Origin of the sequence: Pseudomonas sp. UBA5666 (assembly GCF_002420785.1) — a bacterium.
Lineage (GTDB): Bacteria > Pseudomonadota > Gammaproteobacteria > Pseudomonadales > Pseudomonadaceae > Aquipseudomonas > Aquipseudomonas fulva.
Window position 1 is genome coordinate 1 of the sequence record NZ_DIIQ01000004.1, and the last position, 57120, is coordinate 57120.

The 57120-nt window shown below is 60.2% G+C and carries 49 protein-coding genes and 4 pseudogenes (1 of these 53 only partly in view); 31 read left to right on the plus strand and 22 right to left on the minus strand.

Going from position 1 to position 57120, the window contains the following annotated elements; all coding sequences use genetic code 11:
- Positions 1-922 precede the first annotated feature (922 nt).
- Positions 923-1192: pseudogene (locus tag B2Y33_RS03200) on the plus strand (DUF3077 domain-containing protein).
- Positions 1193-1245: 53 nt separating this feature from the next.
- Here B2Y33_RS03200 and B2Y33_RS03205 read toward each other — a convergent pair.
- The 4 genes and pseudogenes from B2Y33_RS03205 to B2Y33_RS03220 form a co-directional block, all read right to left on the minus strand.
- Positions 1246-1467 (minus strand): annotated as a pseudogene (locus B2Y33_RS03205) (mechanosensitive ion channel family protein); the annotation flags it as partial.
- 40 nt (positions 1468-1507) lie between these two features.
- On the minus strand, positions 1508-3031 hold the full coding sequence (gene tnpC, locus B2Y33_RS03210; RefSeq protein WP_206406128.1) for an IS66 family transposase: 1524 nt from the start codon (positions 3029-3031) through the stop codon (positions 1508-1510).
- 27 nt (positions 3032-3058) lie between these two features.
- Positions 3059-3418, minus strand: a complete 360-nt coding sequence (tnpB, locus tag B2Y33_RS03215; protein WP_241195016.1) for an IS66 family insertion sequence element accessory protein TnpB — start codon at positions 3416-3418, stop codon at positions 3059-3061.
- Positions 3419-3752: 334 nt separating this feature from the next.
- Positions 3753-5282 (minus strand): SIR2 family protein, encoded by a 1530-nt coding sequence (locus B2Y33_RS03220; protein ID WP_206406129.1) that lies wholly within the window; start codon positions 5280-5282, stop codon positions 3753-3755.
- Positions 5283-5717: 435 nt separating this feature from the next.
- Here B2Y33_RS03220 and B2Y33_RS03225 point away from each other — a divergent pair.
- Positions 5718-7633: pseudogene (locus B2Y33_RS03225) on the plus strand (ATP-dependent nuclease).
- A complete protein-coding gene (locus B2Y33_RS03230) occupies positions 7630-9300 on the plus strand; it encodes a UvrD-helicase domain-containing protein (RefSeq protein ID WP_206406130.1) in 1671 nt (556 codons plus the stop codon). Before B2Y33_RS03225 ends, B2Y33_RS03230 begins: the two are co-directional and overlap by 4 nt.
- 231 nt (positions 9301-9531) lie before the next feature.
- Here B2Y33_RS03230 and B2Y33_RS03235 read toward each other — a convergent pair.
- Together B2Y33_RS03235 and B2Y33_RS03240 are read right to left on the minus strand one after the other, a co-directional pair.
- Positions 9532-11080 (minus strand): annotated as a pseudogene (locus B2Y33_RS03235) (IS3 family transposase).
- 84 nt (positions 11081-11164) lie between these two features.
- A complete protein-coding gene (locus B2Y33_RS03240; protein WP_206406131.1) occupies positions 11165-12472 on the minus strand; it encodes a mechanosensitive ion channel family protein in 1308 nt (435 codons plus the stop codon).
- 140 nt (positions 12473-12612) lie between these two features.
- Between B2Y33_RS03240 and B2Y33_RS03245 the strand changes: the two genes are divergently transcribed.
- Positions 12613-13935, plus strand: a complete 1323-nt coding sequence (locus tag B2Y33_RS03245; RefSeq protein WP_033695144.1) for a DEAD/DEAH box helicase — start codon at positions 12613-12615, stop codon at positions 13933-13935.
- A 57-nt stretch (positions 13936-13992) separates the two neighbouring features.
- Here B2Y33_RS03245 and B2Y33_RS03250 read toward each other — a convergent pair whose 3' ends face one another.
- A complete protein-coding gene (locus B2Y33_RS03250; RefSeq protein WP_027915883.1) occupies positions 13993-14265 on the minus strand; it encodes a hypothetical protein in 273 nt (90 codons plus the stop codon).
- Positions 14266-14465: 200 nt separating this feature from the next.
- Between B2Y33_RS03250 and B2Y33_RS03255 the strand changes: the two genes are divergently transcribed.
- The 5 genes from B2Y33_RS03255 (at position 14466) to B2Y33_RS03275 (ending at position 18824) form a co-directional block, all read left to right on the plus strand.
- Positions 14466-14873, plus strand: a complete 408-nt coding sequence (locus tag B2Y33_RS03255) for a hypothetical protein (protein WP_027915884.1) — start codon at positions 14466-14468, stop codon at positions 14871-14873.
- Positions 14874-14968: 95 nt separating this feature from the next.
- The gene (locus B2Y33_RS03260; RefSeq protein ID WP_027915885.1) at positions 14969-15895 is read left to right on the plus strand and encodes a DMT family transporter; all 927 of its coding nucleotides are present in this window, start codon (positions 14969-14971) and stop codon (positions 15893-15895) included.
- A gap of 186 nt (positions 15896-16081) precedes the next feature.
- The gene (locus B2Y33_RS03265; RefSeq protein WP_023533827.1) at positions 16082-16210 is read left to right on the plus strand and encodes a PA1414 family protein; all 129 of its coding nucleotides are present in this window, start codon (positions 16082-16084) and stop codon (positions 16208-16210) included.
- Between the two features lie 346 nt (positions 16211-16556).
- A complete protein-coding gene (locus tag B2Y33_RS03270) occupies positions 16557-18122 on the plus strand; it encodes a methyl-accepting chemotaxis protein (protein ID WP_104926436.1) in 1566 nt (521 codons plus the stop codon).
- Between the two features lie 90 nt (positions 18123-18212).
- On the plus strand, positions 18213-18824 hold the full coding sequence (locus B2Y33_RS03275; protein WP_027915887.1) for a tRNA-uridine aminocarboxypropyltransferase: 612 nt from the start codon (positions 18213-18215) through the stop codon (positions 18822-18824).
- Positions 18825-18841: 17 nt separating this feature from the next.
- Here the strand turns inward: B2Y33_RS03275 and B2Y33_RS03280 are convergent, their stop codons facing one another.
- From B2Y33_RS03280 to B2Y33_RS03290, 3 genes are all read right to left on the minus strand, one after another.
- Positions 18842-20200 (minus strand): TolC family outer membrane protein, encoded by a 1359-nt coding sequence (locus B2Y33_RS03280; RefSeq protein WP_023533803.1) that lies wholly within the window; start codon positions 20198-20200, stop codon positions 18842-18844.
- 306 nt (positions 20201-20506) lie between these two features.
- Positions 20507-20872, minus strand: coding sequence for a YbaN family protein (locus B2Y33_RS03285; RefSeq protein WP_206405620.1), 366 nt, complete (start codon positions 20870-20872; stop codon positions 20507-20509).
- A 6-nt stretch (positions 20873-20878) separates the two neighbouring features.
- The gene (locus B2Y33_RS03290; RefSeq protein WP_059183734.1) at positions 20879-21466 is read right to left on the minus strand and encodes a UPF0149 family protein; all 588 of its coding nucleotides are present in this window, start codon (positions 21464-21466) and stop codon (positions 20879-20881) included.
- A 241-nt stretch (positions 21467-21707) separates the two neighbouring features.
- Between B2Y33_RS03290 and recQ the strand changes: the two genes are divergently transcribed.
- The 3 genes from recQ to B2Y33_RS03305 all read left to right on the plus strand — a co-directional run bounded on the left by recQ (position 21708) and on the right by B2Y33_RS03305 (position 24747).
- Positions 21708-23855, plus strand: a complete 2148-nt coding sequence (recQ, locus tag B2Y33_RS03295) for a DNA helicase RecQ (RefSeq protein ID WP_132578676.1) — start codon at positions 21708-21710, stop codon at positions 23853-23855.
- Positions 23856-24003: 148 nt separating this feature from the next.
- Positions 24004-24441 (plus strand): MarR family transcriptional regulator, encoded by a 438-nt coding sequence (locus B2Y33_RS03300; protein ID WP_023533772.1) that lies wholly within the window; start codon positions 24004-24006, stop codon positions 24439-24441.
- Between the two features lie 24 nt (positions 24442-24465).
- Entirely contained in the window at positions 24466-24747 is a 282-nt protein-coding gene (locus tag B2Y33_RS03305; RefSeq protein WP_206405619.1) for a SelT/SelW/SelH family protein, read from the plus strand.
- 45 nt (positions 24748-24792) lie between these two features.
- Here B2Y33_RS03305 and B2Y33_RS03310 read toward each other — a convergent pair whose 3' ends face one another.
- Complete coding sequence (locus tag B2Y33_RS03310; RefSeq protein ID WP_028688034.1) at positions 24793-25104, minus strand: DUF962 domain-containing protein; 312 nt, start codon at positions 25102-25104, stop codon at positions 24793-24795.
- A gap of 153 nt (positions 25105-25257) precedes the next feature.
- Between B2Y33_RS03310 and B2Y33_RS03315 the strand changes: the two genes are divergently transcribed.
- Positions 25258-26319, plus strand: coding sequence for an AraC family transcriptional regulator (locus B2Y33_RS03315; protein WP_128610292.1), 1062 nt, complete (start codon positions 25258-25260; stop codon positions 26317-26319).
- Here B2Y33_RS03315 and B2Y33_RS03320 read toward each other — a convergent pair.
- Positions 26276-27730 (minus strand): TrkH family potassium uptake protein, encoded by a 1455-nt coding sequence (locus tag B2Y33_RS03320; protein WP_027915895.1) that lies wholly within the window; start codon positions 27728-27730, stop codon positions 26276-26278. The two genes, B2Y33_RS03315 and B2Y33_RS03320, sit on opposite strands and share 44 nt — an antisense overlap.
- Positions 27731-27897: 167 nt before the next feature.
- On the opposite strand from B2Y33_RS03320, the gene B2Y33_RS03325 reads away from it, so the two are divergent.
- A complete protein-coding gene (locus B2Y33_RS03325) occupies positions 27898-28458 on the plus strand; it encodes a nitroreductase family protein (protein WP_206405618.1) in 561 nt (186 codons plus the stop codon).
- 61 nt (positions 28459-28519) lie between these two features.
- Here the strand turns inward: B2Y33_RS03325 and B2Y33_RS03330 are convergent, their stop codons facing one another.
- The 5 genes from B2Y33_RS03330 to B2Y33_RS03350 all read right to left on the minus strand — a co-directional run bounded on the left by B2Y33_RS03330 (position 28520) and on the right by B2Y33_RS03350 (position 32170).
- Complete coding sequence (locus B2Y33_RS03330; protein ID WP_206405617.1) at positions 28520-29854, minus strand: sensor histidine kinase; 1335 nt, start codon at positions 29852-29854, stop codon at positions 28520-28522.
- A 75-nt stretch (positions 29855-29929) separates the two neighbouring features.
- Positions 29930-30346, minus strand: coding sequence for a Spy/CpxP family protein refolding chaperone (locus tag B2Y33_RS03335; RefSeq protein WP_027915898.1), 417 nt, complete (start codon positions 30344-30346; stop codon positions 29930-29932).
- Positions 30347-30480: 134 nt separating this feature from the next.
- Positions 30481-31158: a response regulator transcription factor gene (locus B2Y33_RS03340; protein ID WP_027915899.1), complete on the minus strand. Its 678-nt coding sequence runs from the start codon at positions 31156-31158 to the stop codon at positions 30481-30483.
- A gap of 117 nt (positions 31159-31275) precedes the next feature.
- Complete coding sequence (locus B2Y33_RS03345) at positions 31276-31575, minus strand: YciI family protein (protein WP_027915900.1); 300 nt, start codon at positions 31573-31575, stop codon at positions 31276-31278.
- A gap of 1 nt (position 31576) precedes the next feature.
- Positions 31577-32170 carry a septation protein A gene (locus B2Y33_RS03350; RefSeq protein ID WP_206405616.1) on the minus strand — a complete coding sequence of 198 codons (594 nt, stop codon included), beginning with the start codon at positions 32168-32170 and terminating at the stop codon, positions 31577-31579.
- A 67-nt stretch (positions 32171-32237) separates the two neighbouring features.
- On the opposite strand from B2Y33_RS03350, the gene B2Y33_RS03355 reads away from it, so the two are divergent.
- The 6 genes from B2Y33_RS03355 (at position 32238) to B2Y33_RS03380 (ending at position 38832) form a co-directional block, all read left to right on the plus strand.
- Positions 32238-33098: a PHP domain-containing protein gene (locus B2Y33_RS03355; RefSeq protein ID WP_206405615.1), complete on the plus strand. Its 861-nt coding sequence runs from the start codon at positions 32238-32240 to the stop codon at positions 33096-33098.
- Positions 33099-33111: 13 nt separating this feature from the next.
- The gene (locus tag B2Y33_RS03360; protein ID WP_023533818.1) at positions 33112-33741 is read left to right on the plus strand and encodes an L-threonylcarbamoyladenylate synthase; all 630 of its coding nucleotides are present in this window, start codon (positions 33112-33114) and stop codon (positions 33739-33741) included.
- A gap of 116 nt (positions 33742-33857) precedes the next feature.
- Positions 33858-34583, plus strand: coding sequence for a segregation and condensation protein A (locus B2Y33_RS03365; RefSeq protein WP_161780421.1), 726 nt, complete (start codon positions 33858-33860; stop codon positions 34581-34583).
- Positions 34570-35346: an SMC-Scp complex subunit ScpB gene (gene scpB / locus B2Y33_RS03370; RefSeq protein WP_027915905.1), complete on the plus strand. Its 777-nt coding sequence runs from the start codon at positions 34570-34572 to the stop codon at positions 35344-35346. Before B2Y33_RS03365 ends, scpB begins: the two co-directional genes overlap by 14 nt.
- A 193-nt stretch (positions 35347-35539) precedes the next feature.
- Positions 35540-36607, plus strand: a complete 1068-nt coding sequence (gene rluB / locus B2Y33_RS03375) for a 23S rRNA pseudouridine(2605) synthase RluB (RefSeq protein WP_028688030.1) — start codon at positions 35540-35542, stop codon at positions 36605-36607.
- Between the two features lie 806 nt (positions 36608-37413).
- Complete coding sequence (locus tag B2Y33_RS03380) at positions 37414-38832, plus strand: amino acid permease (RefSeq protein ID WP_196110097.1); 1419 nt, start codon at positions 37414-37416, stop codon at positions 38830-38832.
- Positions 38833-38894: 62 nt separating this feature from the next.
- On the opposite strand, the gene B2Y33_RS03385 is transcribed toward B2Y33_RS03380, so the two are convergent.
- The gene (locus B2Y33_RS03385; protein ID WP_027915908.1) at positions 38895-39779 is read right to left on the minus strand and encodes a LysR substrate-binding domain-containing protein; all 885 of its coding nucleotides are present in this window, start codon (positions 39777-39779) and stop codon (positions 38895-38897) included.
- Positions 39780-39929: 150 nt separating this feature from the next.
- On the opposite strand from B2Y33_RS03385, the gene ydiJ reads away from it, so the two are divergent.
- On the plus strand, positions 39930-42950 hold the full coding sequence (gene ydiJ / locus B2Y33_RS03390; RefSeq protein ID WP_059183737.1) for a D-2-hydroxyglutarate dehydrogenase YdiJ: 3021 nt from the start codon (positions 39930-39932) through the stop codon (positions 42948-42950).
- An 87-nt stretch (positions 42951-43037) separates the two neighbouring features.
- Here ydiJ and B2Y33_RS03395 read toward each other — a convergent pair whose 3' ends face one another.
- From B2Y33_RS03395 to phhA, 3 genes are all read right to left on the minus strand, one after another.
- Positions 43038-43166 (minus strand): hypothetical protein, encoded by a 129-nt coding sequence (locus B2Y33_RS03395; RefSeq protein WP_255212317.1) that lies wholly within the window; start codon positions 43164-43166, stop codon positions 43038-43040.
- A gap of 239 nt (positions 43167-43405) precedes the next feature.
- Complete coding sequence (locus B2Y33_RS03400) at positions 43406-43762, minus strand: 4a-hydroxytetrahydrobiopterin dehydratase (protein ID WP_023533765.1); 357 nt, start codon at positions 43760-43762, stop codon at positions 43406-43408.
- Positions 43763-43802: 40 nt separating this feature from the next.
- A complete protein-coding gene (gene phhA / locus B2Y33_RS03405) occupies positions 43803-44591 on the minus strand; it encodes a phenylalanine 4-monooxygenase (RefSeq protein ID WP_027915910.1) in 789 nt (262 codons plus the stop codon).
- A 250-nt stretch (positions 44592-44841) separates the two neighbouring features.
- Between phhA and B2Y33_RS03410 the strand changes: the two genes are divergently transcribed.
- Positions 44842-46404 carry a sigma-54-dependent phenylalanine hydroxylase transcriptional regulator PhhR gene (locus B2Y33_RS03410; protein ID WP_027915911.1) on the plus strand — a complete coding sequence of 521 codons (1563 nt, stop codon included), beginning with the start codon at positions 44842-44844 and terminating at the stop codon, positions 46402-46404.
- A gap of 105 nt (positions 46405-46509) precedes the next feature.
- On the opposite strand, the gene B2Y33_RS03415 is transcribed toward B2Y33_RS03410, so the two are convergent.
- Positions 46510-46764, minus strand: a complete 255-nt coding sequence (locus B2Y33_RS03415; RefSeq protein WP_027915912.1) for a DUF2790 domain-containing protein — start codon at positions 46762-46764, stop codon at positions 46510-46512.
- 385 nt (positions 46765-47149) lie between these two features.
- Here B2Y33_RS03415 and acs point away from each other — a divergent pair, with 385 nt between their 5' ends.
- From acs to astA, 9 genes are all read left to right on the plus strand, one after another.
- Positions 47150-49111 carry an acetate--CoA ligase gene (gene acs, locus B2Y33_RS03420; RefSeq protein WP_023533744.1) on the plus strand — a complete coding sequence of 654 codons (1962 nt, stop codon included), beginning with the start codon at positions 47150-47152 and terminating at the stop codon, positions 49109-49111.
- A gap of 557 nt (positions 49112-49668) precedes the next feature.
- Positions 49669-50454: an ABC transporter substrate-binding protein gene (locus B2Y33_RS03425; RefSeq protein WP_027915913.1), complete on the plus strand. Its 786-nt coding sequence runs from the start codon at positions 49669-49671 to the stop codon at positions 50452-50454.
- Between the two features lie 88 nt (positions 50455-50542).
- Complete coding sequence (locus B2Y33_RS03430; RefSeq protein WP_023533806.1) at positions 50543-51232, plus strand: ABC transporter permease; 690 nt, start codon at positions 50543-50545, stop codon at positions 51230-51232.
- Positions 51229-51927, plus strand: a complete 699-nt coding sequence (locus tag B2Y33_RS03435; RefSeq protein ID WP_023533799.1) for an ABC transporter permease — start codon at positions 51229-51231, stop codon at positions 51925-51927. The genes B2Y33_RS03430 and B2Y33_RS03435 overlap by 4 nt, the downstream gene beginning before the upstream one ends.
- A gap of 22 nt (positions 51928-51949) precedes the next feature.
- On the plus strand, positions 51950-52714 hold the full coding sequence (locus tag B2Y33_RS03440; RefSeq protein WP_027915914.1) for an ABC transporter ATP-binding protein: 765 nt from the start codon (positions 51950-51952) through the stop codon (positions 52712-52714).
- Positions 52715-52812: 98 nt separating this feature from the next.
- Positions 52813-53793 (plus strand): transcriptional regulator ArgR, encoded by a 981-nt coding sequence (argR, locus tag B2Y33_RS03445; RefSeq protein ID WP_023533814.1) that lies wholly within the window; start codon positions 52813-52815, stop codon positions 53791-53793.
- A 238-nt stretch (positions 53794-54031) separates the two neighbouring features.
- A complete protein-coding gene (locus tag B2Y33_RS03450) occupies positions 54032-55252 on the plus strand; it encodes an aspartate aminotransferase family protein (protein ID WP_027915915.1) in 1221 nt (406 codons plus the stop codon).
- 129 nt (positions 55253-55381) lie between these two features.
- The gene (gene aruF, locus B2Y33_RS03455; RefSeq protein ID WP_027915916.1) at positions 55382-56401 is read left to right on the plus strand and encodes an arginine/ornithine succinyltransferase subunit alpha; all 1020 of its coding nucleotides are present in this window, start codon (positions 55382-55384) and stop codon (positions 56399-56401) included.
- A 69-nt stretch (positions 56402-56470) separates the two neighbouring features.
- Positions 56471-57120: the 5' portion of an arginine N-succinyltransferase gene (gene astA, locus B2Y33_RS03460; RefSeq protein WP_023533743.1), read on the plus strand. Its footprint extends 379 nt past the window's final position; 650 of the gene's 1029 nt are visible here — the first part of the coding sequence; it begins with the start codon at positions 56471-56473; its stop codon lies off the right edge, out of view.

Sequence of the window (57120 nt, forward strand, 5' to 3'; positions counted from 1 at the left end):
TACGAAACTAGGGGCGATTCAATCATCAAGGCTTCAAGGCTCGTGGACCTACAGAAACTACTATCCTCACTTGATGACCTGATCACAGAGAGATGATGGGTAGCTTTCGGTACAGGCCGAGGGATGATTGAAGCGTTCTTTCGCCGAAAGAGGGTGACTCACCAAAGGCGGCGGGACGGACAAAGTGATTTCACCGCTCGCGGTTTCGTATGAGGCTCGCGTCGACAGCGTAACGATCATAGCCCGTCGTCTGGCTGGCGAAATGGTCTGCCGCGCTTGTTTCTTGCAATGTCCGTCAGCGCTTACTCCGTCCAGTGCATAGCGGCAGAAATCAGACTATACATCTTCCCTGTAGGGCATTTCCCAAAGATACTCTCACCCATTGCAGTGTTCCAGGTTGGCCCCTAATCTCAGCCAGTCGTTGCGACTCAACGACCGGCTTTGACAGGCCGACTCAAATTGCAATCCATAGCTTGGCCTTCAATGGCGGCTGTACATGGGGCGCCTTCGGGTGCGCCGGGTTTCTCAATTTGACCGGTCTGTCAACCTGTGTACAGCTGCCACCCTTTGTTTGACAGCAGATGGCGGTAGTACCCAATCTCAAATTGAGGGTCATACCATGCTGAAAATTGTGCCGGATCCCCCTTCCTTCTCTCCACTTAAGGTACTGCTTTTCGATTTCAGGACGCTGTTCGTACTGTTCGAGGCTGGCAGTTAGCAGCACACGGGCATGCAGCCTAGATTTCCCATCTCACAACGCCGGTGGCTGCGCTCACCAAGACACTCGCAGTACTGTTGAGGTAGTGCAGGAATTGGTTCAACTCGCAGACGCGAAGGTAATCCACGAATCGTTCGCTGGGTTCTGGGCTGACGGAGCCGTGTGCGAGAAGGGTCAACTATCTTACTTAAGGGTGATCAGTCGATGGCCAATGAAGAAACCCCGTTAACCGTAGGCAAAACCACGTTTTATCAGGGTCAAAATCAAACCCATCCTTTGTTTCGTATCGAACCTGGTATTCCCTGCGATTACGCGCGCGAGCAAGCTTCAGAGCTGATGGGGTACGCACGGGATTTGTCTCTTGACGGTCTTCTGGAAGACAAGCCACAGTTACTATGAGCTTCACAGTACCTGTGTGCGATGGCCAAGGCCTTGCTCGATGACGCAGAGCTTGGAATGATGAGGGCCCCTTAGAGCTTCCGTATGACTGAACAGAGCAAGAGGGCTGCGCAGCAGCCCCCTCCCTCTCAAACTTCGCTCATTTCCTCAATCCGTCGCGACATCGGCTCCTGCATGGGCGCTACATGTCCGGCCAGGCCCACGCGCATGTCATTGCCACTGGGCTGCTGATACAAGCTCAATCCAAACTCCGGCAGCACCGCCAGCAGGTAATCGAAGATATCCCCCTGGATGCGCTCGTACTCGGCCCACACCGTGGTGGTGGTGAAGCAGTAGATTTCCAGCGTAACCGATCCATGAACCCCACCCACCGCAAGGTGGAAGCCAAGGTTACCGTGGCATCTCTGGCGAACAGTTCCATGGCAGCAGCGCTTCGTAGTCTGCTACTGACGACGCATGCGGCAGTCGCTCAAGTACGTGGCGCAGCCACGTATAGGGCTCTTGGCCGTTGATCTTGGCGGTTTCGACCAAGCTGTAGATCTGCGCGCTGGCCGTGGCTCCCTTGGGCGTGTCACTGAACAGCCAAGCCTTGCGCCCGATCACAAATGGCTTTATGGCCCGCTTTGCCAGGTTGTTGTCGATCGGCAGGTGGCCCGCCTCGACGTAGCGTTCCAGGCGGTTCCAGTTGTTTGCCAGGTAATGCACCGCCTTGCCCAGTACGCTTTGCGGTGTCACTTGCGAGTGCGTCTTGTCGAGCCAACTTTTCAACTGCTCAAGGATCGGCAGGCTTCGTTCCTGACGACCGATAAAACGATGTTCATCGCTGGCATCCTTGAGGTCGCGTTCGATGCCATACAGTTTGTTGATCATCGTCAGCGCAACATCGGCGCGACCGGTCTTGCCCTTGGGCTGCACCTTCTGCGCTTCGACGAATTTACGCCGGGCATGCGCCATGCACGCCAGTCGTTCAACACCCGGCTGTAGCGCCAACGCGTTGTAGCCGGCGTAATCATCGGTCATCACGTATCCGCGATAGCCCTCCAGCAGGCGCAGCGGCACCTCCTGCGCGCGGCTGGTGGTGTAATCGAACAGCACGACTTGTCGATCAGGCGGGCCACTGGCCTGCACCCACATCCAGGATTGACTGGTCGGATCACGATCCGGCTCTTTGAGCACCTGCACTCTGGTTTCGTCGCAATGGATCACCGGGCTTTCCAGCAAGCGGTCACGCATCAGGTTCAGCAATGGCTGAACGTGTTCGCTGCACTGGATGACCCAGCGGGCTAGGGTTTGCCGGGGGATCTCGATACCATGTCGGCTCAGCACCGTCTCGAAGCGGTGCAGCGGTAGGCCATCGACGTACTTAGTGGCCAGCAACATGGCCAGCACGCTGGGACTGGCCATGCTCTTTTCGATCAACTGCGCCGGCTTGCTAGCGGTGACCGGCGCAGTTTCGCAACCACGGCAGCCATAGACTTTGCGTACGTGTTTGAGCACACGGATCTGCATCGGCACGATGTCGAGCTGTTCGCTGGTTTGCTCGCCAATTACGTGTTTGCGGCAACCACAGGCGCAAGTCAGTTCGTGCTCGGGCAAGTCATGAATGACTTCAATACGTGGTAGGTCAGCCGACAGGGGTTTGCGTTTGCCACGCGGCTTGGTCGGCGCAACAACATCTTCGTCGACATCATCAGCGGCAGGTACCCACTGGCTTTCAGGTTCGTTAAACAAAGCCAGTTGGGGTGTGTTGGACTCGACGGTTTGCTCGGACTTGCGATTGAACAGCCGGTCGCGCAGCAGCTTGACCTGTTCTTTAAGATCGACGATCTGGCCTTTATCGACCGTGCGCTCGGCCAACAACTGCGCAAGCAGTTGTTTGAGCGCGGCAGGGTCGTCAGGAAGGTCATCGGGCACTTAAATCATGGCCCGGATTATACCGGCTCAGGCGACGAAACGGGGTGTCATTACCTGATGCGGACGGTTGCGCCAGAGATCGAAACCGTCGAGTAGCCAATTCAGTTCCTGGACGGTCAGAACGATAGCTTCGTCGGTGGCGTCGGGGGAGGTTTTAAAACGCTCGGCTTCGAGGCGCTTGAGCCAAAGGCAGAAGCCGTTGCGCTCCCAGTACAACACCTTGATGCGGTTACGGGCTTTATTGAGGAAGACGAAAAGTACCGGGTCGAACACGGCGACTTTGATATCCAGTTCGATCAGGGCAGTGAGCCCGTCGATGGACTTTCGAAAGTCCACGGACTTGGGGTAGAGGTAGACTTTTTCGACTTTGCTGTCGGGACGCATCATGGTGGGCTGGCTCCAGAAAGAAATCGGGGGGGCAGCATGGTGAATCAGGTGGACGCTTGGAATGTGGGGATGATGGATCCCTTACGCATCACCGTTGACTTGGGTGATCCTCCGGGTACGGCTGTCGTGAACCAAGCCCAGTTGAAACTGGGCTTGGCCCTGCGGGCTTCCATCCTCACCTCTACGGCCATTGTGGCCTGCGCGCTCCGCTTTCCCAGTGAAGCTTGGAGCGGGTATGTGCGGGTTGTGAAGTTAGTTTGATTAAGAGTTTGTATTCTGCCAGTGCTGGGGATTGTGTAACCCTTGAGCAAATATTCTTGATGGTGCCCCTTTGTCAGTGACTGCGAGCACGGCTTATGGTTTTCAGTATTTCAGGGATCTCATCATAGTTGTCATACCAAATGATATTAACGCCTAGTTCAAGCATGAGCGCCTCGTTTAGGGCGTGATGTGTGTCTAGAAATTTCTGGGCTCCATTTAAATTTTGTAGGACGGCACTCTGTTTGTCGTCTAAAAAGTCATGGCAGAACTCATCTTGGCCTAATCTCTTCATAAAGGCGTAGTGTTTATTTTGTTCCACGCTCCGTGCGGAAATATCGAGGAGTCTTCTAAGGTTTGGGTCTGTCATAGAGAGACCTATCATTAGGCAGTTGTTTTCGCGTAGGCAGTTGAGCTGAACTAGATTTGACCAGTGATATGCGTTTGTATAAATGTGATGATAACCTTCCTCTGAAAAGACCAGAGTTGATTTTTCCAATGAATGATAGTTCGCTCGATCCTCTGGAAGGAAGCCGTGTACGTGATGAACAGGTAGCTCCTCAGGGTCGTAAGCTTCGCTTTCAGTATAAATGCTTCGGTGAGGAATGCTTGCTGCGCTTAGTTGTCTTTCAAGTAAGTCATCAAAATTATAGTTGATTACAGATTTTATTTTTGCTCCAGTTCGCCTTGGCATGCACATGGAAGCAATTTCACGGATTAGTGGTGAGCATATATCAAATTTTTTATTTCTTAGTTCGTACAGACTTTTGGTGATAGCGTTTACGAAGTTGTTGTTGGCGGAGGGGTTGCTGCTCAGACCTTTTCTAAGATATCGTGCGCCCATTAGAGCAGAAGACTCAGATACTTTGTTAAAACGATCTACCATTTCTCTGATGTCGGAGCTATTGATGGCTTTGTCGGTGTCAAACTCTTGGCTCAAGTAGGATATAAAAAGCGAATTGAGTAAGTTTCCCCATCCAGGCATGCCAGCACTGCTGGATACACCTGCCCCTAAAAATAATGAAAACTGTCCTCTTTCAAAGCTTTCTTTTAAGCTTTGGATGATCGACTCTCTTTTTTCCTTCCAATCCTGTGTCGCTGGCTTTACAGTGGCCTCGAGGTTTAATGAGAAAATGTTTTCAATTATCTCGTTGGCCTTGGACTGATGTTTACTTACTAGCTTGTTGAGATCTTCTGCCCCCCAAATTCTTACTGTGGTTAACTTATTTTTAATTGCAAATAGTTTGGCGCTGGCTTTGATGTTTTCGGGTAGCGGCTCGGAGGTGATAATTACTAATGTGTTAGGGTGAGGGTTGTCAGGGTTGGAATTAATTTGAAGGGCGGTTTTCGTTACGAAGTTTGAAAGTCCTTTGGCTAAAAGAGGTCTGGCATCGTATTTTATTTCGAAATAAACGCACCCTTTGTAATTGTCAAAGCCCTCGGGGGCGACTGCTGAATACCAGTCAGTGGTTGAGCGCGCAGGTAGTAAGGGTTTGTTTTGTTGTGATAAGTGATGCTTTAGGAGGTTTAGAACGAAAGTCTCAAATGACTGTCCTCTTCGCAAATCATCTTCGTCAATGTTTTTGAGAATGTTTTCTAAGCGCATTTCCGCTCCCTGGTTGATTGGTCTAAGTGGTTCTAAGTTAAAAACTACGGTAAGGTGCAATAAAATATGTGTCTATCTTATATCTGCGCAGTCAGTTGGTGTGTGCACGCTTGCCGTTAAGTAAATCGCTCTGAATAACTCGACCTTCTAACGGTGATCACTCGAAATTCCCCGAGGTGTAGTGGACACTGGGACGAAATATAAACCTGTTCACTGCGTTGTCTCGAATCCCTTGCTGTAGTAGGGCTGTGTGTCGACATGGCTTACAGATGGCTCCGCTAGGCATGAGATTTTCCAACACGAGGAGGACTGGTTTTGAGGAATCTGAGGATTCTAAACTATTGTGGTGGCCCTATACCATCACAGCATGATTTCAGCTTATTCTCTGGTCACCCTTGCTGGTGAAAGCCAGCACATCATGGATGGAGAAAGGTAATGAAGCTGCACAGTGTTCGACTGAGAAATTTTCAATCATTCGGGGAGCCAACCTCGATTTCATTCGAGGATTCCACCTTTCTGATCGGCCCGAACGGAGCTGGCAAGACCGCCGTCCTACAGGCTTTATGCCGAATGTTTTGCTTCGACCCATCTCTTCGTCGAATCCGACGCTCGGATTTCTTCGTTCCTTTCGATGAGGTGGAGGCCCCAGAAGAGCGCTCCTTTGGCTTGAAGCCGACTTTCTGTTCCCTGAACTGCTGGAAGAGGAAGACAACGTAACCGTAGCCCCTCACTTCGCTCACATGCGCATGGACTCACCAGATGGCATCCCTCGTGTCAGATACCGCCTGGAAGCCACGATGGGGATTGCCGGCGATATCGAGGAGTCGCTTTCGTACGTGTTGGATGCCAGCGCTGAGGGTGTTGCACTTAGCACTACACCGGTGACCCGACATCATCGCAATGCCATCCAGATGCATTACCTACCTGCAAGGCGCGACCCGGCAGACCACATTACCTACGGGGCCAACGCGTTGCTTGGCCGTTTGCTCCGTGCCGTGGATTGGGAGTTGGATCGGGGAGTGGTTCAAGACCTCACTGATAAGATCAGCGAGTCGCTATCCTCCAACGTATCCATCAAGGCCTTCAGCGAAATTCTGAGTACCACTTGGAAGGGGCTGCATCGCGGCACCTTCTTCTCTGATCCCAAGCTGACTTTTATCACGTCGGAAATCGAGTCTCTGCTTCGTCACATGTCGGTTTCTTTCACTCCTGGCCACGACGATAATCTGGTGGATTTCTCGCGCCTGTCCGATGGTCAGAAATCGATGCTGTATCTCTCACTGGTTCTGTCATCTCATGCGATAGGCCGCGCAGTGCTGAAAGGGGAGTCGACGGCATTCGACGTACAGCGGCTAAAGCCACCATCGTTCACACTGATCGCAATCGAAGAGCCTGAGAACAGCCTCTCTCCCCACTATCTGGGGAGAATCGTCAATGCTTTGAATAACTCGATTGGCGGATCAGACTCTCAGGCGCTGATTGCTACCCACGCGCCCTCCATGTTGCGTCGTGTAGAGCCCGAGCACATTCGGTACCTCAGGCTCAATGAAAATCGTGTCACCAAGGTATCCACGATCCAGCTGCCCGAGAATGACGGCGATGCCCGTAAGTTCGTCAGGGAAGCCGTCCAAGCGTTTCCAGAGATCTATTTCTCTCGTTTGGTGGTGTTGGGGGAGGGTGATAGCGAGGAAATAGTTCTCCCACGAATCCTCAAAGCCAAGGGAGCGCCTGTTGACGAGTCTGCAGTCACCATTGCTCCGCTCGGAGGTCGCCATGTTAACCATTTTTGGCGGCTGCTTGAGGGGCTGGGTACCCCGTATCTGACTTTGTTAGATTTGGACGTTTCCAGATATCAAGGTGGATGGGGTCGGGTTCACTACGTCAACAATCAGTTGAAACTTCATCACCCGGCGCAACAGCTGCCTACCGATTGGGATATACCTAAGTGGAACGCGGTAGACGTACCAATCAGGAAGAAAAACCGTTTCAGAGATCTTCACCTTGTGCCAGAGCTTGAGCAGCGTAGGGTGTTCTTCTCTTCTCCAATGGATCTCGATTTCTCAATGATCAAGGCTTATCCAGTAGCCTATGGAGTAGAGCGTGCGGCACCGGATGAAGATACCCTCAAAGCCGTTTTGGGTAAGAAAAGGCATGAGCCAGAACAGTATACCGACGAAGAACAGGAGCTTTTCGCTACCTATCATTCTAAGTTCAAGCTGGGTAGCAAACCTGCTGCACATATCGCGGCACTTGCCGAACTCACAGACGAAGAGCTCCTAGACAGCCTCCCTGCCTCGTTCAACCGGCTTGCTGATGCGGTGATTGCTGCACTGGAGGGGTTGCCGGAATGACCTCCTTAGAAGCGTGGTCGCCCGCTGACGGGTTAACACTAGAGAAGAATGCATTACTTGCGGTCAAAGAGCTGGAGCAATCACTGGCTTTGACGGCAGGGCCAGGAGCCGGTAAGACGGAGGTGTTAGCCCAGCGTGCCGACTTCCTGCTCAGAACTGGCGAGTCTCGGTACCCCAAACGAATTCTGGCCATCTCATTCAAGGTCGATGCAAGCAAAAATCTTAAGCAGCGTGTACAAAAGAGGTGTGGTTTTGAGCTCGCATCACGCTTCGATAGCTACACCTTCCACGGCTTCGCAAAGCGGATTGTCGACCGGTTTAGGCCCGTACTGCAGGGAGCAGACTACCTTGAGCCAGGATACAAGATCGGTACTCAGTTCGTTCGTGGGAAGCAGATCAAGTTCGATCAATTGATACCGCTTGCTATCAAGATACTGTCCTCTTGTGCGGCGGCTCGCAACGCTCTCTGCCAAACCTACAGCGATGTCTTCCTAGACGAGTTCCAGGATTGCACCACTGAGCAATACCAGCTCCTGCACCTCATTTTTCTGGGAAAGCCCATACGGTTGACGGCTGTTGGCGATGTCAAGCAAAAAATCATGGGATGGGCGGGAGCAATGGACGGAATCTTTGCCCAATTTGTCGATGACTTTGAAGCAAAACCCCTCCATTTATTTAGGAATTTCAGATCGAAGCCCAGATTGCTGCGTATGCAAAACGAGGTAATTCGAGCCCTCGATCCTGATGCCGTCATGGCCGGGGAGCTTATTGCCGGCGACGAGGGAGAGATCATTGCCTACCACTTTGACGACTCTGAGCGAGAGGCGGGCTACATAGTAAATGCTATTCGGCATTGGGTCACGGTTGACCAGATCCCGCTGCATGAGATCGCTATTTTGTTCTCCCGGCAAATCAGCGACTACGGCACATTTATCATGGACGGCCTAGACGCAGCTGGCATTCCATATAGAAACGAGCACCAATCTCAGGATCTGGTCAATGAGCCGGCGGCGCGCCTGATCATCGATTACCTCGCTTGTCTCTACAGGCCGAGAGAGCCGAAAGGATGGATGCGGTTGATGGAGCAGTTCTCCGTGGTCGACTCAGAGGACAATGAATCAACGGTGCAGGCAGTTTTTGAATCGATCTACGGCGCTCACCGTAAGCGAGTCAAGCTGTCAGTTCGGTCTGCTGAGCCTTATGAGTCCTGGTGGGATATGGCTCAAGAATTCCTTGAGGAAGTAGGGCTGCCCTTGTTGACGTCTCTGTCGCCAGACTACGAAGCAAAAGCAAGGCTTGGAGAAGTGGTGGATCAAACCCATCAACAGCTCAACGTGCTATATGAGCAGGGTTCGGATCTGTTGAGTGCACTAGATCGGTTCTCCAATGATCAGGCAATCAGGCTGCTTACGGTTCACAAAAGCAAGGGATTGGAGTTCCACTCGGTCGTCATGCCTGCGATTGAAACGCAGACGTTTTGGGGAAAACCCTACGAGGAACGATGTTCTTTCTTTGTTGGGATTTCTCGAGCGAAAGACCGGTTGCTGCTTACGAACTGCGAGAGACGTTTTACGCCGCCTACACACCCTGCAAGGTGGAATGAGTCACGTAGCCAGCATGCCGAATTCATGGGTTACGTCGTCCCGTTCCTGTCTGATGAGGCGTGAACGCAGATCGAAACCATCGGGGGGTGGTACGAAAGGTCTCCTCCAGAATACTCACGGCCAGTAAATAAAAACGCCGCGTTAGTCGCGGCGCTTTTAGGCTACTGTATGGTCTTCACCATGCTCCTAGATACCCATCCCTGGATCTCAATGTCCTCGTGCTTGTAAATGACCTCCAGCCAAGTCTTGTCGGTCGCGGCGTTTTTCAAGGTAGTTGTCGCGTCCGCCGTCGTGCTACGCGACCTTCGTCACCACAGTCAGCGTTCTTTCAGGGTTCAAATACACCGTTCCTATTGGGCTCCAATTGCGGGTGATGCCCGACCATCGTTCGGGTCGTTTGTCTCTGGCTTGGCGATAAATCGCATCACGCCGAGCCAGGATTTCCCGGTCTTTTCCTTCGTGGCGTTGAGCCGGTGTCACGAAGCGGATTCGGCTATGGCGATGTTCCGTGTTGTACCAGGTCATAAAGTCTCTCACCCAGATACGCGCATCCTCCAGGCTGGCAAATCCACTCTGTGGCCATTGAGGGCAGTATTTCAGCGTTCTGAACAGTGATTCAGAGTAAGGATTGTCGTTGCTGGCGCGTGGTCGGCCACGAGAAGGCGTGATGCCCAGGTCGTACATCTTGGTCAGCAGCGTCACAGACTTCATTGGTGCTCCGTTGTCCGAGTGGAGTACCAGCGGCTGCCACCAACACTTCTCTTGAGTCACGCTCCGTTGCAGTAACGCAGCTGCGTTTTCGCCATTTTCTGCCTCGTAAACTTCCCAGCCCACGGCCTTGCGGCTGTAGATATCTACCATCAGAGGTAGTAAAACTTCCCGCGAACCGGTGACGGTAGGTAGGTGATGTCCCACGACCACACCTGATTAGCGGCTGTCGCCGCATAGGTGGTGGGTGCCTCATGACGATGCGGTCTCTTGGCTCGCGAGCGATGATGCTGTTGGCCTGCGGCATGCAGTACACGGTAAAAGGTCGCTTCTGAGGCCATATATCGGCCCTCGTCAGCCAGCTGCGGCACGATCTGACTTGGCGGCAGATGTGCGTATGCCTTGCTGTTGCACAGCGCTACGATAGCTTGGCGCTCAAACTCACTGAGCGCGTTGCTGGGCACAGGCCTCACGGTTGTGGTACGGCCATCAGCACGCATCTCATCAGGTAAGCTCCAGCGATGTAGCGTTCGTAGCGAAATGCCGACCTTCAGACAAGCGGGTGCCCTGCGGGCACCCGCCGCAACAGCCTCATTAAGCCAACCAACGATTAACTGCCGTTCTGGCAACGAGGTCAGTTGCCCTCGTCGTCGCTGCCCCAGTAGGCATTGAGCTTTTTTCGCAGCACCAGCAAGGCCGCGGCTTCAGCCAACGCCGCATCCTTGCGACGCAATTCCCGCTCCAGCTCACAGATACGATTTCTGTCGTCTCGAGACTGACCCGCACTCACATTTTTAGCGGTCGACTGCTTTGTGCTGCTGGCGATAAATGCATTACGCCAATCGGTTATCTGCTCAGGGAAAATGCCTTTGCGCCGGCAATATTCGCCGATCTCCAGCTCCGAAAGCGCTGCAGTTTCCATGATGGCCGCCATCTTGGCTTCGGCTGACCAACTCTCAGCGGGTTGCTTGGTATCGGACAATTGCGTTCCTCTGGCCGCAGCCTGCTTGCGCCAATAATGGAGAGACATATCGCTGCATCCCTCGCGTCGGGCGACCTCCGCCGCCGATAGGTTCAGTGGTGGAAGCATCATTTTCAGCAGTGCGGCTTTACGTTCTTCGGAATAGAAAGGCATGACCATACTCTTGCCGCCCCCGGAATGCTTTTCAAAAAGCGGGGGACACGACAACTACCCTGACACCGGGGGGCCCCCTCCCTCTCAAACTTCGCTCATTTCCTCAATCCGTCGCGACATCGGCTCCTGCATGGGCGCTACATGTCCGGCCAGGCCCACCCGCATATCATTGCCACTGGGCTGCTGATACAAGCTCAATCCAAACTCCGGCAGCACCGCCAACAGGTAATCGAAGATGTCCCCTTGGATGCGCTCGTACTCGGCCCACACCGTGGTGGTGGTGAAGCAGTAGATTTCCAGCGGCACGCCTTCTGCCGTGGTCTGCATCTGGCGGACCATGCAGGTCATGTTCGCGTGCACGTCGGGATGGTTTCTCAGGTAGGCCAGAGCGAAGGCGCGGAAGGTGCCGATGTTGGTCAGCTTGCGGCGGTTGGCCGAGAGTTCCGCCACCGGCCCCAAGGCTTCGTTCCAGCTTTGCAGCTCCTGACGCTTGCCGGCCAGGTAGTCACCCAGCAGGCGCACCTGGCCCAGGCGCTGTTCCTCTTCTCGGGTCAGAAAACGGACCCCGGCGGCATCGATGAACAGGCTGCGCTTGATGCGCCGGCCGCCTGACTGCTGCATGCCACGGTAGTTGCGGAACGATTCGCTCATCAGGCGCCAGGTGGGGATGGAAACGATGGTCTTGTCGAAGTTCTGTACCTTGACCGTGTGCAGGGTAATGTCCACCACATCGCCATCGGCGCCGACCTGCGGCATTTCGATCCAGTCGCCGACGTGCAACATGTCGTTGCTGGTCAGCTGCACGCTGGCCACGAACGACAAGAGCGTGTCCTTGTACACCAACAGCAGCACGGCCGACATCGCGCCCAGGCCAGACAGCAGCAGCAACGGCGAACGGTCGATCAGGGTAGCGACGATGACGATGGCCGCGAAGATCCACAGCATCATCTTGGCCAGTTGCACATAGCCCTTGATGGAGCGAGTGCGGGCGTGCTCGGTGCGGGCATAGATGTCGAGCAGGGCATCGAGCAGGCACGACAGGGCCATGGTCATGAACAGCAGCGTGAAGGCCAACGCCAGGTTGCCCAGAAAGTGCTGGGCGGTGTCGGACAGCTCCGGCACCAGCTTGAGCCCGAACTGCAGCACCAGCGACGGTGTGGTCTGCGCTAGGCGGTGGAAGACCTTGTTGTGACGCAAGTCGTCGAGCCATTTCAGGGCTGGCTGGCGTGCCAGCAGGCGGGCGCCGTGCAGCACCAGAAAGCGCGCCAGGCGCCCTAGAATCAGCGATATCACCAGCAATACGGCTAGGCCGATGGCGGCGTGCAGCATGGGGTGTTGGTCGAGTGTGCCCCACAGGTCGAGGGAGTCGCGCCAGAAGCGTTGGATGTCCATGGGCTTGCTTACAGTCTTGTTGCCAAACGAAGCGTTATTAGAACGCGGATGGGCAGGCCCATGCCAAAAGAAATTCGGCTAAATCGCTAGAAAACGTTACCCTATGCAGCTGATTTCCGTACTTGCCTGAGGTTACCTCCGTGTTCTCCCAATTCGCCTTGCACGAACGCCTGCTCAAAGCCGTGGCCGAGCTTAAATTCGTCGAGCCTACCCCGGTGCAGGCCGCCGCCATTCCCCTGGCGCTGCAAGGGCGGGACCTGCGTGTCACCGCGCAGACCGGCAGTGGCAAGACGGCAGCGTTCGTTCTGCCGCTGCTCAATCGTCTGGTCGATCTGCGCGAGCGTCGTGTGGAGATTCGCGCGCTGATCCTGCTGCCTACCCGTGAGCTGGCACAGCAGACCCTCAAGCAGGTGCAGCTGTTCTCGCAGTTCACCTACATCAAGTCGGGCCTGGTGACAGGGGGCGAAGACTTCAAGGAACAGGCCGCCATGCTGCGCAAGGTGCCGGACGTGCTGATCGGCACACCGGGCCGTTTGCTTGAGCAGCTCAACGCCGGCAACCTTGACCTGTCCCACGTCCAGGTGCTGATCCTGGACGAGGCCGACCGCATGCTCGACATGGGCTTCGCCGAGGACATGGAGCGCCTGTGCAAGGAATGCGAAAACCGCGAGCAGACCCTGCTGTTCTCGGCCACTACCGGCGGCGCAGCCTTGCGCGACATGATCGGCAAGGTCCTGAAGGACCCTGAGCACCTGATGCTCAACAGCGTGTCACAATTGGCCGAGGGCACTCGCCAACAGATCATCACCGCCGACCATGACCAGCACAAAGAGCAGATCGTGCAATGGCTGCTGGCCAACGAAACCTTCGACAAGGCGATCATCTTCTCCAATACCCGCGCCATGGCCGACCGTATCTACGGTCACCTGGTCGCCAAGGACGTCAAGGCGTTCGTGCTGCATGGCGAGAAGGACCAGAAAGACCGCAAGCTGGCCATCGAGCGCTTCAAGCAGGGCAGCTCCAAGGTGTTGGTCGCCACCGACGTGGCCGCGCGGGGCCTGGACATCGATGGGCTGGACCTGGTCATCAACTTCGACATGCCACGCAGCGGCGATGAATACGTGCACCGGGTGGGCCGTACCGGGCGCGCCGGCGGCGAAGGCTTGGCGATCTCGCTGATCACCCATAACGACTGGAACCTGATGTCCAGCATCGAGCGCTACCTCAAGCAGCAGTTCGAGCGCCGGGTCATCAAGGAAGTCAAGGGCACCTATAGCGGGCCCAAGAAGGTCAAGGCGTCTGGCAAGGCTGCCAGTACCAAAAAGAAGAAGACGGACAAGAAAGGTGGTGACAAGAAGGCCACTGCCAAGCGCAAGCCTACGGCCAAGCCCAAGGCCAACGCACCGTTGACCAGCTCCGATGGGCTCGCACCGTTGAAGAAGCGCAAGCCCTCAGCCGAGTAATACCAGGGGCCTGGGCCAGGGCAGCGCTCAGCGCTGCTCTGGCCTAACGTCCCTGTATCACCCTGCCTTTTTCTCGGCCGCTTTCAATTCCTTGATACGCGTGTCGATCAACTGACACTTGTCCGGCAAGTCCTTGCTGGCGGTTCCCAGCTGCATGCCTTGCAGTTCCTCGTTGATTTCCTTGGCCTTCGCCGGGTTCTGTTCGGTCAGTTGAGCCACCAGCCCAGCCAGTTCCTCGCGCTTTTGCGTCGCTTCTTCCGGCGTGCATGCCCAGGCGGGCAACGCGCTGCACAAGGTAACCAGGCAAGTGATACGCAGCAGTGGTTTCATCCTTTAGCCCTCCGGCGTTGTTGATGGACGGTTGAGGTGCAGCAAACCGATTGGTTCACAGCCTTGGATGAATGGGCAGAAGCTGGCGTGGTTTCTTGCAGCTAATGCACGCGACCTTCAGGCCATTTGCGTGGAACGTGCGAAGATTCGGAAGGTCCCAAGCCTGTGTACATCCTCGACGCACACCAGGAGGTAATCGCATGCGTACTGTCTATAACTGGGACCTGATCGAACGCTTGTTGCATGAAGTACAAAACGGTAGCGGGCAGAACTTCACGCCTCGCCCTTATGCCGAAGCGCATGCCGCTGATCTGGCGGCCAAGGGGGAGCCGGTCGGTGACCTGGATCGCCTCAAAACCCAGGCCTGCGACTATGAGAAGCTGCTTCTGGAGCGAGGCTATATTCAAAGCCGCCCGGAAGAGGAGGGTGGTAACGGCGAGAACTTCGTACTGACCGAGCGAGGGTCGCGCCTGATGAGCCTGATCGACAGCAGCATTCCAGGCTTTGAACACCCGCGGCAAGTGCTGGACGATCAGGAAGATGCGTTGGATGAACGCACCTTCGAGCACGTCTCGTCCAAGGCGCAGATTGCCGGTGGTGCCATTTAAGGCTGGCCAGTGAGGCATGCGTGAATCGATAATCTCCTGTCCCTCTCTTCAGGTGAATCACTGCGCATGCCTTTGTACCGTCTCGAGGTCCGCCGATGAGCGTGGCCCGCAAGAACCCCGATGCCTTCGCGTTCCAGGTCATGGTGGTGCTCTGCCTGATCTGGGGCAGCCAGCAGGTGCTGATAAAAACGGCCGCCGTGGACATTGCCCCGGTGATGCAGGCAACCCTGCGCAATTGCATCGCTGCGGTGCTGGTCGGGTTGATGGTGCTTTGGCGCGGCGACTGGAAGCAGATGGGGGTGACCTGGCGCGCGGGTGTACTGGCGGGTGGGTTGTTCGGGCTTGAGTTTCTGTTCATTGCCGAAGGGCTCAAGCTGACCACGGCCGCGCACATGTCAGTATTCCTGTACACAGCGCCAATCTTCACCGCCCTTGGCCTGCATTTCATGCTGCCCAGCGAACGGCTGAGGTTGTTGCAGTGGCTGGGTATACTGCTGGCGTTCGTGGGCATTGCAATGGCCTTTGCGGGTGGGACGTCATGGGCCAACATGGACGGGCGCACCTTGCTGGGAGATGCCTTCGGGGTACTGGCCGGCTTGGCGTGGGGCGCGACCACGGTCGTGGTCAGGGGGTCGCGGCTTTCCGAGGCGCCGGCAACCCTTACCCTGTTCTATCAGCTAGCCGTAGGTTTCGTCGGTTTACTGCTCATTGGGCTGATCACGGGGCAGGCCGGCGATGTGGTCATGACGCCGCTGGCGGTTGGGAGCGTGTTGTTTCAGGGCGTAATCGTCTCGTTCATCAGCTACCTGACCTGGTTCTGGCTGTTGCGCAAATACCTGGCATCGAACCTGGCTGTGTTTTCATTCATCACGCCCCTGTTCGGCGTCACCTTCGGGGTGTTGATCCTGGGCGAGCCGCTGACCGTGAATTTCGTACTTGGCGCTGTGCTGGTGCTCTTGGGGGTGGTTCTGGTAAGTGCCGAGCCCTGGGTACGGCAGCAATTGCGCAAATGGGTCGGATGAGGGGGCAAGCAGTAACATAGGGAAACGATTGGCGGTGCCAGGAAATCCCCCAAACGGCTTGATCGGCGTCACAATCACCCCCATCTGTAAGATCAGATATAGGCGTCAGCCGATACATGCGGCTATGATCTGTGTAAGGCAGCGCCGAACTGATTCGCCGTTAGGCTTACCCGTAAAGGGGGCATTATGAATAAAGCACTGTACAACTGGCTCCACGACCTTGGGGTTGCCTTGGGTTTGATTCCGCCGCCCTTGCAGCCGGTTCCCATACCGACTGACGAAAAGCAGCGCCCTCGCCAGCCACGACGCCGCTGAGCGAGCGAAGGCCGTTCTCCCCTTTTTGGGTAGAGCGGCTTTTTTGTTCCGATCAGCGTTTCTGCTCCCGGCACGTCCGCTGCCAGGCTCCGTCTGTTCAGGCGGCTTAATGCCGCCTGATGCAACCCCGCTCCGCCCCCTGTCATGCCTCCCGCTTCATGCGCTCATCCCCGTTCATTGCGACCTGTTTCAGCCAGCTGCGACATTGGGTTAAACATTGCGTTGATGTATTTCGTCAGGATGCAATAATTTCCTGCGGCTACGGCCTCCTATTTGAAAGCGCTCTGCTACATATCAACCTTGCGCCTATTTTTCTCACATTTTCATCCTGCAAGGATCGCCGAAGATGCGCACGAACCTGCCCGTCACCGAGCACGAAAGAACCTTCCCCGGCGATCAGCGCCTGATCTCGACCACCGATCTGGATAGCCGAATCACCTACTGCAACGAAGCGTTCGTGGCCATCAGTGGCTTCACCTATGACGAGTTGGTGGGTCAGCCCCACAATTTGGTACGTCACCCGGATATGCCCGCCGCGGTGTTTGGCCATATGTGGGACACCATCAAGCAGGGCAAGCCCTGGATGGGAATCGTCAAAAACCGGGCAAAGAACGGTGACTATTACTGGGTCAGTGCCTATGTCACGCCCATCTACGAACAAGGCCGCGTCAGTGGTTACGAGTCAGTGCGTTCAGTGCCCAGCCGCGCGCAGATCGCACGTGCCGAGCGCCTGTACGCACGCCTGCGCAGTGACCGCGCACCGTTGCCTTGGGTGGCACGTGTGCGTCAGCGCCTGGGGACTGGCTGGCCGCTTGCCGCCGCCGGGGTGATATCGGCGTTCGCCTATGCCAGCCTGCCGGCCTACGCTGCGCTGGCGGTACTGATGACCAGTCTGCTGCTGGCCTGGTACGTCATCGAACGCCAGCACAGCCAAGCCATCCAGCGCACGCTGGCCGCACACCCCAAGGCTTTCACCAGCCCGCTGGTGGCGCTGACCTATAGCGCCAGCCCCGGGCTGCATGGGCAAATGGACCTGGCCATCCTGAGTGAAGAAGCACGCCTGCAAACGGCCCTGACCCGGCTTGAGGATGCAGGCGTGGGGGTCAAGGACCGGGCGTCACAATCCTCGAAATTGTCAGACACCCAGGCCGCGATGCTTGACCGTCAGCGCAGTGAGACGGATCAATCGGCCACTGCCATCGCCGAGATGGCAGCCACCATCCAGCAGGTCACGCAGAACGTTCAGAACACGGCCCATGCTGCCGGTGACGCCGATCAGCTCGCTCAGCGCGGCAGCGAGCTGGCCCAGCAGAGCCTGCACGCCATGGACAGCATGAGCGAGGCGGTCAGTGACATTGGCCAGGCCGTCAATGCGCTCGCTCAGCAGACCCAGTCCATCGGCAGCGTGGTCGATGTGATCACTGCCATTGCCGAGCAGACCAACCTGCTGGCACTCAACGCTGCTATCGAAGCAGCCCGTGCGGGAGAGCAAGGGCGGGGGTTTGCCGTGGTGGCCGACGAGGTCCGTTCGCTGGCCCAGCGTACCCGCACCTCGACCGAGGAAATTCACCAGATCATCGCCACCCTGCGCGCCGGTGCCGAGCGGGCGGTGAGTTCCGCCGGCCACGGTGAACGCATCGCGCGCGACAGCAGGCAAAGCGTCGAGGCCGTGCAGAACGCGCTGGTCGGCATCGCCCAGGCGGTCAGCAGGATCACAGGCATGAGCCAGCAGATGGCTGCCGCTTCCGAACAGCAAAGCCATGTGGCCGAGGACATCAACCAGCAGATCACGCGCATTGCCCAGTTGTGCGATCAAAGCGCCGGGCAGGCACGGCAAGGCGCGCAAATCAGCCAGGACCTCGAACGCATGGCCGACTACCTCTATGGCTTGGCCGAGCGCTTCAATCGCTGATCGCCAATGCCTGCGTTGGGCGCGCTTTGGCCTGAAGGCGTGCCAGTTGATCTGCGATTGTGTGGCACACTGCGCGGCCAAGGAGATCCCATGTCCAGACCCCGCTGCGAGCGCTGCCTGCGCCCCCTCGACCATTGCCTCTGCGCCTTGATACCTGCGATCAGCAGCAGGACCCGCGTGTTGCTGCTGCAGCACCCAAGCGAGGCGTCTCATGCGCTGAACACGGCTCGCCTGGCAGCGCTTGGCCTGGTCAATGCCCAGTTGCACGTAGGTGAGGTATTCAAGGACCTGGATCAATGGCTGGCAATGCCAGGTTATCGGCCAGTGGTGTTGTTCCCGGGCGCGGACTCACAAGCGCTCGGGCCTTACACGCAGACCGACGGCATGCCGTTGTTGCTGGTTGTCCCGGACGGCACCTGGCGCAAGGCGCGCAAGTTGATGTACCTCAACCCGCTGCTGGCGGCTCTGCCGAAAGTAACCCTAGGGAATGTGACGCCGTCACGCTACCGACTGCGCAAGGCCCCGGAGGCAGGCGCGCTATCGACCATCGAGGCGGTGGTGCAGGCCTTGAACGTGCTCGAGCAACCGGTCAGCTTCGACGCCGTGCTGGCGCCGTTCGAAGGCCTGATCGAAGGGCAGATCCAAGCCATGGGGGCAGGCACCTACCAGCGTAATCATCGCAAGGACACAGGGGCGCCCTGAACGGCGCCCCGGTGCAATCAGCGCATCTCGGGCAGATGGGCTTCGGTGCGCACTTCGGTGGCAGCATAGGCGTCAGGCGGCAGCGAGATGCGCTGCTTGCTCAACAGCTCGCCCATGGTGGCCAGTACCCGGTAGCGGGAATAGGCTTCGGTGTAGCGTACCTCGGTGTAACGACGGTCGGCGTTGTACAGTTCGTTCTCACTGTCGAGCACGTCCAGCAGGGTGCGCTGGCCAAGGCCAAACTGGTCCTGGTAGGCAGCACGCACCCGTTTGGTGGTGTCGGCGTATTCGCGCGCGGTAGGCAACTGCTTGCTGGCGTTGTTCAAGGCGTTCCAGGCCAGGCTCAGGTTTTCGGTCAGCTCGCGCAGTGCATTGTTGCGAATGTCCATAGCCTGGTTGATCTTGTGCGCATCGGAGTTCAGGCGTGCCTTGTCGCTGCCACCGCGGAACAGGTTGTAGTTCATCTCTACGCCTGCCTGCCAGTCGTTGTTGCTGTGGCCTTTTTCACCGCCGGTGTTGTTGTTGGCACCGGTGGCCAGAATGGCATCAAAGCGCGGGTAGAAGGTCGACTTGGCAACCTTGTACTGCTCTTCGGCAGCGTTAACGTCTGCCTGGGCCGACTTGATGTAGGGGTTGTTCTGGCGCATGCCTTCGCGTGCTTCTTCCAGCGTTGCAGGCATCTGCACGGCAACCGCTTGCGGGTCTTCCAGCTCATCCGGCACACGGCCTACGACGCTGAAGAAGTTGGCCTCGGCATCGGCCAGGTCGACCTCTGCGGTATCCAGGTTGTTTTCCGCCAGGGCGCGACGGGCACGGGACTGGTCCAGGTCAGCCGTGCTGCCTACGCCCCGTTCGTTGCGCAGGCCGATCTGGTCGTTCACTCGCAGGTGGGCTTGCAGGTTGTTCTTGGCAAGGCTCACCAGTTCGCGGCGCTTGAGCACTTCCAGGTAGACCTCGATGGCGCGCAAGGCAACGTCCTGAGCCACCGCCTGGGTGTAGTACGCACGGGAAGTGGAGACCGCTTGGGTGCGGCCCACTTCGCTGGAGGTGTTGAACCCATCGAAGATCATCTGCCGCAGGCGCAGGTCGGCCTGGGAGTAGTTGAGGGTTTCTTTGTTATGACGGCCTTCTGCGCGCGTATTGGCGTTGTCAGAGCGCTGACGGCCGTAGCCCGCCACCAAGTCGACGGACGGGTAGTAGCCCCCACGGGCGAACTTCACATCTTCATCAGCAGACAACTTGCTGTTGCGGTTCGAGCTGACCTGGGGGTGGTAATCCACGGCGCTTTGGACAGCTTCGGTGATCGACATCGCCTGCACGTGGGCACTTGCCAGAGCCAACAGCAACGCGCTGGTGATGGGGTTCAAAAGACGCATACCTCTCCCTGATCCTGATTTTTCCTGCAGATCGCCAAAAAAATGACTATATTTTGATGCCGTATAGTGTTGCAGGTTTTTAAGCCCACAGCTAAGTACATTCACTGGAATGAGTAAGAAGATTTATTCATATCAACATGCCATGTTCGACATTAATTGTCTAACGATCAGTAGGGTTGCTGCTGAATCAGGCGCCACTCGGCGCCGTCCAGATGGCGCTGGACGTGGGCTACAGGCAGTTCCAGAACGGATTTAGATAAAAAACCAGCACGGAAGGCCAAATTGATATTTGGCGACAAATTATTGTCACTTACGCGGTGTATAGGTTTTTTGTCGAAGAATGTAGACAGTGACGCCCACCGCACTGGCCAGCATGAACAGCCGTGCCCAAGGAAACGCAACTAGGTAGCAGGAAACGGTGATACTCAACCACATCAGGCCTAGGGCATAAGCCTTGGCTTTGAGCGGCATCCCCTCGCCCCCGAGATAGCCCCTGATCCAGGGCCCCAGGCGAGGGTGGTTGACCAACCAGTTGTGAAAGCGCGGCGAGCTGCGGGCAAAACACGCCGCTGCCAGCAGGAGAAACGGCGTGGTCGGCAGTACCGGCAGGAAGATGCCGACCACGCCCAGCGCCACGCTCAGCCAGCCGATGGCCAGCAACAGGTAGCGCATGCCGGCTTAGTGGTGACGGGGCTTGAGCAGTGCCGGTTTCTCTTCCGGAGCATGCAGCAGCAGGAACAGCGCGGTCAGGGCCTCGGGAATCTGCACGATCATGTCGTCCTGGAGGCTGGCATTACTGGCGATGTCGGCAAATTCAGGCTGCTCGTCGAACAGGCCAGAACCGACCATGATCGGTAGCAGCATCTCGCTCACTTCTTCCTCGGCGTTCTCGAACCAGGCTTCCTCACGCAGGAAAACCCCTTCCATGAAGCCGATGCACCAGCCGCGCAGGTCGGAGTCGTCTGGGTCATCGCCCAGATCCAGGTCGCACGGCAGTTCGAACTCGTCATCGCTGGCCAACTGACGCGCGATATGGCCTTTGAGGGCAACCAGGGTGACTTCGATCTCCTCGCGCTGGGCCTCGCTGGCGTAGTGCGGTTCTTCGGCGAACAAGGCGTCGATCCATTCGCGCTCGGGCACCTCCTCGGCGTTGATCGACAAGGCAGTGAGGTAGCCGTGGGCGGCGACATAGTCCAGCGCTTCTTCGTGCAGCTCATCGGCGTCGAGGAAGGCTTGCAGGCGGGTCAGTTGCTCGGCGAAGGACATTACGGGGCTACCTTGGGAATAAACGATACCGAATTCTAGCACCTTGCAGCGTCAGCGGGGCAAAGACACGCCCATCGCAACGGTGCCAGTGCAGGGGGTGGGTGCGGTATACTTGGCGGTTTCCAGCCAAAGGCCCACCGTTGTCGGGCCCTTGGCAAAAACCGCTTACGCATTCGGCGTGTGCGGCGCGGGTTTTTCGTCCAGCCTGTAGCGGGGTGGTACGGCGTTTTTGGAGTTGCACATGCTCGAACAGGCTCAGCGCGTTCTCAAGGACATCTTCGGTTACGACAGCTTCCGAGGGCGCCAGGCAGCGATCATCGAATGCGTAGCCAATGGTGGCGATGCCCTGGTGCTGATGCCCACAGGTGGCGGCAAGTCGCTGTGTTTCCAGGTGCCGGGGTTGCTGCGCCCAGGCTTGACCGTGGTGGTGTCGCCGTTGATCGCACTGATGGACGACCAGGTCGCCACGCTCGATGAACTGGGGGTGTCGGCCGCTGCGCTGAACTCCACGCTCAACGCCGAGCAGCAACGTGAGCTGGCCGGGCGCCTGCGCCGCGGCGAGGTGAAGATGCTCTACCTGGCGCCAGAGCGCCTGGTGCAACCGCGCATGCTCGATTTTCTGCGCGACCTGGACATTTCGCTGTTCGCCATCGACGAAGCCCACTGCGTATCCCAGTGGGGCCACGATTTTCGTCCCGAATACTTGCAACTGGGCCAACTGGCCGAGCTGTTCCCCCATGTACCCCGCATCGCGCTCACCGCCACAGCGGACATGCGTACCCGGGAAGAAATCGTCCAGCGCCTGCACCTGCAGGGGGCCGAGCGCTTCCTGTCGAGCTTCGACCGGCCGAACATCTTCTACCGCATCGTCCCCAAGGAAGCGCCCCGCAAGCAGCTCATGGCGTTTCTCGGCGAACGCCGTGGAAACGCAGGTATCGTCTATTGCCTGTCGCGCAAGAAAGTCGACGAAACCGCTGCCTTTCTCTGCGACCAAGGCTTCCCGGCGCTGCCATACCACGCCGGTCTGCCGGCTGAAACGCGCTCGGCCAACCAGCATCGGTTCCTCAACGAAGAAGGGCTGATCATGGTCGCGACCATCGCCTTTGGCATGGGCATCGACAAGCCCAACGTGCGTTTCGTCGCGCACTTGGACCTGCCAAAGTCGCTGGAAGCCTACTACCAGGAAACCGGTCGCGCCGGTCGTGACGGCCTGCCTTCGGACGCCTGGATGGCGTACGGCTTGCAGGACATGGTCATGCTCAAGCAAATGCTGCAGAACTCCGAAGGTGACGAGCGCCACAAGCGCATCGAGCAGCACAAACTCGACGCGATGCTTGCCTTGTGCGAGGAAACACGTTGCCGACGCCAGACCTTGCTGGCGTACTTCGATGAGACGCTGGAACAGCCCTGTGGGCACTGCGACAACTGTGTCGACAATGTGCAGACGTGGGATGCCACCGAGCCTGCCCGTCAGGCGTTGTCAGCGGTATTTCGTACTGGCCAGCGTTATGGCGTGGGGCATTTGGTGGACGTGCTGCTGGGCAAGCAGACCGAGAAAGTGACCAATTTCGGTCATGACAAGCTGTCGGTGTTCGGCGTCGGCAAGGCGCTGGCCGAGGCCGATTGGCGCTCCCTGTTCCGCCAACTGGTGGCCCGTGGCCTGGTGGATATCGACCTGGAAGGCTACGGCGGCCTGCGCCTGTCGGACAGCTGCCGACCGCTGTTGCGGGGCGAGGTCACGTTGCAACTGCGCCGTGACCTGAAGCCGCAGACCGTGGCCAAGGCATCGTCTTCTGGCGGCGGCAGCCCGGCCAGCCAGTTGGTGCGCGCAGAAGAACGCGAATTGTGGGAAGCGCTGCGCACCTTGCGCCGCAAGCTTGCCGAAGAGCACCGCGTCCCGCCTTACGTCATCTTCCCGGACTCCACCTTGCTCGAGATGCTGCGCAGCCAGCCGGTGACCCTGAGCGACATGGCGCAGGTCAGCGGTGTTGGCGCCCGCAAGCTGGAACGCTACGGGCAGGCTTTCCTGGAAGTGCTCAATGGCAGTGGCGGTACCCCTGAGGCGCCGAAGGTGGTACTGGACTTGCGTCATGAGCTGGTCAGCCTGGCCCGCGCCGGCATGACGCCGGCGCAGATCGCCGGCCAGCTCGACTGCACGGAAAAGAATGTCTACAACCTGCTGGCCGAGGCGTTGGGGCGTCAGGAGCTTAACCTCGAACAGGCGCTGGACCTGCCGGAAGATCTTCTGTCGGAGATCCAGGATGCCTTCCTCGACGGCGAAGGCGAATTGCCACCCGTTTCCACCATTGCGCCGTTGTTCGGATCACGTGTGCCAGACGGCGTCTTGCACTGCGTGCGTGCCGCCTTGGCGGCAGAGTTCGAGCTGTAACGATGCACGCTGCCTTGCCCCAAGCGGTTTGCTGATCCGTGTCATGCCAGCGCATGTTTCCCCTGCAGCAGCGCGATCGGACGGCTTGCCTCGTCGCGCCGCGCATGATTAGCTGCCTAACAATTAGAACTGTTCAACGAGTCGCTTTATGCCCCTGACCGACAATCAACACCGCTTCGGCATGCAGCTTGCCCAGATGTCCCGTGGTTGGCGTGCCGAGCTTGATCGCCGCCTGGCCGGCCTCAATCTGTCGCAGGCGCGGTGGCTGGTGCTGCTGCACCTGGCGCGGTTCGAGGAGGCGCCCACCCAGCGCGAACTGGCCCAGAGCGTCGGCGTCGAGGGCCCGACCCTGGCGCGGTTGCTCGACAGCCTCGAAGGGCAGGGGCTGGTGCGCCGCCAGGCCGTTGTCGAAGACCGGCGGGCCAAGAAGATTGTGCTGTGCCCCCCGGCCAAGCCCCTGATCGAGCAGATCGAGACCATCGCCAATCAGCTACGCATCGAGCTTTTCACAGGTGTCGACGAAGCAGACCTTGAGGTCTGCATGCGGGTCCATGCCAAGATTCTGGGCAACCTCGAAAAGCCCTGATCCATCGATTGCGAGGGGTATCACATGACCGAGCCAAAGCCTGAAATCGTCATCATCTATTGCACCCAGTGCCAGTGGCTGTTGCGTGCCGGCTGGCTGGCCCAGGAGCTACTCAGTACGTTTGGCCAGGACCTGGGGCAGGTGGCCTTGCAGCCGGGCAGCGGCGGCGTCTTTCGCATCACGTGCGATGGCGTGCAGGTGTGGGAGCGCAAGGCCGATGGCGGCTTCCCCGAAGCGAAGGTGCTCAAGCAGCGCATACGCGATCAGATCGATCCACAGCGCGACCTGGGTCACAACGATCGCTGACCGCCCTGGCCGTGTCGATACCGCGGGCAGTCTGGCCCTTTGGCGTCAGAGGCGCACCTTGCCCAGTAGCACGTCCCTGAACATCGCAAAATCCCCCAGCAGGCTGTAGAAGGGATAGGTAAAGGTCGCTGGCCGATTCTTCTCGAAAAAGAAATGACCTACCCAGGCCAGGCCGTAGCCGACCACGGGCACGGCGAGCAGCAGCATCCACTTGCCGCTACCAATGGCATAGGCCAGCAGGGCAATGACCAGGCTGGTGCCCACGAAGTGCAGACGGCGGCACGTGGGATTGCTGTGCTCACTGAGGTAGTAGGGATAGAACTCGGCGAAGGTTCGGAATTGCGCTGTGCGGTCCATGACACTGCTCCGGAAGGTTGACTGGCGAATGATAGAGACGGCGTGGAGCCTGATTCGAGTCTAGAGTCACTGACGAGGCGTACCAGTGACAATAGGCGCCAATTGAGTATCCTTGGGGTTCACCGCAGGAGCGGTCAGCATAAGAAGCGTGCCATGAGCGAAAGAACCACCTCCGCCAGCTGGGCATCTGGGATCGTCAAGGCGCTGGAGCTCGAAGGGCTCGATTGCCAGGCCATGTTCAAGCAGCTGGGGCTGGACTTCGCTGCTCTCGATGATCCGGATGCGCGCTTCCCGCAGGACGCCATGACCCGGCTCTGGCAACTGGCGGTGGAGCTGTCGGGCAATGAAGCAATCGGCCTGAACATGGCGCGCGTGGTTAGGCCTGCATCCTTTCATGTGGTGGGCTACGCGCTGATGTCCAGCCGTACCCTGGCCGAAGGCTTCGCACGGCTGGTGCGCTATCAACGCATCATTGCCGAAAGTTCTGACTTGAGCTTCATCCTCACCCCTGAAGGCTATTCGCTGATCCTGACCGTGCACGGCGACCACTTGCCGCCCACCCGGCACAGTGCCGAGGCGTCGCTGGCCTGTGCGCTGTCCTTGTGCAAATGGCTTAGCGGCCGGCCAGTGCAGCCGCGGCGGGTACTGATACAGGGGCCACCGCCCAAGCACCTGGAACCCTACAAGGTAGCCTTTCATTCCCCGTTGATCTTCAATGCCCCCCACGATGCCCTGGTGTTCGAGCGGGCTGACATGGAGGCACCCCTGCCCACGGCCAACGAAGCGATGGCCGTGTTGCACGATCGGTTCGCCGGTGAGTACCTGGCACGTTTCTCGGAGAGCCGGGTGACCCATCGGGTGCGTCAGGTGCTGTGCCGCATCCTGCCCCAGGGCGAGCCCAAGCGTGAAACCCTGGCACAGGCACTGCACCTGTCCCAGCGCACCTTGCAGCGCCGGCTGCAAGACGAGGGCACCAGCTTCCAGGCGTTACTTGACGATACCCGGCGCGAATTGGCCGAACAGTACCTGGCCCAGCCCAACATGACCTTGCTGGAAACCGCCTACCTGCTTGGCTTCGCCGACCCCAGCAACTTCTACCGGGCCTTTCGCCGTTGGTTTGGCGTCACACCCAGCGAGTACCGGGCTCGCCTGGGTACCGATGTCGACGCTGTCAGTGACGCCAGAAAGCCGGCATGCACAACACCAGCACGGTGATGATTTCCAGCCGGCCCAGCAGCATGCCGCCGGCCAGGATCCACTTTGCAGCGTCGGGCAGTTTGGCGTAGTTGCCGGACGGCCCGATCACTTCGCCAAGGCCGGGGCCCACACCGGACACCGTCCCGGCCGCGCCGGTAAGGGCGGTCATCCAGTCGACCCCCAGCAATGACAGCAGCAATGCCATCACGCAGATGGTGATGGCGAAGAAGAAGGAAAACGTGAGGATGGAGCGTACGATTTCTTCGTCGAGGCGATGCCCGTTGTACTTCTGCTTGATCACCGCCCGGGGGTGGATCAACTGGTTGAGGTTGGCCTTGAGCAGGATGTAGGCCACCTGGAACCGGAATATCTTGATGCCGCCGGCCGTCGAGCCGGAGCACCCGCCCACGAATCCCAGATAGAAGAACAGCATCAACGAAAAATTGCCCCACAGGCTGTAGTCACCCAACGCAAACCCTGTGGTGGTCACCACCGAGGTCACGTTCAGTGCGACGTGACGCAAGGCATCGAGCCAGTGCAGGTTGGTGGTGTACCAGTACCAGGTGCCCAGTATCACCCAGGTCGCGACCAGCATGCCCAGCAAGCCTTGCACCTGTTGATCACGTATCAGGGCCCCGCGGTTGCCGCGCAACGTGGCCACGTACAAGGTGAACGGCAGGCTGCCGAGGATCATCACCACCACGGCCACCCAGTGCACGGCGGGCATGTCCCATTTGGCCAGGGACTGGTCGGACGTTGAAAAACCGCCGGTGGAGATCGCCGACATGGCGTGGTTGATCGCATCGAACGGGCTCATGCCGGCCCACCAGAACGCCAGGGCACCGAAAATGGAAAACCCGACATAGACCCCGACGATGGACTTGGCGACCATGTGCGAGCGCGGCATCACCTTCTCGGAGCGGTCCGAGGATTCGGTCTGGAACAGCCTCATGCCGCCAATGCGCAACAGGGGAAGAATGGCCACCGCCATGGCGATGAAGCCGATGCCGCCCAGCCAGTGCAGCATCGAGCGCCACATCAGGATGCCGGGCGACATGCTGTCCAGGCCGCTGAGTACGGTAGCGCCAGTGGCGGTGATGCCCGACATGCTTTCGAAAAACGCATCGGTGTAGCTGATGTGCTGCGTAAGCAGAAAGGGCAGGGCAGCGAATACGCACACCACCACCCAGGAACACACCGTCAGCAGGTACATGTCACGCGGACGCAAATGCACGTGCTCCGGCCTGCCGGGCACTACCAGCAGCAGGCCCGCCACGAAGGTGATCAGGCTCGACCAGAGAAAGGACGGCAGGTCGCTGGTGCGTTCGAAAATCACCAAGGTAGCCATGGGGACAGCCATGCCCACGGCGAGGGTGATGAGGAAGATGCCGATGATGAAACCAATGATCCTTAAGGTCGGCAACGCCATGTGTTCTGCTCGGGCTCGAAACGGAAGGGCGCCATTCTACCTGTGGGGCGCAAAGGCTCAAGGCCAAGCTGCATCTTCATGCTGCAGGTCTCGGACGAGGTCGGGCTTGCAGCCTGGGGCCGGGCCCTTGAGAATGGCCGCACATTCATGTTCCAGGAGGGTAGCCGATGGAGGCTCTCGACGCATTGCTCAACCGGGTTTCGGTCCCGCGCCTGACCGACCCTGCGCCCAACGATGCCCAGCGTGAGGCCTTGTTTCAGGCTGCGCTGCGCGCCCCGGACCACGGTCAGCTACGCCCGTGGCGCTTTCTGACCATCGAAGGCCAAGCACGCGAGCGGTTGGGTGAACTGTTCGCCAGCGCGGTTCAGAAGCGCGGTGAAGCCAGTGAGGCGGCATTGAGCAAGGCCCGCGCCATGCCGCTACGCGCGCCCTTGCTGATCGTGGTCATTGCCCATTTGCACAAGCAGCACCCCAAGGTCCCAGTGCTCGAGCAGCAACTGGCAGCAGGGTGCGCCGCCCACGGCATACTGATTGCCGCGCACGCCCAGGGCGTGGGTGCCGTATGGCGTACCGGAGACCTGGCCTTCGATGCCCATGTTCATGAAGGCCTGGGCTTGGCAGAAAACGAGGAGCTGCTTGGCTTCCTGTATGTGGGTACGCCCATGACCGAGCCTCGCACGGCGCCTGTGCTCGCCACTGCCGACTTCGTCAGCGCCTGGGGCGACTGACCGCCCAGCCCGCCGCGTTTGACCCAAGCCGCTGGCCTTGGCGCAGACCTGCGTGGTGGCGCTAGCTGCCAGGTGCTTCTGCCACCGGCAGCTCCAGGGTTGCGACAAAACCGCCTTGTGGATGGTTGGCCAGTATCAGTCGGCCGCCGTGGCGCTCTGCCGCCTTGCGTGCAATCGCCAGCCCAAGGCCGTGTCCAGGGGCTTTTTGCCCCGGCGCCCGGAAAAACGGCTCGCCCAGCTGGGCCAGGTGCTCAGCTGCCACGCCGGGGCCTCGGTCACGTACGCAGACCCTGAGCACGTCGTCCTCGCGCCAGGCGCTCAGCTCCACGGGTTGACCCGCGGGGGTAAAGCGCAGTGCATTGCGCAGCAGGTTGTCCACCGCACGCTCGATCAGGGTCGGCCAACCTTGCAAGGTCAACCCGGGTTGCGCTTCGAGGCGCACGTCATGCTCGGGTGCCGTCAGTTGCGCGTCCTTGCGCACGCTGCCCAGTAGCGCGTTGAGATCGACCGTTTCGGCATGGGCCTGGTCGGCATCCACGCGCGCCAGGGTCAAAATCTCACTGATCAGGTCTTCCAGCCGATCGCATTCGCGGGTCAGGCGCGGCCACAAGGCCTGGCGTTGCTGCGGCTCGGCACGTTCGGCCAGGGCCAGGGCGATGCGCAGACGGGCCAGCGGAGAGCGCAGCTCGTGGGACACATCGCGCAGCAACTGGCGCTGGCTGGCGATGGTGCTCTGCAAGCGAGCACCCATCTTGTTGAAATCCTTGGCCAGGACGCCGAATTCGTCGCGCCTGCCGGCCAGTTGCGCCAGGCTGTTCTGCTGGTAGGTACTCTGCCCCAGGTCGTGCACCGCGCTACGCAAGCGGCTCAGGGGGCGGGTAATGGACAGTGTGACGAACAGGCTGAATAGGGTCAGCACCACCAGGGCGATGCCCAGTGCGCTCAGCGGCCAGAGCAGGCTCTCGCGGTGCCAGGCATCAAGGGCAGGGTGGGGGATGCGGTAGATCAGCAGGTAGGACGCCTTGCTCTCGGGGCTGGTGTATTCCTCGGTCAGGCGGCGCCACGGCAGGCGCCGCTCATCGTTATGCTGCCTGGCTTCGAGTGCAGCCGCGCGCCGGGGAAAGGTGCCTGGCACCACAGCGTCGCCGCTGTCGTCCAGTACTTGCACGTCGATCTTGTAGCGCGCCTTGCGCCTTTCGAGAAAATGCTGCGCTGCGTCCGGGCCTTCCTGTTCGTAGTGCCTGGCCCATTGGCTGGCCAACGTGTTCAGCCCCGGGTGACGGCTTAGAATCCAGGCGTCCTGGTTGAGCGTGTGCGCCAGCAATATCGACAGCCCAGCTACCAGGGCGATGGCCAGCCAGAAGCTGGCCAGGATGCGCCAGAACAGTGAACGCACGTAGACCTCCCCAAACGATGAAAGCCCGCCGTGCACCAGGCGAACCTGGCGCACAGCGGGCGCTGACAGTGGAGCTTACTGGGACTTGCCGGCTTTTTCAGCTTTCCAGGCCTGGAACTCCTGCCACTCCGCTTTCTTGGCGGCGCGTTCCTTTTGCAGTTCGTCGAACTTCTTCTGCTGGTCTGGCTTGAGCAGGTTGCGTACCGCAGCGTCGGTCTTGTCGCGGCTGGCCTGCATCTCTTCTTTCATGGCTTTCTGATCGGCCGCCGGCAGCTTGCCAAGGTAACGCTCGGTGATGTCGTGGCGCTGTTTCATCTGATCGCCCATCAGCTTGCCGATCTGGTCGCGCTGTTCGCGGCTCAGGTCCAGTTCGTGGAAGGCCGGGCCGCCGCGATGATGCGGGCCATCATGGCGCGGGCCGCCGTCGGGCATGGCCATGGCAACGGTGGGCAGTGCGGCGGCGAACAGCAGGGCGGTAAGGGTCTTGCGCATGGTGTCTCTCCTGTCATGGGCCGGCGATCACCGGATGAGCACAGTCTAGGGAGATGATCGTCAAGCGCGGTCAGGGCACGGTAAAGGGAACGTAAAGGCCAGTTCCCTTTCCTGGCATCAGACTGACGCAAGTACTACAGGCAGTAGTAGTAGCCGCGGCTGCGCAAGGCGATGATGCGGGGGCGGCCGTCGGCGTGCGGGCCGATCTTCTTGCGCAGGTTGCTCACGTGCATGTCCAGGCTGCGGTCGTAGAGCGTCAGCCGGCGACCAAGGCCGATCTGCGCCAGCGCCTGTTTGTCCAGAGGCTCGCCCGGTTGGCGCAGCAATGCTTCAAGAATGCGGCTCTCGGACAGGGTCAGGGTCAGCTCGCGACCGTCGATGCTGGCCACCCCGCGGGCAGGGCTGTAGACCAGGTCGCCCAATTCCAGCTGGCTGGTGGCCGGGGCTGGATGGCTGCGGCGCAACACGGCGCGCAGCCGCGCAGTCAGCTCGCGTGGGTCGCACGGCTTTGCCAGGTAGTCGTCGGCGCCCAGTTCAAGGCCCAGGATGCGGTCCAGCGGCTCGCCGCGGGCCGACAGCATCACCACGGGCAGGTCGGCATGCTCGCTGCGCAGGCGCTTGAGCAGTTCAAGACCGCTACCGTCGGGCAGCATCACATCCAGTACCACGGCCGCTGGCGCACGTTCGGCCAACGCCTGGCGTGCAGCCTGGCCATCGTGGCAGGCCCGCACAGTGAACCCTTCCTGGGTCAGCCAGCTGCTGAGCAGCTCGCACAGCTCCTGGTCGTCATCAATCAGTAACAGCTCGCTCATGACTCACTCAATTCAACCATTGACGGCGACGCGTTGGTCCGCCAGCCGGAAAGATACCCCAGTCTTGAGGTCAGCTGCCAACTGGCGATGCCAAGCACGCCTTCTAGGCGAGGTGTTTCAAGGCAGCACTTGCTTGAAGGGCTTGACCACGACCTGGTCGTAGACGCCGGCAGCGATGTAGGGATCGGCATCGGCCCAGGCTTGGGCGGCGGTCAGGGAATCGAACTCGGCCACGATCAGGCTGCCGCTGAAGCCTGCCTCGCCTGGGTCGTTGCTGTCGATGGCCGGGTGCGGGCCGGCCAGTACCACCCGGCCTTCTGCCTTGAGCTGCTGAAGGCGCTCGATGTGGGCCGGGCGCGCAGCCAGGCGTTTTTCCAGGGAGTTAGCGACGTCGCTGGCAATGATGGCGTAGAGCATGTCAGTCCTTGGGTTTGGAGGCAGAAGAGGTATCTTGCAGGTGGCGCGACAGGTACAGCCCTTGTGCCACCAGGAACAGCACGGTCATGCCCATGCTGCCGAACACCTTGAAGTCGACCCAGAACGCTGGGAAGGTGAAGGCGACGAACAGGTTGGCGGCGCCACAGAACAGAAAGAACGCGATCCAGGCGAGGTTCAGGCGGGCCCAGATGGCATCGGGCAAGGTCAGCGCATGGCCCATGATGCGCTTGATCAGTACCCGGTCGCCGATGAAGTGGCTACCGGCGAAGGCCAGGGCGAACAGCCAGTTCACCACCGGCGCCTTCCACTTGAGGAAGGTTTCGCTGTGAAAGGCCAGGGTCAGGCCGCCAAACACCAGGCAGGCGACCAGCGTCAGCCACTGGCCTTTCTCGAGCTTGCGCTGGCGCAGGAACAACGCGCCGTACACCACCAGCGAGCTGATGATCAGCATGGCAGTGGCACTGTAGATACCACCGAATTCGAAGCTGTGCCCGGCCAGCTCCACGGGCCGTGGGTCCAGTTTGTAGACGATGAAGAACAGCAGCAGCGGGATGAAATCGATGAATTGTTTCACAATGGCAGCCAGAACCGGGATGTGACGGCATAATAACAAACATCGAATCCAGCGAAAGCGCTACTCCATGAATGTTGATCTGCACTGTCACAGCACGGCCTCCGACGGCGCCCTGTCGCCTTCGGCCCTGGTCGCCCGGGCCTTCGAGCATGGGGTGCGTACGCTGGCGCTCACCGACCACGATACCCTAGAAGGCCTGGCCGAAGCCCGCCAGGCCTGCCGCGAGCACGGCATGCAATGGGTCAGCGGCGTCGAGCTGTCCTGTACCTGGGGCGGCGCAACCATCCACATACTCGGTTACAACTTCCCCGTAGATGCACCGCCCTTGCTGGCGGCGATCGAGGCCCTGCACCGTGGCCGCTGGTTGCGTGCCGAGGAAATCGACAAGCGCCTGGCAGCCAAGGGCATGCCAGGAACGCTGGCAGGTGCCCGGCAAATCCAGCAGGCGCTCGGTGACAGTGGCAATGCCCCGGCCCGGCCACATTTTGCCGACTACCTGGTGCATGCCGGCCACGTCAAAGACCGGGGCGAGGCCTTCCGCAAATGGCTCGGTGCCGGCAAGCTCGGTGACGTCAAGCAACATTGGCCATCGTTGGAGGAAACCGTTGCCACCCTGCGCCAGTCAAACGCATGGGTGAGCCTGGCGCATCCCATGCATTACGAGCTGACGCGCAGCAAGCGCAGGCGGCTGATTGCCGACTATATTCAGGCAGGCGGGCAGGCGCTTGAAGTGGCCAATGGGATGATGCCGGCCGAGCAGGTGGGCACCCTGTCCATCCTCACCCGTGAGTTCGGGCTGCTGGCAAGTGCTGGCAGTGACTTCCACGGCCCCGGCACCTGGGGCGAAATCGGTGCCTATCGGCCTTTGCCCGAGGACCTGCCACCTGTGTGGCACCGTTTCAGCCATGAACAGCCATTGCCGGTTTGAACAGGACGACGACGTGAGCCAATTTTTCCAGATTCACCCGGAAAACCCACAACCGCGACTGATACGCCAGGCGGTCGAGATCATCCGCAAGGGTGGGGTAGTGGTCTACCCCACCGACTCGGCCTATGCGCTGGGTTGCCAGATCGGTGACAAGTCGGCCATCGAGCGGGTGCGCCGTTTGCGCGGGCTGGACAAGACCCACAATTTCACCCTGATGTGCTGCGACATGTCCCAGTTGGGCTTGTACGCCAAGGTCGATACGGGCACCTTCCGCCTGCTCAAGGCCCATGTGCCGGGGCCCTACACCTTCATTCTCAACGGCACGCGCGAAGTGCCGCGCCTGTTGTTGCATGAAAAACGCCGCACCATCGGCCTGCGCGTGCCGGACCATGCCATTACCCTGGCACTGCTTGCCGAGCTGGGTGAGCCCTTGATGAGCGTGAGCCTGATCCTGCCCGGCGACGCCGAACCCATGACCGACCCCTACGAAATTCGCCAGCGTCTGGAGCACCATGTCGACCTGGTCATCGATGGCGGCTACGGTGACCTCAAGGCGTCGACCATCATCGACCTGTCAGGCGATGAACCCGAACTGATTCGCGAAGGCTGCGGCGACCCTACTCCGTTCATGGTCAACGCGTGACCGCCGAGCCGTTCGCCCAGGCAGCGGCCGAGCTGCCAGGCCAGTTGCAGCTCGCGCTGGTCTACGGCGAGGCCGTGACCGAGCTGCCGCTGGACTTGTACATACCCCCCGATGCCCTGGAGGTCATTCTCGAAGCGTTCGAAGGGCCTTTGGACCTGCTGCTGTACCTGATTCGCAAGCAGAACATCGATATCCTCGATATCCCGGTGGCAGAAATCACTCGCCAGTACATGGGCTACGTCGAGTTGATGAAAACCGTGCGCCTTGAGCTGGCTGCCGAATACTTGGTGATGGCCGCCATGCTGGCCGAAATCAAGTCGCGCATGTTGCTGCCGCGCAGCGTCACGGTCGAGGAGGAGGAGGGCGACCCACGCGCCGAGCTGATCCGACGTCTGCAGGAGTACGAACGTTTCAAGGCGGCCGCCGAAGGCCTGGACGGGTTGCCCAGGGTCGGTCGTGACCTGGTCGTACCGTGCCTGGAGGCGCCCCAGGCAAAGGTACGCAAGCTGTTGCCGCAGGTCAGCCTGCCGGAGCTGCTGGCGTCCATGGCCGAAGTGATGCGCCGCAACGACCTGTTCGAAAGCCACCAGATCAGCCGAGAGACCCTGTCGACCCGGGAACGCATGGGGCAGGTGCTGGAACGCTTGAAAGACGGTGGTTTCGTGCCCTTCATCGATCTGTTCGCGCCCGATGAAGGCAAGCTGGGGGTGGTGGTCACGTTCATGGCTGTGTTGGAGCTGGTGAAGGAAACCCTCGTCGAACTGGTGCAAAATGAAGCCTTTGCCGCCATCCATGTGCGGTTACGCCCTGCTCCTGCCGAAGACGCCCATGAACCTGAATGACCCCCGCGACCTGGCCCCGTTGATCGAAGCCTTCCTGCTGGCCTCTGGCAAGCCTCAATCGCTTGAGCGCTTGTACGAGCTGTTCGAGGAGCCCGAGCGGCCCGAGCCGAAGACGTTCAAGCGAGCACTCGAAGTGCTAGGCAAATCGTGCGCCGGTCGGGCGTTCGAGCTCAAGGAGGTGGCCAACGGTTATCGGCTGCAGATTCGCGAGGATTACGCGCCTTGGGTCGGCCGGCTGTGGGAAGAGCGTCCGCAGCGCTATTCTCGGGCGCTGCTCGAGACCCTGGCGCTGATTGCCTACCGCCAGCCCATCACCCGTGGCGAAATCGAGGACGTGCGTGGCGTCGCGGTCAATAGCAACATCGTCAAGACGTTGGTCGAGCGCGAGTGGATCCGTGTAGTGGGCCACCGGGAAGTGCCCGGACGGCCGGCTCTGTTTGCCACGACCAAGGCATTCCTGGACCATTTCAACCTTCGCAGCCTGGATGAGCTGCCAGCGCTGGCCGAATTGCGCGAGATGGAGCCCGAGCCCTTGCTCGACCCGGACGATGCCCCGGTGCCGGCGCACCTGCAGGCCCTGGCCGACGCCAGCCTGGGCGAGGACGAGGAGGCTGAGCCGGTCAAGGACGAGACCAGCTTTCGCAGCCTGCTCGTGGAGCTCGACGCCATGGAGCAGGGCCTCAAGACCGATTTCGACGATGTGCTCCAGCACGACCCTGATGCCGAAACGCCGTTGGAGGGGGAGCCGAGCGAGCAGGCCTGATCGCCTCAACTCGATCTGCTGTGGCCATGGGCCAGGCCGTCGAGCAGGGCCCGCCTGGCAGAAAGTCGTGGCAGAGGGTGGAAAAGCTTCTACCCTCCCATGCATTCAGGCGGCGAACCACGTATGATGCGCGGCCTTTTGGCGCGTTCGTTGCCAGAAACCTGTTTTCATTCCTACACCGGGAGGTGCCCAGATGAGTGAGCAAGACCTGCAAGATACCCAGATCACCCCACCTGTTGGCGAGAAGCTGCAGAAAGTCCTCGCGCGTATTGGCGTGGGCTCGCGCCGTGACGTCGAGGCCTGGATCAGCCAGGGCCGCATCAAGGTCAACGGCGTTGCAGCCACCCTTGGCCAGCGAGTCGACCTGCATGACGCCATTGCCGTCGACGGCAAGCTGATCAAGCGTGAAGAAGCGGCCGAGGCGACGCGCCGGGTGATCATGTACAACAAGCCCGATGGCGAGATCTGCACCCGCGATGACCCGGAAGGTCGCCCGACCGTGTTCGATCGCCTGCCGCGTCCCAAGGAAGGTCGCTGGATCAACATCGGCCGTCTGGACATCAACACCACCGGCTTGCTGCTGTTCACCACCGACGGTGAACTGGCCAACCGCCTGATGCACCCGTCCTACGAAATGGACCGCGAATATGCCGTGCGCGTACGTGGGGAAGTGGATGACGAGATGATCGAGCGCCTGAAGGCCGGTGTCATGCTCGAAGACGGCCCCGCCAAGTTCACCGACATCCAGAAGGCACCAGGCGGCGAAGGCTTCAACCACTGGTACCACTGCGTGGTGATGGAAGGCCGCAACCGTGAGGTGCGTCGCCTGTGGGAGTCGCAGGGCATGGTGGTCAGCCGCCTGAAGCGTGTGCGCTTTGGCCCGGTGTTCCTCAACTCGGATTTGCCCATGGGCCGCTGGCGGGAAATGACCCAGGGTGAAATCGACATCCTGGCGGCCGAGGTGGGCTTGCAGCCCGTGGCGTTGCCGGCCTTGAAGCTCAAGGCCAAGGACAAGATGGAGCGTCTGCAGCGCAAATCGTCCCGCCCCCTGGGTCGTGGTGAGCGCGTGCGCAGCCTGCGCCCGGCCCAGGACGGCGCAGCCGCCGGCGAGCGTCCAGCACGCCCGGCGCGCGAAGAATCGCCGCGCAAAGGCAACCGCGGTAGCGCAGTGGCCGAGCGCCCGAGCGAAATGCGCAAGCGCCCGGCCAAGCCCGAGGGTGACAAGCCTGCAGGCCGTGGTCGCGGCAAGCCACGCGGCTGAGGCATTCGGAGCCATTGTTGGCCCTTGCTTAATTACCGACGCTGAACACATTGGGGCTGCTACGCAGCCCATTGCCCGCAAGCCGGCTTCTGCAAAAGGCGAATATCTCGCGCTGAGCAGGAGCCAGTGGCCAACGATAGGGCGCGAAGCGGCCCCAATGTGCAGCCCGCTAAATGATGCATGCCTTGCCAGATGCACCCTGCCAGAGGGTGCGAGTGTGCTGATCTGACTCAACTCATGGTCGGCCGTAACCCATTGGGCGCAAAGCCATTTCGTTAGTCTGGCAACTTATATTTCCAGCTTGTAAGGTTTTGTTTACAAGCCTTGACTGATTCTCGCAGCAAATCAGAAAAAGTCCCCGTCCGTAAAGAAAGCTTGCCGAAGCTTCTGTCTCCGGTTGCGCCCTCAGCCCTTCACCTCACTTGCCTAAACCCCCGCTCCACGGTGTTATAGCCCTCATTGCCCCGTGCAACAGCCCGCCGCAGAGCCGGTTGATAAAACAACAAATGGAGGCGCCGTGTACGCCGATCAACTCGCCCACAAAGGCCATTACCCCAGGAACGCTGCGTTTTTTCCGCCGGAAACCACGCAACGCGTTGACGCCTGCGCGCTTGCAGGGTTATACAGTGCGCCGCGTTTTACCTGTGACCCCCTTGCGTACCGCGCACTCCTGACCCCGCCCGGTTGACTCGACCGCGCAGCTGTACCTTCAGGAAACAAGGTGACCACCTTGCCCATTCCGCTGCGCCACGAGCGCGGTGGGTCCGATTCCGTCACAGATAAAAACAATGCAGGTGACTTCGTTCATGAGTGGACACGACAAGCATTCAGGCGAGCTCAAGCGGGGCCTGAAGAACCGCCATATTCAGTTGATCGCCCTGGGAGGCGCCATCGGTACCGGCCTGTTCCTGGGTTCGGCAGGCGTGATGAAATCCGCCGGCCCGTCGATGATCCTGGGCTACGCGATCTGTGGTTTCATCGCTTTCATGATCATGCGCCAGCTCGGCGAAATGATCGTCGAGGAGCCCGTGGCCGGCTCGTTCAGCCATTTCGCCCATACCTACTGGGGTGGCTTCCCCGGCTTCCTGTCGGGCTGGAACTGCTGGGTGCTGTACATCCTGGTGGGCATGTCCGAATTGTCCGCCGTGGGCAAGTACGTGCACTACTGGTGGCCGGAAATCCCTACCTGGGTAACAGCCGCTGCGTTCTTCGTGCTGATCAACGCCATCAACCTGATGAACGTGAAGTTCTTCGGCGAAGCTGAGTTCTGGTTTGCCATCATCAAGGTGGTGGCCATTGTCAGCATGATTGGCCTGGGTGCCTACCTGCTGACCAGCGGCAGTGGCGGGCCTGACGCGACCGTGGCCAACCTGTGGTCGCACGGTGGCTTCTTCCCCCATGGGGTCAGTGGCCTGGTGATGGCCCTGGCGTTCATCATGTTCTCGTTCGGGGGGCTGGAGATGCTCGGCTTTACGGCCGCAGAAGCCGACAAGCCCAAGACCGTGATCCCCAAGGCCATCAACCAGGTCATATACCGCATCCTGATCTTCTACGTCGGTGCCTTGCTGATCCTGCTGTCGCTCACGCCGTGGGACACCTTGGTCGCCAGCATCGATGCCTCCGGCGGCAGCTACGGCAGCAGCCCGTTCGTGCAGGTGTTCTCGTTGCTGGGCAGCGATGTGGCCGCCAACCTGCTGAACTTCGTGGTCCTGACCGCGGCCTTGTCGGTGTACAACAGCGGTACCTATTGCAATGCCCGCATGCTGCTGGGCATGGCCGAGCAGGGCGATGCGCCGGCTGCCTTGGCCAAGGTCGACAAGCGTGGCGTACCGGTGCGTTCGATTCTTGTGTCCGCGGCCGTGACCCTGATCGCCGTGCTGCTCAACTACCTGATGCCTTCCAGCGCGCTGGAGCTGCTGATGTCGCTGGTCGTGGCTACCCTGGTGATCAACTGGGCCATGATCAGCTACTCGCACCTCAAGTTCCGTCAGCACCTCAACCGCACGGGTCAGAAACCCCTGTTCAAGGCGCTGTGGTACCCCTACGGCAACTACGTGGTGCTGGCCTTCGTGGTCTTGATCCTGGGCATCATGCTGCAGATTCCGGGTATCCAGGTGTCCGTCTACGCCATCCCGGTCTGGTTGCTCTGCATGTTCGTAGCTTATGTCATCAAGTCACGGCGTAAGGGCGTCATCACTGAAGCCGTTGGCAGCGCCGCCAAATAAGCGTCGTACAGTCGCCTGTAAAACCCGAAGCGTCGACCGCTTCGGGTTTTCTTTTCTGCGCGTCAGATCTGTTCCAGCAGCCACGCCCTGAATGCCCGTAGCGAAGGTAGCGCTTCGTTGCGCGGCGGATAGATCAGGTAATAGCTGCGTTGACTGGCGAATGCCAGGCCTGGGCTGTACAGCGCCCCTTTGGCCAGCTCGTCTTCCACGAGCACGCGGGGCACCAGGCCCACACCAATCCCCGCCTGCACGGCCTGAATCAAGTGCGAGGTCAACTCGAAGCTTGGCCCCAGGCGCATGCTTCGGTGGGGCAGGCCATGGTGCGAGAACCATTCACCCCAGGCATGGGGGTTGTTGGCCACGTTCAACAGTAACTGCTCGCTGATGCGGGTGGGGCTCCAGTGCGGTTGTTCGTTTGCGGCCTGGGCCGGAAGGATCACCAGCAGTTCCTCGGCATGCAGGCGGTGGCTGATCAGCCCTGGCAGGTCACCGCTGGCCACGCCAATGGCTGCATCGATCTCGCTGGTGTCGAAGTCGATGGCTTCGATACGCGAATGCAAGTGCACAAGCATGCCAGGGTGCGCCTTGTAGAAGTCGTTCAGGCGCGGCAACAGCCATTTGGAGCCAAAGGTGGGCAAGGTGGCCAGGCGCAAAGTGCCGACCCCGGACTGATAGGCCAGCGCCTGTAGGGTCGCGCCCCGAATGCGGCCCAGTGCTTCGCTGAGCTCGCGTTGGTACAGGCGGCCGACGTCCGTCAACCGTACCTGGCGACCCTCGCGGCGAAACAGGGTCAGACCCAACTGCTGTTCCAGCGCCTGAACTTGCCGGCTGACCGCGCTCTGGGTCAGCGACAGTTCAGTGGCCGCGCGGGTGTAGCTCTGGTGCCGGGCGGCCGCCTCGAAGGCCAGAAGCAGAGACATGGACGGGGTTAGGTGGCGGTAATTCATTCATGAAAGTCATCGATAGCGGCAGGATTATCCGTTTGCCCCTGCGGCAAAACTACAGGAACATTGCCACATTCGTCACTGTTGCCGGCGCCACCCATGCCGCCACGACATCTTTTCCGTGAACCAGCCCTATTCCGAGGCCGTCCTTCGATGATCGCCCAGCTGCCTACCGTTGCACCTGACGCCGACTACCCGGCATTCCTCAAAGCCCTGCATGACAGTGGCTTTCGTGGCCAGATCAGCGCCGACTACGGTACCCGAACCGTCCTGGCCACCGATAATTCCATCTACCAGCGTCTGCCGCAGGCTGCGGTGTTTCCACTGGACGCCGATGATGTGGCGCGCGTCGCCACGCTGATGGGCGAGTCGCGCTTCCAGGCGATCAAGCTGACCCCGCGCGGTGGCGGCACAGGCACCAATGGCCAGTCGTTGACCGATGGCGTGGTCGTGGATTTGTCGCGGCACATGAACGGCATCCTCGAAATCAATGCCGAGCAGCGTTGGGTGCGGGTGCAGGCCGGTGTGGTCAAGGATCAGCTCAACGCCGCCCTCAAGCCCCATGGCTTGTTCTTCGCGCCTGAACTGTCCACTTCGAACCGCGCGACCGTGGGTGGCATGATCAACACCGACGCCAGCGGGCAGGGCAGTTGCACCTATGGCAAAACGCGCGACCATGTGCTTGAGCTGCACAGCATCCTGCTCGGGGGTGAGCGCCTGCACAGCCTGCCGCTTGACGAAGACGCGTTGCAGGCAGCGTGTACGGCGCCCGGTCGCGTGGGTCAGGTGTACCGCACGGCCCTGGATATCTGGGACACCCAGGCTGAACTCATCCGCACCACCTTTCCCCCGCTCAATCGCTGCCTGACCGGCTACGACCTGGCGCACCTGCGAGACGAGCAAGGCCGCTTCAACCTCAACAGCGTACTGTGCGGCGCCGAAGGGTCGCTGGGGTATGTGGTCGAGGCCAAGCTCAACGTGCTGCCGATTCCCAAGTATGCTGCCCTGGTGAACGTACGGTACGCCAGCTTCATGGATGCGCTGCGCGATGCCAATGCCTTGATGGCGCAGCGGCCATTGTCCATCGAGACCGTCGATTCCAAAGTGCTTGGGCTGGCGATGAAGGACATTGTCTGGCACAGCGTCGCCGAGTATTTCCCGGCCGACCCCGAGCGCCCCACGCTGGGCATCAACCTGGTCGAGTTCTGCGGTGATGACCCCGTCGAGGTCAACGCAAAGGTCCAGGCCTTCATCGATCACCTGCGTGTCGACACCAGCGTCGAGCGCCTTGGCCATACGCTGGCCGAGGGGGCTGAGGCGGTGACCCGCGTCTACGCCATGCGCAAGCGCTCGGTTGGCCTGCTGGGCAACGTCGAAGGCGAAGTGCGGCCGCAGCCGTTCGTCGAGGACACGGCGGTGCCACCGGAAAAACTTGCCGACTACATCGCCGAGTTCCGTGCCTTGCTCGACGGCTACGGGTTGGCGTACGGCATGTTCGGGCACGTCGATGCCGGGGTTCTGCATGTGCGCCCTGCGCTGGACATGAAGGACCCGGCCCAGGCGGCATTGGTCAAGCCTGTCTCCGATGCAGTAGCTGCCTTGACCCGTCGCTACGGCGGTCTGTTGTGGGGCGAGCACGGCAAGGGCCTGCGCTCGGAGTACGTGCCCGAGTACTTTGGCGAGCTGTACCCGGCACTGCAGCGCCTCAAAGGCGCGTTCGATCCGCACAACCAGCTCAACCCCGGCAAGATCTGCACGCCGCTCGGGACCAGCGAGGGCCTGACCAAGGTCGATGGCGTGACCTTGCGAGGCGAGCTGGATCGCACCATCGATGAGCGGGTCTGGCAGGCCTATGGCAGCGCCGTGCATTGCAACGGCAACGGTGCCTGCTACAACTACGACCCGAACGACGCCATGTGCCCGTCGTGGAAGGCGACCCGTGAACGTCGGCACTCGCCCAAGGGGCGGGCTTCGCTCATGCGCGAATGGTTGCGTCTGCAAGGCGAGGCGGGGGTCGATGTACTGGAGGTGGCGCGCAAGCCGGTGTCCTGGGTCAAAGGGCTGCCAGCGCGGTTGCGCAACGAGCGGGCGCGGCGCCAGGGGCAGGAAGATTTTTCCCATGAAGTCTATGACGCCATGGCTGGCTGCCTGGCGTGCAAATCCTGCGCAGGACAATGCCCGATCAAAGTCAACGTACCTGACTTCCGCTCGCGCTTTCTCGAGCTGTACCACACCCGTTACCAGCGCCCCTTGCGCGACTACCTGATCGGGTCGTTGGAATTCACCATCCCGTACCTGGCCCATGCGCCTGGTCTGTACAACGCGGTGATGGGCTCGAAATGGGTCAGCCGTCTGCTGGCCGAGCAGGTGGGCATGGTCGATAGCCCGTTGATCAGCCGGTTCAACTTCCAGGCGACCCTGACGCGCTGTGGCGTGGGCGTGGCCACTGTGCCGGCGCTACGCGAACTGACGCCCGCCCAGCGCGAGCGCAGCATCGTGCTGGTGCAGGATGCATTCACCCGCTACTTTGAGACGCCGTTGCTGTCGGCATTCATCGACCTGGCGCATCGCCTGGGCCACAAGGTTTTCCTGGCACCGTACAGTGCCAATGGCAAGCCGCTGCATGTTCAGGGCTTTCTGGGTGCCTTCGCCAAGGCCGCCGTGCGCAACGCCACCCAGCTCAAGGCGCTGGCCGACTGCGGGGTGCCGTTGGTCGGGCTGGATCCGGCCATGACCCTCGTCTATCGCCAGGAATACCCGAAAGTGCCTGGGCTCGAAGGGTGCCCCACCGTGCTGTTGCCTCAGGAGTGGCTGCTGAGCGCGTTGCCCGAGCAAGCGGCAGGGAGCACGTCCACCTTCCGCCTGTTGGCCCATTGCACCGAGAAGACCAACGCCCCTGCCAGCACCCGGCAGTGGGAGCAGGTGTTCGAACGCATGGGGCTCAAGCTGATCACCGAGGCCACCGGGTGCTGCGGCATGTCGGGTACCTATGGGCACGAGGCGCGCAATCAGCAGACCTCGAAGGACATCTTCGAGCAGTCGTGGGCGCTGAAACTGGATAAGGAAGGGGAGCCCTTGGCGACCGGCTATTCCTGCCGCAGTCAGGTCAAGCGCATGGCCGGGCGGCCGATGCGTCATCCATTGGAAGTGGTGTTGCAGTTCGCCAGGCGCTGAAGGGAGACTTGCTCGACCGAGCGGTGTGAAAACGTGCTGAAGCGCCAGGTGTCGATCAGCCGTTTTCACACAGCCAGTGCGCGCGGTCTAGTCCTGATCGGCGCTGGTCTGATCGTCACCTTCCTGCTCGCGGGCAGGTGCCGAGTCGGCATGGGCGGTAACGGTGGGCTCTTCTGGGTTCAGGCTTGGGAAGGGAAGATTCGGGATCTCGTGCATCTCGTCGTTCCTCGCAAGTGTGAGTAAAAAGGCTGCGCCAGGCGCGTGTGAAGCTTCAAGAAGCTGGGGCAGGATACACAAGTCTGGATGACAGTTTGGCTTTTTTCCTACGCCCGGCCCCCGCAGCGGGTCGATCAAGGCGGCTCGTGCCGCAGGCTCAAGGCTGCTCTGGCGGCATAAAAAAAGGCGTGACCGGCGGCCACGCCCGTGTGAGCCCCGAGACTGAAGCCTTGGGCAGTTTACTTGCGCCCTTCGGCCGTCTCGGCCACTTTGTCGGTGCGTGCGCACATGATGAAGTCGTTACGGTGCAGGCCTTTGATCGAGTGGCTCCACCAGGTAACGGTCACCTTGCCCCACTCGGTCAGCAGCCCTGGGTGATGGCCTTCGGCCTCGGCAATTTCCCCGACGGCATTGGTGAACGCCAGGGCATGCTTGAAATTCTTGAACAAAAATACGCGCTCAAGCTCCATGTGCCCGTCACGCACTTCGATGTTCCAGTCCGGTATTTCGCGAATCAGCTCGGCAAGCTCCTGCTCGCTGACTTTCGGTGCATCGGCGCGGCAGGCTTCGCAGTGGGCTTGGTTCAAGGCATTCATACGTTCTTATCCATGTGGCGTTGTGAGTGGCAAGCAGCGGTCAAGCGGCAACCTTGGGTGGAAACTTCGGCGCGTGCAACCCCAGCTGTTGGGCTTGCGCGACCATGCCCATGATGTCTTCATGAGCCAGGTCGAACAGGCGCTTGAGCTCTGGCAGTATGAAGTACACCGGCTGCAGGATGTCGATCCGGTAAGGGGTGCGCATGGCCTCGATGGGGTCGAAGGCCTGGTGCTCCGGTTCGCCGGACAGGCTGTAGACCGTCTCTTTGGGCGAGGACAAAATGCCGCCGCCGTAGATCTTGCGGCCGTTGGGTGTGTCCATCAGGCCGAATTCGATGGTCATCCAGTACAGGCGCGCCAGGTAAACACGCTGTTCTTTCGTGGCGGCCAAGCCCAGCTTGCCGTAGGTATGAGTGAATTCGGCGAACCAGGGGTTGGTCAGCAGCGGGCAGTGGCCGAAGATTTCGTGGAAGATGTCTGGTTCCTGGAGGTAGTCCAGTTCTTCGGGTGTGCGAATGAATGTCGCCACCGGGAAGCGCTTGCTGGCGAGCAGCTCGAAGAACGTCTGGAACGGAATCAATGCCGGAACCCGAGCGACCTGCCAGCCGGTGGTTGCCCCCAGCACCTTGTTGATCTCGCCCAGCTGCGGAATGCGGTCATGAGGGAGCTTCAACTGCTCGATACCGTCGAGGTATTCCTGACAGGCACGCCCTTCGATCACCTTCAGTTGGCGGGTGATCAACGTGTTCCACACGCCATGCTCCTGCTGCGGGTAATCGATGAAGCCCTGGGCATCCGGCTCGCGGGCCACGTACTGGGTGTGCTTCATGAAGGTCTCCTGGTCGGCTCTTGTCGTTATGTACAGGTAGGCATCAGAAATAACCCTTTATTGCTCGGTGCACACCTACTCATGCAAGGGCTAGAGCGCAGACAAACACGCTACCTTGTAAGGATAATTTTACAAATCCGCTATTTTGTCCCAACATCAAGCGTCTGCGATGATCGTTAACGGTCATTTCGTCAGCATTTCTTTACAAGTTTTCCGCTCAGACGGGAAGTTTTTGCCAGGCGTACCCTCTATGCGTATCAAAGTGCACTGCCAGAACCGTATCGGTATTCTGCGCGACATCCTCAACCTGCTGGTCGAATACGGCATCAACGTATTGCGGGGCGAAGTGGGTGGGGACCATGGCAACGCCATCTACCTGCACTGCCCGAACCTCATCAACCTTCAGTTCCAGGCCCTGCGCCCCAAGTTCGAGGCCATTACGGGCGTGTTCGGCGTCAAACGCGTGGGGCTGATGCCTAGCGAGCGCCGGCACATGGAGCTCAATGCCCTGTTAGGGGCGCTGGAGTTTCCCGTGCTCTCGATCGACATGGGTGGCAGCATTGTGGCGGCGAACCGATCGGCGGCCCAATTGCTGGGGGTGCGAGTCGACGAAGTGCCCGGCCTGCCTCTGGCTCGCTACGTGGACGACTTCGACCTGCCGGAACTGGTGCGTAGCAACAAGTCGCGTATCAACGGCCTGCGGGTACAGGTCAGGGGCCATGTGTTCCTGGCCGACATCGCGCCGCTGCAATCGGAGCATGACGACAGCGAAGCGTTGGCTGGGGCCGTGCTCACCTTGCACCGTGCCGATCGCATCGGTGAGCGTATCTACAATGTGCGCAAGCAGGAGTTGCGGGGGTTCGACAGCATTTTCCAGAGTTCACGTCTGATGGCTGCCGTTGTCCGTGAAGCCAGGCGAATGGCGCCGCTGGATGCACCGCTGTTGATCGAGGGGGAGACCGGCACCGGCAAGGAGCTTCTGGCCAGGGCGTGCCACCTGGCCAGCCCGCGTGGACAATCACCGCTGATGGCGCTCAACTGCGCCGGCTTGCCTGAGTCGATGGCCGAGACAGAGCTGTTCGGCTACGGGCCGGGCGCCTTCGAGGGCGCCCGCGCCGAAGGCAAGCTGGGGCTGCTGGAGCTGACGGCCGGCGGCACGCTGTTTCTCGATGGCGTGGCTGAAATGAGCCCGCGGCTTCAGGTGAAGTTGCTGCGGTTCTTGCAAGACGGATGTTTTCGGCGTGTGGGCAGCGACGAGGAGGTCTATCTGGATGTGCGGGTGATCTGCGCCACGCAGGTGGACCTGTCCGAGCTCTGTGCTCGGGGCGAGTTCCGGCAGGACCTGTACCACCGGCTCAATGTGCTGTCATTGCACATTCCGCCCTTGCGCGAGTGCATGGATGGGCTTGATGGGCTGGTGCAGTATTTTCTCGATCAGGCCAGTCGGCAGATCGGATGCGCCATGCCTCGCCTGGCGCCGGGGGCGATGCAAAAGTTGGCCAGCTATGAGTGGCCGGGTAACGTTCGACAGTTGGAAAACGTGGTGTTCCAGGCTGTGTCGTTATGTGAAAACGGTGTGGTCAAGACTGAACATGTGCGATTGCCCGATTATGGCGTGCGACAGCCTTTGGGTGATTTTTCACTGGACGGTGCATTGTCCGATATTGTCGGGCGTTTTGAAAAAGCCGTATTGGAAAGTTTGCTCAAGGAGTTTCCAAGCAGCCGAGCATTGGGCAAGCGCCTGGGTGTATCGCACACGACCATTGCCAATAAGTTGAAAGATTATTCACTGGGCAAATCGGCAGGGCACTGAGTGGGCGGTGCTAAGTGTAGGGGCCTGTTGCTTCTAACTTTTGAGTGTTACTTGTGTGCAGACGGCCGCGAAGGGGGTCATTCGGCCCCCTTGGTCGCCGCGCTGTCAGCCGTTTGAGCAGCCATTGCCCATCACGCGGTATTCCAGCACGTGGGTATGGCCTTGCGAGTCGGCGTAGGTCATGCGAGCAGGCACTACGCCGCAGACATTGGGGATTTCACTCATGGAAATGACGTGGTCGATGTCCAGGTGTTGCGAGTAACTGTACTGTTCAACCGGTGCCTGTTCGGCGGCCTGGGCTTCGTCGGCCATGGCCGTCCCGCACAGACTGCCCAGCAGTACTACCATTAAAGCTTTCATGTTTAATCTGCCTGTTTAAAGTCGTCAGGGTGCGCGCAGTGCGTCAGGCACTACGACAACCGTTAAGGTATTGATTACGTTTGCAGAAAATTGACAGTTGCCTTCGTGGGGGCGGTTACAGGTTGTCAATCTTCTTGCCGTTGCTGGCGAGATCAATTCTAGAACTGTGGCCCAGGCTGAAACAGTGGGGCTTTTGATAAAGTCTGTTGGTGAAATTGGTAACAATCTGCGAGGCCTTTAACCTGGCAGGCAGCAAAATGCCCGCGCCTGAGCGGTTGCGACCTGATCGACTGGCAAATTACTACCAACGTCGAATGGCGGTTATCGCTCTGGTACAGTTACATCGGTCCCATACAAAAACAACTATTACACCGAGGTAAACACGATGAGTGCGGCTCCACTGTATCCCGTTCGTCCCGAGATCGCGGCCACTACCCTGACAGACGAGGCCACCTACAAGGCCATGTACCAGCAGTCGGTGATCAACCCGGACGGCTTCTGGCGTGAGCAGGCCCAGCGCATTGACTGGATCAAGCCCTTCACCAAGGTCAAGCAGACCTCATTCGATGACCACCATGTGGACATTAAATGGTTTGCCGACGGCACTCTGAACGTTTCCTCCAACTGCCTGGACCGCCATCTGGAAGAGCGTGGCGATCAACTGGCCATCATTTGGGAAGGCGACGACCCCTCCGAACACCGCAACATCACCTACCGCGAACTGCATGAGCAGGTGTGCAAGTTCGCCAACGCCTTGCGTGGGCAGGACGTGCACCGCGGCGATGTGGTCACCATCTACATGCCGATGATCCCAGAGGCTGTGGTCGCCATGCTGGCCTGCGCCCGTATCGGTGCAATCCATTCAGTCGTATTCGGTGGGTTCTCGCCCGAGGCCCTGGCAGGGCGCATCATCGATTGCAAGTCCAAGGTGGTGATCACGGCGGACGAAGGCGTGCGCGGCGGTCGCCGTACACCGCTCAAGGCCAACGTCGACCTGGCGCTGACCAACCCTGAAACCAGCAGCGTGCAGAAGATCATCGTCTGCAAGCGCACCGGCGGCGACATCGCCTGGCACCAGCACCGCGACATCTGGTACGAAGACCTGATGAAAGTGGCCTCCAGCCACTGCGCGCCGAAGGAAATGGGGGCTGAGGAAGCCCTGTTCATCCTCTATACCTCCGGCTCGACCGGCAAGCCCAAGGGCGTGCTGCACACCACCGGTGGCTACCTGGTATACGCGGCGCTGACCCATGAGCGCGTGTTCGACTACCGCCCGGGCGAGGTGTACTGGTGCACCGCCGACGTCGGTTGGGTCACGGGCCACAGCTACATCGTCTACGGCCCGCTCGCCAACGGTGCCACCACCGTGTTGTTCGAAGGTGTGCCGAACTACCCGGACATCACCCGCGTGTCCAAGATCGTCGACAAGCACAAAGTCAACATCCTCTACACCGCACCCACCGCCATCCGCGCCATGATGGCCGAAGGGCAGGCGGCGGTGGACGGTGCCGACGGTTCCAGCCTGCGCCTGCTGGGCTCTGTGGGCGAGCCGATCAACCCCGAAGCCTGGAACTGGTACTACAAGACCGTGGGCAAGGAGCGTTGCCCGGTCGTCGACACCTGGTGGCAGACCGAAACCGGCGGCATCCTCATCAGCCCGTTGCCAGGGGCGACGGCGCTCAAGCCAGGCTCGGCCACGCGCCCGTTCTTTGGCGTGGTCCCGGCCCTGGTGGACAACCTGGGCAACCTGATCGAAGGCGCGACCGAGGGCAACCTGGTGATCCTCGATTCATGGCCAGGCCAGTCGCGCTCGCTGTACGGTGACCACGACCGGTTCGTCGATACCTACTTCAAGACCTTCCGGGGCATGTACTTCACCGGTGACGGCGCGCGCCGCGATGAGGACGGCTACTACTGGATCACCGGTCGCGTGGATGACGTGCTGAACGTCTCGGGCCACCGCATGGGCACCGCCGAGATCGAAAGTGCCATGGTGGCGCATGCGAAGGTGGCCGAGGCCGCGGTGGTGGGCGTGCCGCACGACATCAAGGGCCAGGGTATCTACGTCTACGTCACCCTCAATGCCGGCGTCGAGCCAAGCGAGCAACTGCGCCTTGAACTGAAGAACTGGGTGCGCAAGGAAATCGGCCCGATCGCTTCGCCGGATGTGATCCAGTGGGCGCCAGGGTTGCCAAAGACCCGTTCGGGCAAGATCATGCGCCGCATCCTGCGCAAGATCGCCACCGCCGAGTATGACGCACTGGGGGATATCTCGACCTTGGCAGACCCAGGTGTCGTGCAGCACCTGATCGACACGCACAAGGCCATGAGCTTGGCCACGGCTTGACGGCACCGCGCGCGGCCCGAGATCCAAGCTTGATGGCAAGGTAATTTGGGTCGCGCCGGCAGTACGCCAGCGTCCAACATCGGCCCCGCCGGGTGAACCGGCGGGGTTTTTGCTTTAAGAGACGGCTGAATCTGCTACCCGACAGTGATCGGTTACTTTTCTGTCACCGGCAATGCGCTATAGCGGGGCGCCCGGAAACACTTCGCGCTGTTTGAGGGCATTTGGGCTGTCATGTGTGTCGGTCTATCACGCTACACTTGCCGTCCCACAAGGGTTTGCCAATAATAGGCCCAGGATTTGCTAGATTCATGGGTTCAATTTCTTGCGCTTTTGCATATTCTGCATTGGCTGTCAACATCGCCCGTAGCGGTTTCAAGCGCTTCTGTAAGTAGTTGTCGCTTTGAAGAAATTTCGACTACCGGGCTGTCGTTAAAATGCCATTCACTCGCTCGTGGTCTGCGACCTTGGTCGAACCCTGCGCGGCTCGCGTTGTAACCATTCGCATATCGGGCAGCTGTTACCTGCCTTGTATTGCCCCGTACCGATGGAGTTACCTGATGAAGAAGCTCGCACTGCTTGGCGCCCTGGCGCTGTCCGTGTTTTCCCTGGTATCGCAGGCCGATGAAAAACCGCTGAAAATCGGTATCGAAGCGGCTTACCCTCCCTTCGCTTTCAAGCAGCCCGATGGCAGCATCGCCGGCTTCGACTACGACATCGGCAATGCCCTGTGCGAAGAGATGAAAGCCAAGTGCACCTGGGTCGAGCAGGAGTTCGACGGCCTGATTCCTGCGCTCAAGGTGCGCAAGATCGACGCCATCCTGTCTTCGATGTCCATCACCGAGGACCGCAAGAAGTCGGTGGACTTCACCAAGCGTTACTACCTCACCCCGGCGCGTCTGGTCATGAAGGAGGGTACCGCGGTTACCGACAGCCTCGATGAGCTCAAGGGCAAGAAGATTGGCGTGCAGCGTGGCTCGATCCACGATCGCTTCGCCAAGGAAGTGCTCGCGCCCAAAGGGGCCACCGTGGTGCCTTACGGCACCCAGAACGAAATCTACCTCGACGTGGCGGCTGGCCGCCTGGACGGCACCGTGGCCGATGCCACCCTGTTGGAAGATGGCTTCCTCAAGACCGATGCCGGCAAGGGCTTCGCGTTTGTCGGTCCGGCCTTCACCGACGTGAAGTACTTCGGTGACGGCGTCGGCATTGCCGTGCGCAAGGGTGACAAGGCCAACGTCGATCGTATCAATGCGGCCATCGATGCCATCCGTGCCAACGGCAAGTACAAAGAGATCGAGAAGAAATACTTCAACTTCGACATCTACGGCCCAGACGCGAACTGAGTCAGCCGTCAACCGCTGTGCAATGGTGCAAACAGCAGGAGCGCTGAGGTTTGCACCATTTTTCATTCTCTAGGTCGAGGACCTCAACATGTTGAAAGGCTACGGGGCAGTCATCCTCGATGGGGCGTGGCTGACGCTACAGCTCGCCCTTTCGTCGATGGCCCTGGCCATCGTGCTCGGCCTGATCGGCGTGGCACTGCGCTTGTCGCCGGTGCGCTGGCTGGCCTGGCTGGGCGACCTGTATTCCACGGTCATTCGCGGCATACCGGATCTGGTACTGATCCTGCTGATCTTCTATGGCGGGCAGGACATCATCAATCGCGTGGCGCCGCTCGTGGGCTACGACGACTACATCGACCTGAACCCGCTGCTGGCAGGTATCGGGACGCTGGGCTTCATTTTCGGCGCCTACCTCTCGGAAACGTTCCGGGGTGCATTCCTGGGCATTCCAAAAGGCCAGGCCGAGGCGGGTGTCGCCTACGGCATGAATGCCCGGCAGGTGTTCTTCCGCATCCAGGTGCCGCAAATGATTCGCCTGGCGATTCCAGGCTTTACCAACAACTGGCTGGTGCTGACCAAGGCCACGGCGTTGATTTCGGTGGTCGGCCTGCAGGACATGATGTTCAAGGCCAAGCAGGCGGCCGATGCCACCCGTGAACCCTTCACCTTCTTCCTGGCAGTGGCCGCCTTGTACCTGGTGCTGACCAGTGTCTCGCTGCTGGCGCTGAAGTATCTGGAGCGCCGCTACTCGGTGGGTGTCAAGGTGACCGAACTATGATCTTCGACTACAACGTGGTCTGGGAAGCGTTGCCGATGTATTTCGACGGCCTGCTCACCACCCTCAAGCTGCTGGCGGTCTCGTTGTTCTTCGGCTTGCTGGCGGCCATTCCGCTGGGCTTGATGCGCGTGTCAAAGCGCCCGTGGGTCAACCTGCCGGCCTGGCTGTACACCTACGTCATTCGTGGCACGCCCATGCTGGTGCAGCTGTTCCTGATCTACTACGGCCTGGCCCAGTTCGAAGCCGTGCGGGCCAGCGTGTTCTGGCCCTTGCTGTCCAGCGCGACCTTCTGCGCGTGCCTGGCCTTCGCCATCAACACCAGTGCCTACACCGCCGAGATCGTTGCCGGCAGCCTCAAGGCCACGCCCCACGGCGAGATCGAGGCGGCCAAGGCCATGGGCATGTCGCGCATGAAGATGTACCGACGCATCCTGCTGCCGTCTGCGCTGCGCCGTGCGCTGCCGCAATACAGCAATGAAGTGATCATGATGCTGCAAACCACCAGCCTGGCATCGATCGTGACCCTGATCGACATCACAGGTGCCGCACGCACGGTCAATGCTCAGTACTACCTGCCTTTCGAGGCCTACATCACGGCGGGCGTGTTCTACCTGTGCCTGACCTTCATCCTGGTGCGCCTGTTCAAGATGGCCGAACGCCGCTGGCTCGGCTACCTGGCGCCGCGCAAGCACTGACCGCTCTGTGAGAATCGACAGCATGTACAAACTCCAAGTCCAAGACCTGCACAAGCGCTACGGCAGCCACGAGGTCCTCAAGGGTGTTTCTCTGGCGGCCAAGGCAGGCGATGTCATCAGCATCATCGGCTCCAGTGGCTCGGGCAAGTCCACCTTCCTGCGCTGCATCAATCTGCTGGAGCAGCCCCATGCGGGCAAGATACTGCTCAACAACGAAGAGCTGAAACTGACCCCCGGCAAGGATGGCGCACTCAAGGCAGCCGATGCGCGCCAACTGCAACGCATGCGCTCGCGCCTGGCGATGGTGTTCCAGCATTTCAACCTGTGGTCGCACATGACGGCGCTGGAGAACATCATCGAAGCGCCGGTGCATGTGCTGGGGGTCAGCCGCAAGGAGGCGCTTGAGAAGGCCGAGCACTACCTTGAGAAGGTCGGGGTCGCCCACCGCAAGGATGCCTTCCCAGGCCACATGTCCGGTGGCGAACAGCAGCGGGTGGCCATTGCACGGGCGCTGGCCGTTGAACCTGAGGTCATGCTGTTCGACGAACCGACCTCGGCCCTGGACCCTGAGCTGGTCGGCGATGTGCTCAAGGTGATGCAGGCATTGGCCCAGGAAGGCCGGACCATGGTGGTGGTAACCCACGAAATGGGCTTTGCCCGCGAGGTGTCGAACCAGTTGGTGTTCCTGCACAAGGGCCTGGTCGAGGAGACCGGCTGCCCACGCGAGGTGCTGGCCAACCCGCGTTCGGAACGCCTGAAGCAGTTCCTGTCCGGCAGCCTGAAGTAAAAGCTGCTTTTCTGCACCACGATAGGGCATGCTGCGTGTCACGCGCAGCCTGACCCGGCGCATCGAATCGAACGATCTCAGGTTTCGGACCTTACCCTATGACCACCCAGCGAATCGGTTTTCTCATCTGGCCCAGCACCCGGCCACTGACCCTGGCGCTGGCCGAAGAAGTCCTGCAGGTGGCGCAGCGGGTCCATCCCGATGTGGTGTACGAAACACTGTTCCTGCAGGCCGAAGCCCCGGTCGAAGGCAGCTGGCGCATGCCGGGCGAGCCCTGGAACGGGCGCCTGGAAGGGTGCCACAAGCTGTTTCTGATGGCCGATGAAGCGCCGGGCAACATCGGGGCTGGCCTGTCGACAGCGCTCAAGCAATTGGCCCGAAGCGGCTGCATGATTGGCGGGTTGTCTGCCGGGGTCTATCCACTGGCCATGCTCGGCCTGCTCGATGGCTATCGCGCGGCCGTGCATTGGCGCTGGCAGGACGATTTTGCCGAGCGGTTCCCCAAGGTCATCGCCACCAGCCACCTGTTCGATTGGGACCGCGATCGCCTGACGGCCTGCGGCGGCATGGCGGTAACCGACCTGTTGCTGGCAGTGCTGGCCCGGGACCATGGCGCTGAGCTGGCAGGCGCGGTGTCCGAGGAACTGGTGGTCGAGCGTATTCGCGAGGGCGGTGAGCGCCAGCGCATTCCGCTGCAGAACCGGCTGGGCTCGAGCCACCCCAAGCTCACTCAGGCAGTGCTGTTGATGGAAGCCAACATCGAGGAGCCGCTGACCACCGATGAAATTGCCCAGCATGTCTGCGTGTCACGGCGACAGCTCGAGCGCATCTTCAAACAGTACCTGAGCCGGGTGCCGAGCCAGTATTACCTGGAGCTGCGCCTGAACAAGGCACGGCAGATGCTGATGCAGACCAGCAAGTCCATCATCCAGATAGGCCTGTCGTGCGGCTTCTCCTCCGGCCCGCATTTCTCCAGCGCCTACCGCAACTTCTTTGGCGCCACGCCCCGTGAAGACCGCAATCAGCGACGCAACAGCAGCCCGTTCGAACTGAGCTCCGCGCCGGCTGAAAAAGGCTAGTCGACGTGTCAGCGCGGCCGGGCTGCACAACTAGGTGAACACCCGTTCACCCAGCTTCTTCTCTGCCGTACACTGCGCGATTGCGACAGTGTTTGTCGCATTGCCGAAAGCCCGCCCGAATGCCGGTTTTGCGCTGTAACAAGTTGTCGCTTGGCCGCAAGGCCACGCGGTCTTCGTTCCTTACAATCCCCCCATCGCTCGCCACTTTCAGGTCAGCGATCCTCTTCAGGAGACTCAGATGTCCGTTGAGCAAGCCCCGGTGCTACGTGCCGATTTCGATCAGGTCATGGTCCCCAACTATTCCCCGGCGGCCTTCATTCCTGTGCGAGGCGAGGGCTCCCGTGTCTGGGACCAGACTGGCCGCGAATTGATCGACTTTGCCGGTGGCATCGCCGTCAATGCACTGGGTCATTGCCATCCGGCTTTGGTCAAGGCACTGACCGATCAGGCCAATACCCTGTGGCATGTATCCAACGTCTTCACCAACGAGCCGGCCCTGCGCCTGGCTCACAAACTGGTAGAGGCCACGTTTGCCGATCGCGCGTTCTTCTGCAATTCCGGCGCCGAATCCAACGAGGCGGCGTTCAAGTTGGCCCGCCGGGTAGCCCATGATCGCTTCGGCCCTGAAAAGCACGAGATCATCGCAACGCTCAACAGCTTCCACGGCCGCACGTTGTTTACCGTGAGCGTGGGTGGTCAGCCAAAATATTCCGATGGTTTCGGGCCCAAAATCACCGGGATCAGCCACGTGCCCTACAACGACCTGGAAGCGTTGAAAGCGCAGATTTCCGACAAGACCTGCGCTGTCGTGATCGAGCCGATCCAGGGTGAAAGCGGTGTGGTCCCGGCTGACAAGGCCTATCTGGAAGGCGCGCGCGCCTTGTGCGACCAGCACAATGCCTTGCTGATATTCGATGAAGTACAGACCGGTGTCGGTCGTACCGGGTCGCTGTACGCCTACCAGCACTACGGCGTGACGCCCGACATCCTGACCAGCGCCAAGAGCCTGGGCGGCGGCTTCCCGATTGGCGCCATGCTCACCACCAATGACCTGGCCAAGCACTTGGCTGTCGGCACCCACGGTACGACTTACGGGGGCAACCCGCTGGGCTGCGCGGTGGCCTGCGCCGTGCTGGATGTGATCAACACCCCGCAGACCCTGGCGGGCATCAAGGCCAAGCACGAACGATTCAAGGCCCGTCTGGAGCAGATCGGTCGTGACAATGGGCTGTTCAGTCATGTCCGCGGCGTGGGCCTGCTGATCGGTTGTGTGCTTTCCGAGGCCTGGCAGGGCAAGGCCAAGGACGTGCTCAATGCCGCCGAGAAAGAAGGCGTCATGGTGTTGCAGGCAGGGCCTGACGTGGTGCGTTTTGCCCCTAGCCTGGTTGTCGAAGATGCCGACATCGAGGAAGGCCTGCAGCGCTTCGAACGTGCCGTGGTCACCTTGACCCAAGGCTGAGCCGGCTCGCAGGGTTGGCGCCGCGCCGGTTGCGACACCGGCCGGTGAGCCCGGATTCCAACGCAGGCGCCTGGCGCCTGCCTTTTTCACGCGCCGCCATTGGCAGCGCGTTTTCCAAGGAGTGACACCATGCTGGTGATGCGCCCGGCGCAAATGGCTGATCTGAACGAAGTGCAGCGAATGGCTGCGGACAGCCCCATTGGTGTCACCTCGTTGCCGGACGACAGCGCTCGGCTGGGCGACAAGATCGCCGCCTCCGAAACTTCCTTCGCCGCCGAGGTGAGCTTCAACGGCGAGGAACGCTACTTCTTCGTACTCGAAGACAGTGAGACCGGCAAGCTGGCTGGCTGCTCGGCCATCGTTGCCTCGGCAGGCTATTCCGAGCCTTTCTACAGTTTTCGTAACGAAACCTTCGTTCACGCCTCGCGGGAACTGAAGATCCACAACAAGATTCACGTCCTGTCGCTGTGTCACGATTTGACCGGCAACAGTTTGCTGACCAGCTTCTACGTGCTGCCCGAGCTTGTGGGCAGTGGGTGGGCCGAACTCAATTCCCGGGGTCGCCTGTTGTTCATGGCATCGCACCCCGAGCGGTTCGCCGAGTCGGTTGTGACGGAAATCGTAGGCTTCAGCGACGAGCAGGGCGAGTCGCCTTTCTGGGACGCCATCGGGCGCAACTTCTTCGACTTGAGCTACGCCGATGCCGAGCGCCTGTGCGGCCTCAAAAGCCGCACGTTCCTGGCTGAACTGATGCCCCATTACCCTATCTACGTGCCGTTGCTGCCTGACGCTGCGCAGGAAGCCATGGGCCAGGTGCACCCGCGGGCGCAGATCACCTTCGACATCCTCATGCGCGAAGGCTTCGAAACCGAGCACTACATCGACATCTTCGATGGCGGCCCGACCCTGCATGCCCGTACCTCCGGTATTCGTTCGATTGCACAAAGCCGCGTGGCGCCCGTGAAAGTCGAGCCGGTGGCGGCCCGCGGCACGCGGCCGTACCTGGTCTGCAATGGCCAGCTGCAAGATTACCGTGCCGTGCTGGTGGAATTGGACTGGGTACCTGGCAAGCCCGTCAGCCTGAGCCAGGAGGTGGCCGACGCCCTGGGCGTGGGCGAGGGTGCCAGTGTGCGGCTGGTCGCGGCCTGAGCGCCGACCGCCATCTTGCAGGATTAGCAGAGTTTCGCGCCGGTTGATGCCGCCGCACAAGGAGATAGCATGATCGTTCGTCCTGTACGCAGCAGCGACCTGCCTGCGTTGATCGAATTGGCACGCAGCACCGGCACCACGGGGCTGACCACGCTGCCTGCCAACGAGGAACGCCTGGAGCATCGCGTAGGGTGGGCGGAAAAGAGCTTTCGCGGTGAAGCCGAGCGCGGTGATACCGACTACCTCTTCGTGCTGGAAAACGACGAAGGGCTGGTCGTGGGCATCAGTGCAATCGCTGGCGCCGTAGGTTTGCGCGAGCCTTGGTACAACTACCGCGTCGGGCTCACCGTCAGTGCGTCCCAGGAATTGAAGATCTACCGCGAGATACCCACGCTGTTCCTGGCCAACGACCTGACCGGCAATTCCGAGCTGTGCTCGCTGTTCCTGCGCCATGACTACCGCTCAGGGCTCAATGGTCGGCTGTTGTCCCGGGCGCGCATGCTGTTCATCGCCGAGTTTCCCGAGCTGTTCGGTCAGAAGATCATGGCGGAGATGCGTGGCATGTCCGATGCCCAGGGGCGCTCGCCGTTCTGGGAAAGCCTGGGGCGCCACTTCTTCAAGATGGAGTTCAGCCAGGCCGACTACCTGACGGGTGTGGGCAACAAGTCTTTCATCGCCGAGCTGATGCCCAGGTTCCCGCTTTACACCTGCTTCCTGTC

Bases quoted from the DNA above. Each gene is read 5' to 3' on its own strand.
- tnpB (WP_241195016.1), bottom strand. From the start codon at position 3,418: ATGATGCGTCCCGACAGCAAAGTCGAAAAAGTCTACCTCTACCCCAAG.
- B2Y33_RS03220 (WP_206406129.1), bottom strand. From the start codon at position 5,282: ATGCGCTTAGAAAACATTCTCAAAAACATTGACGAAGATGATTTGCGA.
- B2Y33_RS03230 (WP_206406130.1), top strand. From the start codon at position 7,630: ATGACCTCCTTAGAAGCGTGGTCGCCCGCTGACGGGTTAACACTAGAG.
- B2Y33_RS03240 (WP_206406131.1), bottom strand. From the start codon at position 12,472: ATGGACATCCAACGCTTCTGGCGCGACTCCCTCGACCTGTGGGGCACA.
- B2Y33_RS03250 (WP_027915883.1), bottom strand. From the start codon at position 14,265: ATGAAACCACTGCTGCGTATCACTTGCCTGGTTACCTTGTGCAGCGCG.
- B2Y33_RS03255 (WP_027915884.1), top strand. From the start codon at position 14,466: ATGCGTACTGTCTATAACTGGGACCTGATCGAACGCTTGTTGCATGAA.
- B2Y33_RS03260 (WP_027915885.1), top strand. From the start codon at position 14,969: ATGAGCGTGGCCCGCAAGAACCCCGATGCCTTCGCGTTCCAGGTCATG.
- B2Y33_RS03265 (WP_023533827.1), top strand. From the start codon at position 16,082: ATGAATAAAGCACTGTACAACTGGCTCCACGACCTTGGGGTTGCCTTG.
- B2Y33_RS03270 (WP_104926436.1), top strand. From the start codon at position 16,557: ATGCGCACGAACCTGCCCGTCACCGAGCACGAAAGAACCTTCCCCGGC.
- B2Y33_RS03275 (WP_027915887.1), top strand. From the start codon at position 18,213: ATGTCCAGACCCCGCTGCGAGCGCTGCCTGCGCCCCCTCGACCATTGC.
- B2Y33_RS03280 (WP_023533803.1), bottom strand. From the start codon at position 20,200: ATGCGTCTTTTGAACCCCATCACCAGCGCGTTGCTGTTGGCTCTGGCA.
- B2Y33_RS03285 (WP_206405620.1), bottom strand. From the start codon at position 20,872: ATGCGCTACCTGTTGCTGGCCATCGGCTGGCTGAGCGTGGCGCTGGGC.
- B2Y33_RS03290 (WP_059183734.1), bottom strand. From the start codon at position 21,466: ATGTCCTTCGCCGAGCAACTGACCCGCCTGCAAGCCTTCCTCGACGCC.
- recQ (WP_132578676.1), top strand. From the start codon at position 21,708: ATGCTCGAACAGGCTCAGCGCGTTCTCAAGGACATCTTCGGTTACGAC.
- B2Y33_RS03300 (WP_023533772.1), top strand. From the start codon at position 24,004: ATGCCCCTGACCGACAATCAACACCGCTTCGGCATGCAGCTTGCCCAG.
- B2Y33_RS03305 (WP_206405619.1), top strand. From the start codon at position 24,466: ATGACCGAGCCAAAGCCTGAAATCGTCATCATCTATTGCACCCAGTGC.
- B2Y33_RS03310 (WP_028688034.1), bottom strand. From the start codon at position 25,104: ATGGACCGCACAGCGCAATTCCGAACCTTCGCCGAGTTCTATCCCTAC.
- B2Y33_RS03315 (WP_128610292.1), top strand. From the start codon at position 25,258: ATGAGCGAAAGAACCACCTCCGCCAGCTGGGCATCTGGGATCGTCAAG.
- B2Y33_RS03320 (WP_027915895.1), bottom strand. From the start codon at position 27,730: ATGGCGTTGCCGACCTTAAGGATCATTGGTTTCATCATCGGCATCTTC.
- B2Y33_RS03325 (WP_206405618.1), top strand. From the start codon at position 27,898: ATGGAGGCTCTCGACGCATTGCTCAACCGGGTTTCGGTCCCGCGCCTG.
- B2Y33_RS03335 (WP_027915898.1), bottom strand. From the start codon at position 30,346: ATGCGCAAGACCCTTACCGCCCTGCTGTTCGCCGCCGCACTGCCCACC.
- B2Y33_RS03340 (WP_027915899.1), bottom strand. From the start codon at position 31,158: ATGAGCGAGCTGTTACTGATTGATGACGACCAGGAGCTGTGCGAGCTG.
- B2Y33_RS03345 (WP_027915900.1), bottom strand. From the start codon at position 31,575: ATGCTCTACGCCATCATTGCCAGCGACGTCGCTAACTCCCTGGAAAAA.
- B2Y33_RS03355 (WP_206405615.1), top strand. From the start codon at position 32,238: ATGAATGTTGATCTGCACTGTCACAGCACGGCCTCCGACGGCGCCCTG.
- scpB (WP_027915905.1), top strand. From the start codon at position 34,570: ATGAACCTGAATGACCCCCGCGACCTGGCCCCGTTGATCGAAGCCTTC.
- rluB (WP_028688030.1), top strand. From the start codon at position 35,540: ATGAGTGAGCAAGACCTGCAAGATACCCAGATCACCCCACCTGTTGGC.
- B2Y33_RS03380 (WP_196110097.1), top strand. From the start codon at position 37,414: ATGAGTGGACACGACAAGCATTCAGGCGAGCTCAAGCGGGGCCTGAAG.
- B2Y33_RS03385 (WP_027915908.1), bottom strand. From the start codon at position 39,779: ATGAATTACCGCCACCTAACCCCGTCCATGTCTCTGCTTCTGGCCTTC.
- ydiJ (WP_059183737.1), top strand. From the start codon at position 39,930: ATGATCGCCCAGCTGCCTACCGTTGCACCTGACGCCGACTACCCGGCA.
- B2Y33_RS03395 (WP_255212317.1), bottom strand. From the start codon at position 43,166: ATGCACGAGATCCCGAATCTTCCCTTCCCAAGCCTGAACCCAGAAGAG.
- B2Y33_RS03400 (WP_023533765.1), bottom strand. From the start codon at position 43,762: ATGAATGCCTTGAACCAAGCCCACTGCGAAGCCTGCCGCGCCGATGCA.
- phhA (WP_027915910.1), bottom strand. From the start codon at position 44,591: ATGAAGCACACCCAGTACGTGGCCCGCGAGCCGGATGCCCAGGGCTTC.
- B2Y33_RS03410 (WP_027915911.1), top strand. From the start codon at position 44,842: ATGCGTATCAAAGTGCACTGCCAGAACCGTATCGGTATTCTGCGCGAC.
- B2Y33_RS03415 (WP_027915912.1), bottom strand. From the start codon at position 46,764: ATGAAAGCTTTAATGGTAGTACTGCTGGGCAGTCTGTGCGGGACGGCC.
- acs (WP_023533744.1), top strand. From the start codon at position 47,150: ATGAGTGCGGCTCCACTGTATCCCGTTCGTCCCGAGATCGCGGCCACT.
- B2Y33_RS03425 (WP_027915913.1), top strand. From the start codon at position 49,669: ATGAAGAAGCTCGCACTGCTTGGCGCCCTGGCGCTGTCCGTGTTTTCC.
- B2Y33_RS03430 (WP_023533806.1), top strand. From the start codon at position 50,543: ATGTTGAAAGGCTACGGGGCAGTCATCCTCGATGGGGCGTGGCTGACG.
- B2Y33_RS03435 (WP_023533799.1), top strand. From the start codon at position 51,229: ATGATCTTCGACTACAACGTGGTCTGGGAAGCGTTGCCGATGTATTTC.
- B2Y33_RS03440 (WP_027915914.1), top strand. From the start codon at position 51,950: ATGTACAAACTCCAAGTCCAAGACCTGCACAAGCGCTACGGCAGCCAC.
- argR (WP_023533814.1), top strand. From the start codon at position 52,813: ATGACCACCCAGCGAATCGGTTTTCTCATCTGGCCCAGCACCCGGCCA.
- B2Y33_RS03450 (WP_027915915.1), top strand. From the start codon at position 54,032: ATGTCCGTTGAGCAAGCCCCGGTGCTACGTGCCGATTTCGATCAGGTC.
- aruF (WP_027915916.1), top strand. From the start codon at position 55,382: ATGCTGGTGATGCGCCCGGCGCAAATGGCTGATCTGAACGAAGTGCAG.